Consider the following 57,671-nt stretch of genomic DNA (forward strand, 5'->3'; position numbering starts at 1 on the left):
TTGGGGTGTCGCCAAGCGGTAAGGCTCTGGTTTCTGATACCAGCATACCGGGGTTCGAATCCCTGCACCCCAGCCAATAAAACAAAAAAGCTCGCTTATGCGGGCTTTTTTGTTTTTGTTGACTCGTCTAACAGACCGGGTAAGCACAGCGCTTCCCGGCAGAAAAATCACAGTCCTAAAGCATACTTCAGCGCCTGCCGTTTCAGCACTCCCGCGCGTTCCGCAGCCATCAGGCCGATGTTGCGCAGCATTCTCAGCGGAGCAAGATCGTTGCTGAAGCTGGCATAAAACAGATCCATGCCCGACTGCATGACGTAGTTATCCGCCATTCTGCGCGTCTGATAGCGTTTGAGCACTGACAGGCTCGCCCACTCCTCGCCATGGCTGCGGGCATTTGCCAGCACATCCACTAACGCATCCACATCACGGTAGCCCAGATTCACGCCCTGCCCGGCCAGCGGATGAATGGTGTGCGCCGCATCACCCACCAGCGCAAGCCCTGGCTGCACATAACGAAGCGCATGGCGGCGAGTCAAAGGAAAGGCTCCGGCTGCAACGGGTTTTACGTTCCCCAGACGCGCCGGGAACGTCCTGACAATTTCCCGTTCAAGCTGCTCCAGCATCAGTGCCTGAAGTTGACGAATACGCGCCGGGGTGTCGTACCAGACCAGCGATGCCCAATTGTCGTAGAGCGGTAAGAAAGCGCGCGGGCCGTCCGGCGTGAACTGCTGCCAGGTGCTGTCGCCCGGCTCATTTTCGCACTCGACGGTGATCAGCATGCAGGATTGCGGATACTGCCAGGCGTGAACGCCGATGCCCGCCATCTGACGAACCTGGGAATTCGCACCGTCAGCGCCGATGACCAGTTTCGCATTCAGCTCACTGCCGTCGGTAAAACCGAGCGAATAACCATTCACGCCATGCAGCATCGTTTCCAGTGACGCCTGTACGCGCAGATTGACCTTCTCGTGCGTCTCCAGCGCGCGCCACAGCGCAAGCTGCAACACATTGTTCTCAACCATGTACCCGAGTTCAGGCAGCTTGAGCTCAGAAGCGTTGAACACCACATGCGCATTCTCCCATTCCCAGGTTTCCAGTTGGCGATAGCGATGCGTTCGCATTGCCGGAATGGTCTCCCAGACGCCAAGCCCGCGCAGAAGCGCCACTGACGAGGCGCTGATGGCCGAGATCCGCACATCCGGCTGGCTTGCGGCATCAAACAGTGGCGGCGCTGCGTGTTCGATCACGGTGACCTTAAATCCCTGCTGCGCCAGCCCCAATGCCAGCGCTCCGCCGACCATTCCGCCGCCTACGATGGCGATATCTGTAGAGTGATTGCTCATGGCTGATTATCCTTAAACCTGAATCCCTTAAGTTTACCGGATTTTTTTGTCCTTTGGGCGCAAGGTCGGTCATACTGGTCACACTCGCTGCAAAGCATTACAATACGCGCCCTGCGTTTTTCCCCCGAGCAAAGCAAAGTCGATGACAAAAAAACTCCATATTAAAACCTGGGGCTGTCAGATGAACGAGTACGATTCATCCAAGATGGCCGATCTGCTGGACGCCACCCACGGCTATCAGCTGACTGAAAATGCCGATGAAGCCGACGTGCTGCTGCTGAACACCTGCTCAATTCGTGAGAAGGCGCAGGAGAAAGTGTTCCATCAGCTGGGCCGCTGGAAGCTGATTAAAGCGAAAAGGCCGGACGTTATCATCGGTATCGGTGGCTGCGTGGCGTCTCAGGAAGGCAAGCTTATCCGTCAGCGCGCCCATTATGTCGATATTATTTTCGGGCCGCAGACTCTGCATCGCCTGCCTGAAATGATCGACACCATTCGCGGTATGCGCGATCGCCGCAAGCCGATCATCGACGTCAGCTTCCCGGAAATTGAAAAATTCGACCGCCTGCCGGAACCGAAAGCCGAAGGTCCGACGGCGTTTGTCTCCATCATGGAAGGCTGCAACAAATACTGTACCTATTGCGTCGTGCCTTACACGCGCGGGGAAGAAGTCAGCCGACCTACTGATGACATTTTGTTTGAGGTAGCGCAGCTGGCCGCTCAGGGCGTGCGTGAAATTCATCTGCTTGGCCAGAACGTGAACGCCTGGCGCGGTGAAAACTATGATGGCAGCACGGGTTCTTTCTCAGAGCTGCTGCGCCTGGTGGCCGCCATCGACGGCATTGACCGTCTTCGCTTCACCACCAGCCACCCGATTGAATTCACCGATGACATCATCGACGTCTATCGTGACACGCCTGAGCTGGTGAGCTTCCTGCACCTGCCGGTGCAAAGCGGTTCCGACCGCGTGCTGAACATGATGGGACGCACGCACACGGCGTTGGAATATAAAGCCATTGTCCGCAAGCTGTACGAAGCGCGCCCTGATATTCAGATAAGTTCAGACTTTATCGTCGGCTTCCCTGGCGAAACGAATGAAGACTTTGAGAAGACCATGAAGGTGATTGCCGACGTCAATATGGACGTGAGCTACAGCTTTATCTTCTCCGCACGTCCAGGCACTCCGGCAGCGGATATGGTCGACGACGTACCGGATGAGGTGAAAAAGCAGCGCCTGTACATTCTTCAGGAGCGCATCAACCAGCAGGCCATGGCCTGGAGCCGCCGTATGCTCGGCACCGTGCAGCGTATTCTGGTGGAAGGCACGTCCCGTAAAAGCATCATGGAGCTTACCGGGCGCACTGAAAACAACCGCGTGGTGAACTTTGAAGGCACGCCGGAGATGGTGGGTAAATTCGTGGATGTGGAAATCGTCGACGTTTATACCAACTCCCTGCGCGGCAAACTGGTGCGCACCGAAGCGGAAATGGGGCTGCGCATTGTGGAGTCACCGGAGTCCGTGATTGCCCGCACCCGCAAAGAAAATGACCTCGGCGTCGGCACCTTCCAGCCGTAACAGCCCGGCCTGCCGTACGCGGCAGGCCCTTGCATTTCCCCACCCTGCCCCCACATCCATCGCAAGGCTTGCACCTTTAAACGCTTGCGAGAATACTTTCTTTTAAACAGGTCCATAAAAGCCCTCCGTGGCGCTAGGTAAAAGAGGAACAGTTTGAATACAGAAACCCGCGAAATTACCCTGGAGCCGGCAGACAACGAACGCCTGCTGAGCCTGTGTGGCCCGTTTGATGACAACATCAAACATCTCGAACGCCGACTGGGCATCGAAATAAACCGCCGCGATAACCACTTTAAACTCACCGGCCGCGCCATCTGCGTTAACGCCGCGGCGGACATCCTGCGTAGCTTATATGTGGATACGGCCCCGATGCGCGGCCAGACGCAGGATATCGAACCGGAACAGATCCATCTGGCAATTAAAGAGGCGCGCGTGCTGGAGCAGAGCGCCGAATGCGTGCCGGACTACGGCAAATCCATCAATATCAAGACCAAGCGTGGGGTGATTAAGCCGCGCACGCCGAACCAGGCGCAGTACATCGCCAACATTCTCGATCATGACATTACCTTCGGCGTGGGCCCTGCAGGAACGGGTAAAACCTATCTCGCCGTCGCCGCCGCGGTGGATGCCCTGGAGCGTCAGGAAATTCGCCGTATTCTGCTGACCCGTCCTGCGGTTGAAGCAGGTGAAAAACTCGGCTTCCTGCCAGGCGATCTGAGCCAGAAGGTGGACCCCTATCTGCGCCCTCTGTACGACGCGCTGTTCGAAATGCTCGGCTTTGAGAAAGTAGAAAAGCTTATTGAGCGTAACGTCATTGAAGTCGCGCCGCTGGCCTACATGCGTGGTCGCACGCTGAATGACGCCTTCATCATTCTTGATGAGAGCCAGAACACCACCATCGAACAGATGAAGATGTTCCTGACGCGTATTGGCTTTAACTCCAAAGCCGTTATTACCGGTGACGTCACCCAGATTGACCTGCCGCGCAATATCAAGTCAGGTCTGCGTCACGCCGTTGAAGTGCTGGCGGAAGTCGATGAAATCAGCTTCAACTTCTTCCACAGCGAAGACGTGGTGCGCCATCCAGTGGTCGCCCGCATCGTTAACGCGTATGAAGCATGGGAAGAAGCCGATCAAAAACGAAAAGCCGCCGAGGCCGCAGAGCGTAAACGTGAAGCGCTGGCCGCGCAGGAGCAGGGACAAAAATGAGCGCAGTGATTCTGGATTTACAGATTGCCACCGAAGATGAAAACGGCCTGCCACAGGAAGCGCAATTCCAGCGCTGGCTGGATGCAACCATCCCGGCCTTTCAGGCTGAGTCTGAAGTCACCATTCGCCTGGTGGATGAAGCAGAAAGCCACGAGCTGAATCTGACCTATCGCGGCAAGGACAAATCAACCAACGTGCTCTCCTTCCCGTTTGAAGCGCCACCGGGCATTGAGATGCCGCTGCTGGGCGATCTCATCATCTGTCGTCAGGTGGTGGAACGTGAAGCGCAGGAACAGGGCAAGCCGCTTGAGGCGCATTGGGCGCACATGGTTGTACACGGCAGCCTGCACCTGCTGGGCTACGATCATATTGAAGACGAAGAAGCCGAAGAGATGGAAAGTCTGGAAACGGAGATAATGCTTGCTCTGAACTATGATGATCCGTACATTGCCGAGAAAGAGTAACCCGTGCGGCGGCTATCCGCCGCGCTGGCATTTTATGCTGTCTGACGCTGAGTTTACGCGAGGCAGCGACGATTCCATTGACATGAGACCCCACACGACGCCATGAGCGACGACAACTCACACAGTAACGACACCTTAAACAGCAAAAAGGGATTCTTCTCCCTCTTACTGAGCCAACTGTTCCACGGCGAACCGAAAAACCGTGATGAACTGCTGGCGCTGATCCGTGATTCCGGGCAGAACGAGCTTATCGATGAAGATACGCGCGACATGCTCGAAGGGGTAATGGATATCGCCGACCAGCGCGTTCGCGACATTATGATCCCCCGCTCTCAGATGGTTACCCTGAAACGCAATCAGACCCTGGACGAATGCCTCGATGTCATTATCGAGTCCGCCCACTCGCGTTTCCCGGTGATCAGCGAAGACAAAGATCACATCGAAGGGATTCTGATGGCCAAGGATTTGCTGCCGTTTATGCGCAGCGACGCCGAAGCCTTCAGCATGGAAAAAGTGTTGCGCCAGGCTGTGGTGGTGCCGGAAAGCAAGCGGGTTGACCGCATGCTGAAGGAGTTCCGCTCTCAGCGCTACCACATGGCGATTGTGATTGACGAATTTGGCGGCGTCTCGGGTCTGGTGACCATCGAAGACATCCTGGAACTGATCGTCGGCGAAATTGAAGACGAATACGATGAAGAAGACGACATCGATTTCCGTCAGCTGAGCCGTCATACCTGGACCGTCCGTGCCCTCGCCTCGATTGAGGACTTCAACGAAGCGTACGGTACGCATTTCAGCGATGACGAAGTGGACACCATCGGCGGCCTGGTGATGCAGGCGTTCGGGCATCTGCCTGCGCGTGGCGAATCCATTGACATTGATGGTTACCAGTTCAAAGTTGCGATGGCCGACAGCCGCCGTATCATCCAGGTACACGTCAAACTTCCGGAAGACGCGCCACAGCCCAATCTGGAAGACTAATTTAACGGGACGACAACGCTAAATGGCATTTGCCTCTCTGATTGAACGCCAGCGCATTCGCCTGCTGCTGGCGCTACTTTTTGGTGCCTGCGGAACGCTGGCCTTCTCCCCTTACGACATCTGGCCTGCGGCGATCGTATCGCTAATGGGCCTTCAGGGCTTAACCCTCAATCGCCGTCCGCTGCAAAGTGCCTGGATTGGTTATTTCTGGGGGCTTGGGCTGTTCGGCTCCGGCATTAACTGGGTTTACGTCAGCATCGCGCAGTTTGGCGGTATGCCGGGCCCGGTGAACGTTTTCCTTGTCGTTCTGCTTGCCGCGTATCTTTCGCTCTATACCGGGCTGTTTGCCGGAATACTCTCGCGCCTGTGGCCAAAGGCGAACTGGATACGCGTCGCCATTGCCGCTCCGGCTATCTGGCAGCTGACTGAATTCCTGCGCGGCTGGGTGCTGACTGGTTTCCCCTGGCTGCAGTTTGGCTACAGCCAGATTGACGGCCCGCTGAAAGGCCTGGCGCCGATCATGGGCGTGGAAGCGATTAACTTCCTGCTGATGATGGTGAGCGGCCTGTTGGCGCTGGCGTTGGTTACCCGCAACTGGCGTCCGCTGGTTGTCGCCCTGGTGCTGTTCGCGCTGCCTTTCCCGCTGCGTTATATCCAGTGGTATCAGCTGTTGCCTGCCCGCACGACGGAAGTTTCGCTGGTGCAGGGCAATATTCCGCAGTCGCTGAAATGGGATGAAAAAGAGCTGATTAACACGCTCAAAATCTATCTTGATGCGACGGAAAAGGTGATGGGCAAATCGCAGCTGATTATCTGGCCGGAGTCCGCGATACCGGATCTGGAAATCAATCAGCAGCGCCTGCTCAGCATGATGGATGACATGCTGCGCGCAAAAAACAGCTCGCTGATTACCGGCGTGGTGGACTCGCGTCTTAACGCGCAAAACCGTTATGACACCTACAACACCATTATCACGCTCGGCAAAGATAACCCGTACAGCTACAACTCGACCGACCGTTACAACAAGAACCATCTGGTGCCGTTTGGCGAGTTTGTGCCGCTGGAAACCATCCTGCGCCCGCTCGCGCCGTTCTTTGATTTGCCGATGTCCTCGTTCAGCCGTGGGTCCTACGTTCAGCCACAGCTGTCGGCGCATAACCTGAAGCTGACGGCGGCAATCTGTTATGAAATCATTCTCGGTGAACAGGTGCGCGACAACTTCCGTCCGGATACGGATTTCCTGCTGACCATTTCCAACGATGCTTGGTTCGGAAAATCCATCGGCCCGTGGCAGCATTTCCAGATGGCGCGCATGCGTGCCCTGGAGCTGGCTCGCCCATTGCTGCGCAGCACCAATAACGGTATTACGGCCGTCATTGATCCGCGCGGTGACGTACAGGCGATGATTCCGCAGTTCACCCGTGAAGTGCTGACCACCACCGTCACACCAACCACTGGTTTAACGCCATACGCGAGGACCGGCAACTGGCCGCTGTGGATCCTTACCGCGCTGTTCGGCTTCGGTGCTCTGGTGATGAGCCTGAGGCAGCGTAGTCGTTAACTCTCCTGCCCGGCAGCGCAAGCTTGCCGGGCATTGCCGGGTGACGCAGTAGCTTACCCGGCCTACCTCCACTTTCCCAACTGCACATCCCGTAGGTCAGGTAAGCGCCACCCGACAACACCTGCCCAAAACCATTCCTGGCACGCCAATTGCTTAATCCTTTCAGAGATTTGCGTTAACGGCGATCGTGCAACTCAGTTGCACCACCAGCACCCACCAGTAGCACTTTTTTGGTGCATAAGAGCATTTTTGCCTTAAAACGGTGCGGCGCACTTCGCAAAAACAAACAATAACGCAGCAAAATCTTTACATTAAGCCAAACTAAATGTTAACAAACTGGCTTAACACTGCACACTTAAGTGGCAGACAATAACAACACAACACTCACATGGGTATCTGCGCGTCTCTGACGTCGCGATAAGGAGTCTGGATATGCAATTACGTAAACTGGCTGCAGCAATGCTGGTGATGGGAATGTCCGCCGGGGTTGTTCACGCAGAAGACGCACCTGCAGCTGGCAGCACGCTGGACAAGATCGCCAAAAACGGCGTGATCGTGGTCGGCCACCGTGAATCATCCGTGCCGTTCTCTTACTACGATAACTCACAGACAGTTGTCGGTTATTCGCAGGATTACTCCAACGCCATCGTTGATGCGATCAAGAAGAAGCTGAACAAGCCAGACCTGCAGATCAAACTGATTCCAATCACCTCCCAGAACCGTATCCCGCTGTTGCAGAACGGTACTTTTGACTTCGAGTGTGGCTCCACCACCAACAACCTCGAGCGCCAGAAGCAGGCCGCGTTCTCCGACACCATCTTTGTGGTGGGTACCCGTTTGCTGACCAAAAAAGGCGGCCCGGTTAAAGATTTCGCCGACCTTAAAGGCAAAGCCGTCGTCGTGACTTCAGGCACCACCTCTGAAGTACTGCTGCACAAGCTGAACGACGAGAAGAAAATGGACATGCGCATCATCAGCGCGAAAGACCACGGTGACTCCTTCCGTACGCTGGAAAGCGGTCGTGCAGTGGCGTTCATGATGGATGATGCCCTGCTGGCGGGTGAACGTGCGAAAGCGAAAAAACCTGATAACTGGGAAATCGTCGGCACGCCGCAGTCCAAAGAAGCCTACGGCTGCATGATGCGTAAAGACGATCCGGCGTTCAAAAAGCTGCTGGATGACACCATCGCTCAGGCGCAAACCTCCGGTGAAGCGACCAAGTGGTTCGACAAATGGTTCAAGAACCCAATCCCACCGAAAAACCTGAACATGAATTTCGACCTGTCTGATGACATGAAAGCGCTGTTCAAAGCCCCGAGTGACAAAGCTCTTAACTAATTAGAACAATGATGGGCGGGTCCGCCTGCCCTCTCGATTGCGAGGAAATACGGACAGACTTAGTGTCGGCTGGTCGTTCCCCAGCGGGCATGAAAAATAAGTACCCGGCCTGTCGCAAGACATGTGGGTACAGGTTTCCTTAGCAGTCTTCGAGGGTAGCGCTGCTACCCTTTTTTTTTCGGAGTCCATTTATGTCAATCGACTGGAACTGGGGTATTTTTCTGCAACAGGCCCCGTTCGGCAACACCACCTATCTTGGCTGGCTGTGGAGCGGCTTTCAGGTCACCGTGGCGCTCTCCATCACGGCCTGGATTATCGCCTTCCTTGTTGGCTCACTGTTCGGCATTTTACGCACCGTCCCTAACCGTTTCTTATCCGGGATCGGCACGCTGTACGTGGAATTGTTCCGTAACGTTCCGCTGATCGTTCAGTTCTTCACCTGGTACCTGGTGATACCGGAACTGCTGCCAGAAAACATCGGCATGTGGTTTAAGTCTGAACTCGATCCCAATATTCAGTTCTTTGTCTCCTCCATGCTTTGCCTTGGGTTGTTTACCGCCGCTCGCGTGTGCGAGCAGGTGCGAGCAGCTATTCAGTCACTGCCACGCGGGCAAAAAAATGCCGCATTGGCAATGGGCCTGACGTTACCGCAGGCGTATCGCTATGTTCTGCTACCTAACGCCTACCGTGTGATTGTGCCGCCAATGACCTCTGAAATGATGAACCTGGTCAAAAACTCGGCCATCGCTTCAACGATTGGTCTGGTGGACATGGCCGCCCAGGCCGGGAAGCTGCTGGACTACTCTGCACACGCCTGGGAATCCTTCACGGCAATCACTCTCGCGTACGTGCTGATAAACGCCATTATCATGCTGGTGATGAATCTGGTTGAACGTAAGGTTCGCCTGCCGGGCAATATGGGAGGCAAATAATGTACGAATTTGACTGGAGTTCCATCGTTCCCTCCATGCCCTACCTGCTGGCGGGGCTGGTCATCACGCTGAAAATCACCGTGACCGCCGTGATTATTGGTATCGTCTGGGGCACGCTGCTGGCGGTGATGCGCCTGTCGACCTTTAAGCCGATCGCCTGGTTTGCCACCGCCTACGTGAACGTCTTCCGTTCTATTCCGCTGGTGATGGTGCTGCTGTGGTTCTACTTAATCGTGCCCGGTTTCCTGCAAAACGTGCTCGGCCTTTCACCGAAAACCGATATCCGCCTGGTGTCGGCAATGGTGGCCTTCTCTATGTTCGAGGCGGCTTACTATTCTGAAATTATCCGTGCAGGTATCCAGAGCGTTTCCCGCGGCCAGGGCAATGCCGCGCTGGCGCTTGGCATGACGCAGTGGCAATCGATGAAGCTCATCATTCTGCCACAGGCCTTCCGCGCAATGGTGCCGCTGCTGCTCACGCAGGGGATTGTCCTGTTCCAGGATACTTCTCTGGTTTACGTTCTGAGCCTCGCCGATTTCTTCCGTACCGCTTCCACCATTGGCGAGCGAGACGGTACTCAGGTTGAGATGATCCTGTTCGCCGGGGCCGTCTATTTTGCTATCAGCTTAAGCGCCTCACTGTTGGTCAGCTATTTGAAGAAAAGGACCGTGTAATGATTTCCCTGAAAAATGTTTCGAAATGGTATGGCCACTTTCAGGTGCTGACCGACTGCTCCACGGAAGTGAAAAAGGGTGAAGTGGTGGTGGTTTGCGGCCCGTCAGGCTCCGGTAAATCCACGCTTATCAAAACCGTGAACGGCCTTGAACCTGTTCAGCAGGGCGAGATCCTGGTGAACGGCACTCAGGTGAACAACAAGAAAACGGACCTGGCTAAGCTGCGTTCAAACGTCGGCATGGTGTTCCAGCACTTCGAGCTGTTCCCGCATTTGTCGATCATTGAAAACCTGACGCTGGCGCAAGTGAAAGTGCTCAAGCGCGATAAAACTGCCGCGCGTACCAAGGGCCTGAAGCTGCTTGAACGTGTGGGGCTTTCTGCTCACGCCGATAAGTTCCCGGCTCAGCTTTCCGGCGGCCAGCAGCAGCGTGTGGCAATCGCCCGTGCGCTCTGCATGGATCCGGTAGCCATGCTGTTTGACGAACCCACTTCTGCGCTTGATCCAGAGATGATCAACGAAGTGCTGGACGTTATGGTTGAACTGGCGCACGAAGGGATGACGATGATGGTGGTGACCCACGAGATGGGCTTTGCCCGCAAAGTGGCGAACCGCGTGATCTTTATGGACGAAGGGAAAATTGTGGAGGATTCCAACAAGGATGACTTCTTCAATAATCCACAGTCAGACCGCGCGAAAGACTTCCTGGCGAAGATTCTGCACTAAAAAATTGCCCGGCGGCGCATTGCTTGCCGGGCCTACATGTACATCGCGATCTTTTGACGTCGTAGGCCGGGTAAGGCGCAGCTGCCACCCGGCAGAGCTCAGCTATCAAGGCTCAAAAGCCTTTCTCTGAAACTGGTCGTGACCGCACTTCGGGCACAGAGGTAAAACATCGGGTGAATAGACTGCCAGATGAAAATGACACTTCTCGCAAACGAGGTTGCCAAGCCCCACGACTTCGCCACTGTGATAGACGCCGTGATGGTTCAGGTCCTGGAAAACTTCGCGCCACTCAAGCTGCGTTTTATCGGTGATATCCGCCAGCTCCTGCCAGATGCTCTCTTTAATCACCCGCAGAAACACGCTGTCTTTGATCTCGTCCTGGCTTTCGCTATAGCTAACCGCGAACTCTTCCAGATCACGGCGCACGGCACGGGTCAATTCATCTATTTCGGTTCGGGTTAACTCCCCGGTCTGGCTTACTCGCGCTCTCGCCTGATCAACCAATGCGTCGATATCACGCTCCCCGTTACGCAGGCGTTCCGTCAGCGTCGTCACCAGTTCACGATAATATTGAGCAACCTTGTTCATTGTTTCATCTCCCGGGCGGTTAACGTCCTCTAATGATAGACCTTATTTCCTGACAGCTTTGTCAGCCAGGCCACAGACCGGGTAAATAAACGCAAGTCAGGAGTGTGTGAAAGGCTGTTTTGACGTGCCCGTTTGGGCTATGCTATGCGGATCTGAACGACTATATCCATTGGCTACGTTTGTAGCTGTATTGAAAACAGGACCACTGGCTGCCATGCAAGAGCAATACCGCCCGGAAGAGATAGAATCGAAAGTCCAGCAACACTGGGACGAAAAGCGCACATTTGAAGTGACCGAAGACAACAGCAAAGAGAAATACTACTGCCTGTCGATGCTTCCCTATCCTTCTGGTCGACTACACATGGGCCACGTGCGTAACTACACCATTGGTGATGTGATTGCACGCTACCAGCGCATGCTGGGTAAAAACGTTCTTCAGCCAATTGGCTGGGATGCGTTTGGTCTGCCTGCAGAAGGTGCCGCGGTAAAAAACAACACTGCGCCAGCGCCATGGACGTACGACAACATCGCGTACATGAAAAATCAGCTCAAAATGCTGGGCTTCGGCTATGACTGGAGCCGCGAGCTGGCCACCTGCACCCCGGAATACTACCGCTGGGAGCAGAAGTTCTTCACCGAGCTCTACAAAAAAGGCCTCGTGTACAAGAAGACTTCTGCCGTTAACTGGTGCCCGAACGATCAGACCGTTCTTGCGAACGAACAGGTTATCGACGGCTGCTGCTGGCGCTGCGACACCAAAGTTGAGCGTAAAGAGATCCCACAGTGGTTTATCAAAATCACCGCCTACGCCGACGAACTGCTGAACGACCTGGACAAAATGGATCAGTGGCCTGACACGGTGAAAACCATGCAGCGCAACTGGATTGGCCGCTCCGAAGGCGTGGAAATCTCCTTCGACGTGGCGGACTACGCGGACAAACTGACCGTGTACACCACCCGTCCTGACACCTTCATGGGCTGCACCTACCTGGCCGTTGCGGCTGGTCACCCGCTGGCACAGCAGGCGGCAGCGAACAACCCAGCGCTGGCGGCCTTCGTCGACGAATGCCGTAACACCAAAGTCGCCGAAGCCGACATGGCGACCATGGAGAAGAAAGGCGTCGATACCGGCTTCAAAGCGATTCACCCACTGACCGGTGAAGCGATTCCGGTCTGGGCGGCAAACTTCGTCCTGATGGAATACGGCACCGGCGCTGTAATGGCGGTTCCGGGTCACGATCAGCGCGACTATGAATTTGCCAGCAAGTACGGCCTGAATATCAAGCCAGTTATTCTCGCAGCTGATGGCTCCAAGCCCGATCTGTCCGAGCAGGCGCTGACCGAAAAAGGCACTCTGTTTAACTCTGGCGAGTTCGATGGCCTGAGCTACGAAGCTGGCTTCAACGCCATTGCCGACAAGCTGGCAGCCATGGGCGTGGGTGAACGTAAAGTCAACTTCCGTCTGCGCGACTGGGGCGTCTCCCGTCAGCGCTACTGGGGCGCGCCAATCCCAATGGTGACCCTGGAAGATGGCACCGTGATGCCAACGCCTGAAGATCAGCTGCCGGTTATTCTGCCGGAAGACGTGGTCATGGACGGCATCACCAGCCCAATCAAAGCCGATCCTGAGTGGGCAAAAACCACCGTCAACGGCCAGCCTGCGCTGCGTGAAACCGATACCTTTGACACCTTCATGGAGTCCTCCTGGTACTACGCGCGCTACACCTGCCCGGACTATCAGGAAGGCATGCTGGATTCCGACGCGGCCAACTACTGGCTGCCGGTTGATATCTACATCGGCGGTATCGAACACGCCATCATGCACCTGCTTTACTTCCGTTTCTTCCACAAGCTGATGCGCGATGCGGGTATGGTGAACTCTGACGAGCCAGCCAAACAGCTGCTGTGCCAGGGCATGGTGCTGGCAGATGCGTTCTACTATGTTGGCGCAAACGGCGAGCGTAACTGGGTGTCACCAAAAGACGCCATCGTTGAGCGCGACGAGAAAGGCCGCATTGTGAAGGCGAAGGACGGCGAAGGCCATGAGCTGGTGTATACCGGCATGAGCAAGATGTCCAAGTCCAAAAACAACGGCATCGACCCACAGGAAATGGTTGAGCGCTACGGCGCAGATACCGTGCGTCTGTTCATGATGTTCGCTTCACCAGCAGACATGACGCTCGAGTGGCAGGAGTCCGGCGTCGAAGGCGCCAACCGCTTCCTGAAACGCGTCTGGAAACTGGTTTACGAGCACACTGCTAAAGGCCCGGTTTCCGCGCTGAACGTTGATGCGCTGAGCGAAGACCAGCAGGCGCTGCGCCGTGACGTGCATAAAACCGTCGCCAAAGTTACCGATGATATTGGCCGTCGTCAGACGTTCAACACCGCGATTGCGGCTATCATGGAACTGATGAACAAACTGGCGAAAGCCCCAGCGGAAGGCGAGCAGGATCGCGCCCTGATGCAGGAAGCGCTTCTGGCGGTGGTTCGTATGCTGAACCCGTTCACTCCGCACGTGAGCTTCACTCTGTGGCAGATCCTGGACGGTGAAGGTGACGTGGATAACGCACCGTGGCCGGTTGCCGATGAAAAAGCGATGGTGGAAAACACTACGCTTGTCGTGGTACAGGTTAACGGCAAAGTCCGCGGGAAAGTCACTGTTCCAGTGGATGCAACGGAAGAACAGGTTCGTGAACGTGCCGGCCAGGAACCTCTGGTGGCAAAATATCTGGAAGGCGTAACCCTGCGTAAAGTCATTTACGTTCCGGGCAAACTGCTCAACCTGGTCGTTGGCTAAGCGCGGGAGGAAGCGTGCGATTTCTGACAACGTTATTGGTAACGCTTGCGGTGCTGGTCACCGCAGGTTGTGGCTGGCACCTGCGCAGTACGACGCAGGTGCCGAACAACATGAAAAAGATGATCTTTGTCTCAAGCGATCCTAATGGTCCGCTGAGTCGTTCAGTCCGTAATCAGCTTCGTCTGAACGGCATTGAGATTGTTGAAGGCAGCTCCATACGTCAGGACATTCCGTCCCTGCGTCTGGGCGGTGCGACTATCGGCAAAGATACAGCATCGGTGTTCCAGGACGGTAAAACGGCGGAATACCAGATGGTGATGACGGTCAGCGCCAGCGTGCTGATTCCAGGCCACGACATCTATCCTATCAGCACCAAGGTTTATCGTTCGTTCTTCGATAACCCACAAAAGGCGCTGGCGAAAGATTCCGAGCAGGACATCATCATTCAGGAAATGTATGACAAAGCCGCTCAGCAGCTGATTCGTAAGCTGCCAAGCGTCAAGGTGGCGGATACTGAAGCTACCCAAGAGGAGGAGCAGTCAGCTGCCAGCAGCACCGCAGCACCTGCCTCCACTCGCGTCTCCACGACCCTGGGTAACTGATGATTCGGTTGTACCCGGAACAACTCCGCGCGCAGCTCTCCGAAGGGCTGCGCGCGGCGTATCTCCTCCTCGGTAACGATCCTCTTCTGCTTCAGGAAAGCCAGGACGCCATTCGCCACGCGGCACAGGCTCAGGGCTTTGATGAACACCATACGGTTTCCATTGATACCAGCACCGACTGGAATGCTCTGTTTTCCCTGAGTCAGGAACGTAGCCTGTTCGCTACCCGTCAGACGCTGATGCTGGTGCTGCCGGAGAACGGCCCGAATGCAGCCATTAACGAACAGCTCGCCACTCTGACAAGCCTGCTTCATGACGATCTGTTGCTGATCGTTCGTGGTAATAAGCTGACCAAAGCGCAGGAAAACGCGGCCTGGTTCACGGCCATCGCCGACCGCGCGGTACAAATCTCCTGTCAGACGCCGGAGCAGGCACAGCTGCCGCGTTGGCTGGCCGCCCGCGCAAAACAGCACCACCTTCAGCTCGACGAGGCAGCAAGCCAGCTGCTTTGTTACTGCTACGAAGGCAACCTGTTGGCGCTGGCCCAGGCGCTGGAACGACTGTCCCTGTTGTGGCCAGACGGCAAGCTAACATTGCCCCGCGTAGAACAGGCGGTGAATGATGCCGCGCACTTCACGCCCTTCCACTGGCTGGACGCGCTGTTAGCCGGAAAAAGTAAGCGGGCGCTGCACATTCTCCAGCAGCTTCGTCAGGAAGGCAGCGAGCCGGTCATTCTGCTGCGTACCCTCCAGCGGGAACTGTTGTTGCTGGTGAACATGAAGCGTCAGTCGGTTTCCACCCCGCTGCGTGCGCTGTTTGATAAACACCGCGTCTGGCAGAACCGCCGTCCGCTGTTTACCGAAGCGCTGAATCGCCTGAGTCAGGAACAGCTTCGTCATGCGGTCGCTCTGCTGGCCCGCACGGAGCTCACGCTCAAGCAGGATTACGGCCAGTCAATCTGGGCAGAGCTTGACGGCCTGTCACTGCTGCTGTGCCACAAAAATCTGCCCGACGTTTTCTTCGAAGGATAATATGACGGCGTTAAAGGCGCTCTACGGCGGCACATTCGATCCCGTGCATTACGGGCACCTCAAACCGGTTGAGATTCTGGCGAACCTGATTGGCCTGTCGAAGGTCATCATCATGCCGAACAACGTGCCACCTCATCGCCCCCAGCCGGAGGCGACCAGCGCACAGCGCACTCACATGCTGGAACTGGCCATTGCCGACAAACCGCTGTTTGAACTCGATGAACGTGAGCTTAGACGCGACACACCTTCGTACACTTCAGAAACGCTGGAAGAATGGCGGCAGGAGCAGGGTTCAACGCAGCCGCTGGCGTTTATTATCGGCCAGGACTCGCTGCTCAACTTCCCCTCCTGGCACAATTACCAGAGCATTCTGAAGAATGCACATCTGCTGGTGTGCCGTCGTCCGGGGTACCCGATGGCAATGAAAGAGGAAGCGCATCAGCAGTGGCTCGAACAACATTTGACCCACAGCGCCGACGATCTGCACCTGGCGCCCGCCGGGAAAATTTATCTCGCCGAGACGCCGTGGTTTGATATTTCCGCCACGCTCATCCGCGAGCGCCTGCAGCAGGGTGAATCCTGCGCAGAGATGCTGCCGCAGGCGGTGCTGAACTACATCCACCAGCAGGGCCTGTATCAATAACGCTCGCGAAATCCCCGTAAGAATACGAATTTTCCATTTTCCGCCCGGACATCCCCCTCATACCATTGACACACCCTGACAGGCTGCTATTCTCCGCAGCCAGACTCGTCCCACTACGCTGATTTACAGAAATTGTTTTACAAAAATGGCGATGCAATCATGGCCATGGGATGGGATGATAGCCCGCCGGTTGAGTCCGGCAGGCGACATTTGTCCGACTTCGTCCTGGTTTCAGGTATACTTACGGGCTGTTTATCTTTTTTATCACCTGACCAGGGGGAAACTTGCAAGGTAAAGCACTTCAGGATTTTGTTATTGACAAAATCGACGATCTTAAAGGCCAGGACATCGTGGCAATCGACGTTCACGGCAAATCCAGCATCACCGACTGCATGATCATTTGTACCGGCACCTCCACCCGCCATGTAATGTCTATCGCTGACCACGTTGTTCAGGAATCCCGTGCCGCAGGTATGCTGCCGCTGGGTGTTGAAGGTCAAAACGTCGCTGACTGGGTCGTCGTTGACCTCGGTGATGTCATTGTACACGTCATGCAGGAAGAGAGCCGTCACCTGTACGAACTGGAAAAACTCTGGGGTTAATGCGTGAAGCTGCAGCTGATTGCCGTGGGCACAAAAATGCCGGACTGGGTTCAGACCGGGTTCACGGAATACCTGCGCCGCTTTCCCAAAGATATGCCGTTCGAACTGGTGGAAATCCCTGCCGGCAAGCGCGGCAAGAATGCAGACATTAAACGCATTCTGGAGAAAGAAGGTGAACTGATGCTGGCGGCTGCGGGCAAGAACCGCATTGTCACCCTGGATATTCCAGGCCGTCCGTGGGATACGCCCCAGCTGGCTCAGGAGCTTGAGCGCTGGAAGCTCGACGGACGCGATGTGAGCCTGCTGATTGGTGGGCCGGAAGGCTTATCGCCTGCCTGTAAATCCGCTGCAGAACAGAGTTGGTCCCTCTCCTCGCTCACTCTCCCGCATCCGTTAGTCCGGGTGCTGGTTGCAGAGAGTCTCTACCGGGCGTGGAGTATTACCACCAACCACCCTTACCACCGCGAGTAATGATGACCAGGTTAGATTAACAGCGGATGAAATTACAGAATTCTTTTCGCGACTATACGGCTGAGTCCGCGCTGTTTGTGCGCCGGGCGGTGGTCGCCTTTTTGGGCATTTTAGTCCTCAGTGGCGTGCTGGTTGTTAACCTCTATAATCTGCAAATTGTCCGTTTTACTGACTATCAAACCCGCTCTAACGAAAACCGCATCAAGCTGGTGCCGATCCCGCCCAGCCGCGGCATTATCTACGATCGCAACGGCACGCCGCTGGCGCTGAACCGCACCATTTACCAGCTGGAGCTGATGCCTGAAAAGGTCGATAACCTGCAGCAGACGCTGAACGATCTGCGCAGCGTGGTTGATCTCACCGACGACGATATCGCCAACTTCAAGAAAGAACGCGCCCGTTCGCACCGCTTTACCTCGATTCCGGTGAAAGTGAACCTGACGGAAGTGCAGGTCGCACGCTTTGCCGTTAATCAGTACCGCTTCCCGGGCGTGGAAGTAAAAGGCTACAAGCGACGCTATTACCCTTATGGCTCCGCGCTGACGCACGTCATCGGCTACGTCTCGAAAATCAACGATAAAGACGTCGACCGCCTTGATAAAGAAGGCAAGCTCGCTAACTACGCCGCCACCCATGACATCGGCAAGCTCGGTATAGAGCGCTATTACGAAGATGTTCTTCACGGACAGACGGGTTATGAAGAGGTTGAAGTCAATAACCGCGGGCGCGTCATTCGTCAGTTGAAAGAAGTGCCCCCGCAGGCCGGGCATGATATCTACCTGACCCTCGATTTGAAGCTTCAGCAGTATGTCGAGACGCTGCTGGCCGGCAGTCGTGCAGCCGTCGTGGTGACCGATCCGCGCTCTGGTGGGATCCTCGCGCTGGTTTCTATGCCCAGCTACGACCCGAACCTTTTTGTGGATGGGATCTCCAGCAAAGATTACTCTTCCCTGTTGAACGACCAGAATACACCGCTGGTGAACCGTGCGACGCAGGGGGTTTATCCCCCGGCATCGACCGTTAAACCTTACGTTGCGGTTTCCGCGCTGAGCGCTGGGGTTATCACCCGCAATACTGGCCTGTTTGACCCGGGCTGGTGGCAACTTCCTGGCTCTGATAAACGCTACCGTGACTGGAAAAAATGGGGCCACGGCCACCTGAATGTCACCAAAGCGCTGGAAGAATCTGCCGATACCTTCTTCTACCAGGTCGCCTACGACATGGGTATCGACCGCCTGTCTGAGTGGATGGGGAAATTCGGCTACGGCCATTACACCGGCATCGACCTCTCCGAAGAGCGATCCGGGAATATGCCGACGCGCGAATGGAAGCTGAAACGCTTTAAAAAGCCGTGGTATCAGGGCGATACCATTCCGGTGGGTATCGGTCAGGGCTACTGGACGGCAACCCCGATTCAGATGAGTAAAGCCCTGATGATCCTGATTAATGACGGTGTGGTGAAAGTGCCGCATCTGCTCATGAGCACCACCGAGGAAGGCAAGCAGGTGCCATGGCAGCAGCCGCAAGAAGCCCCTGTCGGCGACATTCACTCCGGCTTCTGGGAAATTGCCAAAGACGGGATGTATGGCGTTGCCAACCGTCCAAACGGGACAGCACATAAATACTTCGCTGGCGCGCCTTACAAAGTGGCAGCCAAATCCGGTACCGCCCAGGTCTTTGGCCTGAAAGCGAATGAAACCTATAACGCGCACCGCATTGCGGAACGCCTGCGTGACCATAAGCTGATGACGGCATTTGCCCCCTATGACAGTCCGAAGGTGGCGGTCGCCATGATCCTTGAGAACGGCGGTGCAGGCCCGGCGGTCGGGACGTTAATGCGTCAGATTCTCGATCACATTATGCTCGGTGATAACAATACCGTACTGCCGTCGGAAAACCCGGCGAACGCCGCGGCGGAGGATCAATAACTATGACGGATAATCCGAACAAGAAATCGCTGTGGGATAAAATCCACCTCGACCCGACCATGCTGCTTATACTGCTGGCGTTGCTGACCTATAGCGCGCTGGTTATCTGGAGCGCCAGCGGTCAGGACATCGGCATGATGGAGCGTAAAATCGGCCAGATTGCCATGGGCGTAGTGATCATGGTCGTGATGGCGCAAATTCCGCCGCGCGTCTATGAAGGCTGGGCACCGTGGCTCTATATCTTCTGTATTGTCCTGCTGGTCGCGGTGGACGCCTTTGGTGCCATCTCGAAAGGCGCACAGCGCTGGCTTGACCTCGGTATTGTCCGCTTCCAGCCATCAGAGATTGCCAAAATCGCCGTACCGCTGATGGTGGCTCGCTTTATCAACCGCGATGTCTGTCCACCCACGCTTAAGAACACCGCCATTGCGCTGGTGCTGATTTTCCTGCCAACGCTGCTGGTAGCGGCGCAGCCGGACCTCGGGACGTCGATTCTGATTGCCCTCTCTGGGCTGTTTGTCCTGTTCCTCTCCGGTCTGAGTTGGCGTTTGATTGGCGTTGCCGTTGTGCTGGTGGCGGCATTTATTCCGATTCTCTGGTTCTTCCTGATGCACGATTATCAGCGTCAGCGCGTGATGATGCTGCTCGATCCGGAAACCGATCCGCTGGGTGCGGGCTACCACATTATTCAGTCCAAAATTGCTATCGGCTCCGGCGGGCTGCGCGGAAAAGGCTGGCTGCACGGTACACAATCGCAGCTTGAATTCTTACCCGAACGCCACACGGACTTTATTTTTGCGGTCCTTGCTGAAGAGCTTGGCCTGATAGGCTTCCTCGTCCTGCTGGCACTTTATGTCCTGCTCATTATGCGTGGGCTGTGGATCGCCGCCCAGGCGCAAACCACCTTTGGTCGCGTTATGGCCGGTGGTTTAATGTTGATTTTATTCGTTTATGTCTTCGTAAATATTGGTATGGTGAGTGGAATTTTACCGGTGGTCGGTGTTCCACTGCCGCTGGTGAGCTACGGGGGCTCCGCCCTGATCGTACTGATGGCCGGGTTTGGGATCGTCATGTCGATCCATACCCACAGAAAAATGTTGTCGAAAAGCGTATAAGGGGTGCGCAATGATGCGTAAACAATGGCTTGGGATCTGTATCGCAGCGGGCTTACTGGCAGCATGTTCGAGTGACGACGGGCAGCAGCAGCAAACCGTCTCCACACCGAAACCCGCGGTCTGTAATGGCCCGGTTGTTGAAATTAGCGGCGCCGATCCCCGTTTCGAAAACCTGAATCCGACAGTGAACCAGGATTATCAGCGCGACGGCAAGAATTACAAAATTGTGCAGGATCCGTCGAACTTCAGCCAGGCGGGACTTGCGGCCATTTATGATGCCGAGCCAGGCAGTAACCTGACGGCGTCCGGTGAAGCCTTCGATCCGATGCAGCTTACCGCCGCGCATCCGACACTGCCGATCCCGAGCTATGCCCGTATCACTAACCTGGCAAACGGTCGCATGCTGATTGTGCGTATCAACGATCGTGGCCCTTATGGCAATGACCGCGTGATTTCACTCTCACGTGCCGCCGCTGACCGTCTGAATACATCGAACAACACCAAAGTGCGGATCGACCCGATCATTGTGGCGCAGGACGGAACGATGTCCGGCCCGGGTACCGCCTGTACGACTATCGCGAAACAGACTTATGCCCTGCCCGCCCGCCCTGATTTGAATGGTGGCATGGGTAGCGCTTCGTCTGTTCCGCAGGATCAGAGTCCACAAAACGACGTGCGCGCAATCAGCAACGATACGCTGAAGCCTGAAGACAGCACCGGTGCGCCAGTCAACAGCAGCGGCTTCCTCGGCGCACCTACCACGCTGAACAGCGGCGTGCTCGAAGGTTCTGAACCACCGGCGGCACAGCCTGTTGCTACACAGCCAGCAGCACAGCCAGTGGCTGCGCAACCAGCCGTTCAGCCTGTCGCGACACAAAACGCACCGGTTACCGCCCCTGGCTCCACTCAGGGAAGCGTTGCGCCAGCAGCGACGGCAACGGCAGCAGCACCCGCAGCGGCCAGCGGAAGCTACGTCGTTCAGGTCGGTGCCGTCAGCGATCAGGCTCGTGCGCAGCAGTATCAGCAGCGTCTGAGTCAGCAGTTTTCCGTGCCGGGTCGCGTCACGCAGAACGGTGCCGTCTGGCGTATCCAGCTTGGGCCGTTTAGCAGCAAGACCGAGGCAAGTAGCATCCAGCAGCGCCTGCAAAGCGAAGCGCAGCTACAGTCATTTATTACTCACGCCAACTAATCAAGAGGGCATCTTTAATGCCGTGTGAATGTTAAAACCATTAACAATCTCATACGCATTGCAGGATGCCCGCCCGAAGCGCATTTGCTATAGTTAGGCACTTTTTTTAATTCCATCACGGATGTCGTTGTACTGACCATGAAGACCTCTTTCTCTGCTCGTTTACTCATCACGGCGCTGTCAGTTGCAGCGCTGACCTCCGCGGCTCACGCTGACGACCTGAACATCAAAACCATGATCCCGGGCGTCCCACAGATTGACGCGGAATCCTACATTCTTATCGACTACAACTCAGGCAAAGTCCTGGCCGAGCAGAATGCTGACGCCCGCCGTGACCCGGCAAGCCTGACCAAAATGATGACCAGCTACGTCATCGGCCAGGCAATGAAGGCAGGTAAATTTAAAGAATCCGATCTGGTCACCGTGGGCACCGACGCCTGGGCAACCGGCAACCCGGTATTCAAAGGCTCCTCCCTGATGTTCCTGAAGCCGGGCATGCAGGTGCCTGTTTCCCAGCTGATCCGTGGTATCAACCTGCAGTCCGGTAACGATGCCTGCGTGGCGATGGCCGATTATGTGGCCGGCAGCCAGGACGCTTTCGTTGGCCTGATGAACAGCTACGTGGCGGCGCTGGGCCTGAAAAACTCCCACTTCCAGACCGTACACGGCCTGGATGCGGACGGCCAGTACAGCTCGGCGCGCGACATGGCGCTGATTGGCCAGGCGCTAATCCGCGACGTGCCGAACGAATACACCATCTACAAAGAGAAAGAGTTCACCTTCAACGGCATCCGTCAGATGAACCGTAATGGTTTGCTGTGGGACAACAGCCTGAACGTGGACGGCATCAAAACCGGCCACACTGACAAAGCAGGCTACAACCTCGTGGCGTCCGCAACCGAAGGTCAGATGCGCCTGGTTTCTGCCGTGATGGGCGGCCGCACCTATAAAGGCCGTGAAACCGAAAGCAAAAAGCTGCTGACCTGGGGCTTCCGCTTCTTTGAAACCGTGAACCCACTGAAAGCAGGCAAAGAATTCGCTTCTGAGCCCGCCTGGTTTGGCGACAACGACCGCGCATCACTCGGCGTAGACAAAGACGTTTATCTGACCATCCCACGTGGTCGCATGAAAGATCTTAAAGCCAGCTACGTGCTGAACACTACCGAGCTGCACGCCCCGCTGCAGAAGAACCAGGTGGTCGGTACCATCAACTTCCAGCTCGACGGCAAAACAATCGAACAGCGTCCGCTGGTGGTGTTGCAGGAGATTCCGGAAGGCAATTTCTTCGGCAAGATCATTGATTACATTAAATTAATGTTCCACCACTGGTTTGGTTAAAAAATGCGCACTTGAAAGTGTGATTTCCATCCCCATATACTACGCATGACTATAACTGCTCCCGTGCCCGCGCGGGAGCAGTGCTTTTAAAACCACCGGAGCTGACATGAAAACCAAACTTAACGAACTGCTTGAATTCCCTACTTCATTTACCTACAAGGTGATGGGTCTGGCGAAGCCTGAGCTGGTTGACCAGGTGGTGGAAGTGGTGCAGCGCCATGCGCCGGGTGATTACTCTCCACAGGTAAAACCGAGCAGCAAAGGCAATTACCACTCTGTGTCTATCACCATCAACGCCACCCACATCGAACAGGTAGAGACCCTGTACGAAGAGCTGGGCAATATCGAAATCGTTCGTATGGTGCTGTAATCCCTTTGCCCGGCACGCGCCGGGCAATCCCTTCCCCACGGCTGTGATATACTCCCATCCCTGTTTTCCCGTTCCGCGGAGTTGTCGTTTTGGATCTGAACACCCTCCTCGTCCGCCAGCTTGGCGTACAGCCCTATGAGCCCGTATCTAAGGCTATGCATGATTTTACCGACCAGCGTGATGAAACCACCCCGGACGAGATCTGGCTGGTGGAGCATCAGCCCGTGTTTACTCAGGGCCAGGCAGGCAAAGCGGAGCATGTGCTGGTGCCGGGCGACATTCCCGTTATCCAGAGCGATCGCGGCGGCCAGGTGACCTACCACGGGCCAGGGCAGCAGGTGATGTATGTTCTGCTCAATTTGAAACGCCGTAAGCTTGGCGTGCGTGAGCTGGTTACCCTGCTCGAACAAACCGTCGTCAATACGCTGGCAGAATCCGGCATTGAGTCACATCCGCGGGCAGATGCCCCAGGCGTTTACGTCGGGGAAAGAAAGATTTGCTCATTAGGCTTACGGATTCGTAAAGGCTGCTCATTCCATGGCCTGGCCCTGAACGTGTCCATGGATTTGTCGCCGTTTTTACGCATCAACCCATGCGGGTATGCGGGCATGGAAATGACGCAAATGCAGCAGTGGCAGCCGGAGGCAAAACCGGAAAATATCGCTCCGGTGCTGGTGGCCAATTTTTTAGCACTGCTAAACAATCCACCTCATAAATATATTACTGCTTAATATATTATACAGCGGCCCGGATATTTTGTCGGGCCCCAGGCCGTTTTACCGGGTTTTCCTTTACATTATTCCGAAGTTTCTATATTTTTTCTCCGCCTGGCGAAGAAGCGCCAACGCCGCATACAATAATTTACGTTAGCACACCACATGAAAAATGGGCAGGCTCCAGCGTTAACAATGTAACTCATTGTTCAACGAGAACTAAATTCTGTTCCCGCGTAAAGCAGCCGCTCAAAAGCATAATAACAATAAATACCTTTTCAACTATCATTCATATTGTGAATGAATACGGAGTACAAGTGTGGAATATAACGACCAGCCGGAAAGCCGAATAAATCCTCGTCTTGAGAGTGATACGCCGCAAATCTTCCGGACATTGCGAAATATCGATCTCAATTTATTGACGATTTTCGAGGCCGTATATGTACACAAAGGCATCGTTAATGCTGCGAAAATTCTGAATCTCACGCCATCCGCAATTAGCCAGTCTATTCAGAAACTGCGCACAATATTCCCCGATCCGCTCTTCATCCGCAAAGGCCAGGGCGTTACCCCAACGGCCTATGCCACGCACCTGCACGAATACATCAGCCAGGGTCTGGAATCGATCCTTGGCGCGCTGGATTTAACCGGCAGCTATGACAAACAGCGCACCATTACTATTGGTACATCACCCACGGTGGGTGCCCTGGTGATGCCTGCCATCTACCAAACCATTAAAGAAAAGCTCCCTCAGCTTCTGCTGCGTAATATCCCGGTCACCGACGTCGGCCTTCAGTTGAGTCAGTTCCAGACGGACCTGATCATCGACAGCAACGTTCACAGTGCAAGAGCCCTAAGCCATCACGTACTGTATAACGATCGAATCGTACTGGTTGCACGCGCCGGGCATCCGTTGATTAAAGCACCTCACAGCAAAGAATCTCTGAGTCAGTACGAATATACGCTGTTGATGATGGAGGGGGCTGCCCATACGGATTTGCGCAAGCGACTGCATGAAATATTCCCTGAACGTCACATCAGCTTCAGCAGTTACAATCTTGTGACGATTGCCGCACTGATCGGCAGCAGTGACTTAGTGGGCCTGATGCCTTCCCGCTGCTACGACCTCTTCTCCCGCTGCTGGCCACTGCAGGTGGTGGACTTCATGCCGCTTCGGGAAGAGTCTATCGATTTTTCTTTACATTACAACAAACTGAGCATGCGCGATCCGGTACTACAAAGCGTGATTACCGCCATCCGTCAGGCTTTCTGAATGTCTCCCTCCCGGCTTTCTTCCGCTGTGCCGCCTGATTAAGCACATAAAGCAACAACTGGTTTACAAATTGCCGGGCTGGCAGGCTGCTTTATCACCCTGATTAATGCTATACTGCCCGCCATCAAATTCAAAAATAGTTGATAAATACAACATTCCCTTGAATTGAAACGCTTTCCTTCGTTACTCGCAACTGGAACACGCACGCTATGAGTAAACCCATTGTGATGGAACGCGGTGTTAAGTACCGCGACGCCGATAAAATGGCCCTTATCCCGGTTAAAAACGTGGCTACCGAGCGCGAAGCGCTGCTGAGAAAGCCGGAATGGATGAAAATCAAACTGCCGGCTGACTCCACCCGCATTCAGGGAATTAAAGCGGCCATGCGTAAAAATGGCCTGCACTCAGTGTGCGAAGAAGCCTCCTGCCCGAACCTTGCGGAGTGCTTCAACCACGGCACGGCGACCTTCATGATCCTCGGTGCAATTTGTACCCGCCGCTGCCCATTCTGCGACGTCGCCCACGGCCGTCCGGTTGCGCCAGATGCTAATGAACCGCAAAAACTGGCACAGACTATCGCCGACATGGCGCTGCGCTATGTGGTGATCACCTCCGTTGATCGCGACGATCTGCGCGACGGTGGTGCACAGCATTTCGCTGACTGTATCGAAGCCATCCGCGAAAAAAGCCCGAACATCAAAATCGAAACGCTGGTGCCGGATTTCCGCGGTCGCATGGATCGTGCGCTGGAGATCCTTACCGCCACGCCGCCAGACGTCTTCAACCATAACCTGGAGAACGTGCCGCGTGTTTACCGCCAGGTACGCCCAGGTGCAGACTACAACTGGTCCCTGAAGCTTCTGGAGCGTTTCAAAGAAGCGCATCCGGATATTCCGACCAAATCCGGTCTGATGGTTGGCCTGGGTGAAACCAATGCCGAGATCGTCGAAGTGATGCGCGACCTGCGCCGTCATGGCGTCACGATGCTGACTTTGGGTCAGTATCTGCAGCCGAGCCGTCACCACCTGCCGGTGCAGCGCTACGTCAGCCCGGACGAGTTTGAAGAGATGAAAGCGGAAGCGCTGGCAATGGGCTTCACCCATGCTGCTTGTGGGCCTTTCGTGCGTTCTTCCTACCATGCGGATCTGCAGGCAAAAGGCCTCGAAGTTAAGTAACTTTTTACACCGCCACTAAAGCCGCTGCGTTATCGCCGCGGCTTTTTTTTGGCGCTACGCACTGCCATGCAGCACCATCACAGTGCACCGCCTCCTTCATGAAACTTTTGACTCACATCATAAACACTGATTTATCGTTATTAATCAATAAATAAGACTCAAACACCTAATTTCTTATCCGTAACAGGATTTATGGAACGTTTCATGCATCACCCTGTCATCTGAACTGACGGAGTGGATTTATGTCTGCAAACGAACCTGGCGATCTGATTTACGGGCTGGAAGAAAAACCCGCCCCGCTGCCTGCTTTCTTAACCGCCCTTCAGCATGTGCTGGCAAGCCTGGTTGGGATCATCACCCCGCCGCTGATTGTCGGCTCCGTGCTGGGACTCAATGCGTATTTGCCCTGGCTCATCAGTATGTCGCTTATCGTCTCTGGCGTTGGCACATTCCTGCAGGCTCGCCGTTTCATGGGCGTGGGCGCCGGGATGATCTGCCTGCAGGGCACCAGTTTCGCCTTTCTTAGCGTGATTCTGGCCGCCGGGTTCAGCGTCAAAAGCAAAGGCGGCAGCCCGGAGCAAATCATGGCCATGATTTTCGGCCTCACGTTTGTCGCCGCATTTATTCCGATAGTGGTCAGCCGCTTCCTCGGCCAGCTCCGCCGGGTCATCACCCCGCTGGTGAGCGGCACCGTGGTGTGCCTGATAGGCATTAGTCTGATTAAAGTCAGCATCACCGACTGGGGCGGCGGACATAACGTTAAAGACTTCGGCGCGCCGGGGAATTTACTGCTCGGCCTTCTGACGCTCGGCACAATCGTGCTTTTCAGCCGGGCGCGGAATCGCTGGCTGCGTCTGGGGGCGGTGATCCTCGGCATCGCTATCGGCTGCATGGCGGCAGCACTGAGCGGTAAACTCAGCTGGCAGCCCTTTAATCAGGCGTGGATTGCCGTCCCGCAGCCCTTCCGTTTTGGCTTCGATTTTGACTATGGCCTCTTCCTGCCGCTGGCGCTGATTTCACTGATAAGCATTCTGGAGGCCGTCGGCGATCTTACCGCCAACTGCCTGCTTTCACGCCAGCCAATAGAAGGCGAACGCTATGTCACTCGCCTCAAGGGTGGAATACTTGCAGATGGCGTGAGCTGTATTCTGGCCGCAACGTTCTCTGCACTGCCGAGTACCACCTTTGCGCAGAACAACGGCGTGATCCAGATGACCGGCGTTGCCAGCCGCTATGTGGGTATCTGGATTGGCGCATTGCTCGCGCTGCTTGGCCTGTTCCCTGTATTTGGCGCAATAGTGCAACAGATCCCGGCCCCCGTACTCGGCGGCGCCACGCTGGTGATGTTCGGCAGCGTCCTCGCCGCCGGTATCCGCATCATGACCCAGTCACCGCTGACGCGTCGTGACATGCTGATCATCGCCGTATCCTTCGGGATTGGCCTTGGCGTGGAGTCTGAACCTGAATTTTTAAGCCATCTCCCCGCCGTGTGCAAAAGCTTATTTGGCTCGGCAATCGCTAGCGGCGGATTAACGGCAATGCTACTCAATATGGTCTTACCCGCTGAGCGCAGTGAAGCAGAAGCGCTTGCCCGGCCCGCGATCGGGAAGTAAACCCGCGCAGTTTGCGCCCCTGGATCAGCAGACAGGGCATAACTGAGCTGACTCTCTCATTCACCAACAGGAGGAGTTAGCGATGTGCGCTAGCCGTATCTGGATCAAAAACCCGCAGGCAATTTTCACCCCGGACGGCGTTGATGCCCGGGGTGGTATTCTTATCGAAGAGGGGAAAATCAGCGCTGTGTTTGGCGCTGGAGAAACGCCCACAGAGCCCTGCACGCACGTCTTTGACGCCCGTGAGCATGTTGTACTCCCGGGGCTCATCAATACGCATCACCATTTTTATCAGACGCTGACCCGCGCATGGGCACCCGTCGTCAATGAGCCGCTTTTCCCCTGGCTGAAAACGCTCTACCCCGTCTGGGCGAAACTCACGCCCGGAGCCTTGAAACTAGCAAGTCAGGTCGCCATGGCCGAACTACTGCTTTCAGGTTGCACCACCGCCAGCGATCACCACTATCTGTTCCCTGACGGGATGGCAAACGCCATTGACGTGCAGGTTGAAGTGGTCCGTGAGCTAGGGATCCGCGCCATGCTCACCCGGGGCTCCATGAGCCTTGGTGAAAAAGAGGGCGGCCTGCCACCTCAGCATACGGTTCAGACCGGTGAAACCATTCTGGAAGACAGCCTGCGGCTGATTCACTGCTACCACCAGCGTGGTGAAGGGGCTCAGATCCAGATTGCGCTCGCGCCCTGCTCCCCGTTTTCGGTCACCGAAGAGATCATGCAGGAATCCGCACGCCTTGCCGCGAGTGAAGACGTACGTTTGCATACACACCTGGCGGAAACGCTGGATGAAGAAGCCTTCTGCCTGCAACGCTTTGGTCTGCGCACCGTGGATTATCTGGAAAAGGTTGGCTGGTTGAGTGACCGAACCTGGCTTGCGCACGGCATTCACTTTAATGACGATGAAATCCGCCGCCTGGGCGCTGCTGGCGTGGGAATCTGTCACTGTCCTGTCTCGAACATGCGCCTGGCATCCGGTATCTGTCCGACCCTCGATCTGGAGGCGGCCGGGGCAATCATCGGGCTTGGCGTTGACGGTTCCGCCTCCAATGATGCCTCCAGTCTGATGTTTGAGACTCGCCAGGCGCTCTATCTTCAGCGGCTACGCTACGGCGCCAAAGCCATTACGCCGCAAAAAGTGCTGAACTGGGCCACTCAAGGTTCGGCACGCCTGCTGGGGCGCAGTGATTTAGGTGAGATTCGAGTGGGCAAACAGGCAGACCTGGCGCTATTTCGTCTGGATGAGTTGCGATTCAGCGGCAGCCACGATCCGCTTTCTGCGCTCATATTGTGCGGGGCCGAGCGTGCCGACAGAGTGATGGTTGGCGGTGAGTGGCGGGTAGTTGATGGCCACATCGTCGGGCTGGATTGTGAGCAGTTGATTGCACGACATCGCGAAGCGGCGAAACAGTTGGTTGCAACTTTCTGAGTCAGCGCCCCTAGAAATGACAAAAGGCCACAGCGGAATCTGTTGTGGCCTTCTTGTGAAACTCGTGGCGTCTTTGCGACCGGCCAGCAGGATGCTGGCTACGCCGTTACTCTTTATGAGAGAGTTTTTCTGCCGGAACGTCGTCTTCTGCGCTTTTCTTCGCAGTCGTATCGTCTTCGTTCATCGCTTTCTTAAAGCCTTTGATGGCAGAACCCAGGTCTCCGCCCAGCGTACGCAACTTTTTGGTGCCAAACACCAACACGATCAGTGCGGCAACCACCAGCAGCTTGGTAATACTAATCTCACCCATAGATACCTTCTTGATTAAAACAGGCTACAAAACGCGCTAACAAAACCGTAGCTAATTAACGGTCATTTCGCGACGGCACACAATAGCAATCTGTAACAAGGTGAATCAAGCGTTGATTAAAAAAACATCACATTATTTGCGGTGGCGCAAAGCGACGGTTTTTAAGTACTGGCAGTTGGTCACGAACCTGCCGGACAACGTCCCGGTGAACATCAGCATAAATCAGCTGTTGGACAGCGCCCGCTCCCGCTAACGTCACGCCCAGCGGATCGATAATTCGACTCTGGCCGATATTTTTATTCCCACATTCGCCTGCCGCCACGATGTAGCAGGTGGAGTCGAGCGCTCTTGCGGCCAACAGCGTCGCCCAGTGATGCTCTTTCAGTGGACCTCGCACCCACGCCGTCGGCAAGACGAGAAGTTCCGCGCCCAGCAAGGCCTGCGCCAGCGCCATCTCAGGGAAGCGCAGATCGTAGCAGGTCATCAGGCCAATTTTCATGCCTTCAACCTCAATCAGCGCAGGCAGCACGTCCCCGGCATCTACTCGCTTTGACTCCTGAATGCTGAACGCATCGTAAAGATGGAGCTTCTGGTACTGCGCGATAATCTCTCCTCCGCGCAGCACCACCAGCGTATTCGCCGCGCGCCCTTCCGTCGTCGGGACATGAACCGTCAGCACCGTGGTCATGGTGTTACGGCGGCTCTCTGCCAAAAGCAGCTGTAAAAAGCCGCCATCAAGCGCCTGGGCCGATTTCACCGACATATCCGGGTCGTTATCATCCCGGGCAAGCAGCGCCTCTGGCAGCACCAGCAGCGCCGTCTGGCTCGCGGCGGCCTGCTGCATTAATGAGACACAGGTGCGGGCATTACTCTGCCAGTCAGGCGTCACGACAAACTGTCCGGCTGCTACGCGCATAATCACTCCCTCCGTTGTTACCGTAGCCAATCAGGCAGCCCGGCGCTAAGATAATCGCTTCAGTATTCAGATAGCAGGAATTGACGGTGTTACAAATCCTTATAGCAGTTTTTATTGGCGGAGGAACCGGCAGCGTGCTGCGCTGGCTGCTCGGCATGCGCCTGAACCCGATGCATCACGCGATCCCGATTGGCACGCTCACCGCCAACCTGCTCGGGGCATTCATTATCGGCGCCGGGCTGGCATGGTTTAATCGCATGACGGACATCGACCCTATGTGGAAACTGCTTATCACCACGGGCTTTTGCGGGGGCTTGACCACCTTCTCGACCTTCTCGGCGGAAGTGGTGTTCTTATTGCAGGACGGGCGCTTTGGCTGGGCGCTGATGAACGTCGCCATCAACCTGCTGGGATCGTTCGCCATGACCGCCGCCGCGATGTGGATATTCTCCGCTGCACGCTAGTCATTCTCTGAAGAGCAGGCAAAAAAAAACCCGTCAATGACGGGTTTTTGTATTCTACTGACGAAATGCTTAGATAGGCATTACGTTTGCAGCAGATGGGCCTTTGGCACCGTTAGTGATTTCGAACTCTACACGCTGACCTTCAGCCAGAGTTTTGAAACCGTTGGACTGGATTGCAGAGAAGTGTACGAATACATCTTTGCTGCCATCTTCCGGAGTAATGAAACCAAAGCCTTTGGACTCATTAAACCACTTAACGTTACCTTTAATCTTAGACATCAATATTACCTTTACATGAAAATGGACACAAATGCTGTGTCGGCTAACAGTACAGCAATTGTGGTGCCTTTTGTCCAGCTTAAGTTAAAGAAAAAGTGATAAAAGTCTCTTATTTTTACTTAAACCATGAGTTAGTCGTTGTTTTTACACACGACTCTGACACCACTGCCGTCAATCACACTTTTTGCACATCAGAACTGGAAGCGCATCCAGGCAAAGTAAACGTTGCCGTTGTTGTAAGTGCCTGGAATGTAAGTCATCTGGAACGTTGCCGGGCCGTAACCGATGGATGCCAGAGGCAGCAGCACCGGGATCGGGATGTAGTTCCAGTTATCACGGGCCGTTGCACCGACGGTGTAACCTAACCCAAGATGAAACTTATCATCTGCCAGCGGGCGCCAGGTTTTCTCCCAACCATAGCCGCCAATAGGTTCCCATTTATTGAAGGAATCCTTAAACGCCATCAGATAGATGCCGTGCCAGTTGCCTTTGTCATCCCAGCGTGACTGCCCAAAACCGGCCCCCCAGGGACGCTCATTATACTTGTCCGTCTTCTCTTTGTCATAAGCGAAGCGGGCATGCCAGGTGATCGCCGGGACATACAAATCGTAGTGCTCCGGCGACTGCCAGGTTTGCGCAATATTGTCACCCAGGGTGGAAAAGGCGTCGCTGACGGTAGACGTCATGTTTGCGTTTGCCAAAGAGGCAAACAGCAGCTGAACCGAAAACACCCCTGAAAATATTAAGAATTTAATCAATCTGGACACAAAATAATAACCATTCGAAGTTCATACCTGAACAGAGTAACCAGTTTAAAATTAATAAAACCTTAACGACAGAGGAATAATCCTTTTCTGTAAAAAAACAGCGCCATTTTAGCGCTGTTGACTTTTTTAATTAATTAAAGCTCGCATTAGGACGAATCTTATTTTTTTCGATGCAGCAGCTTATAAACCGCTGGAATGACCAGCATCGAAAGCAGCGGTGCCGTGACCATACCGCCAATCATCGGGGCCGCAATACGACTCATCACTTCAGACCCCGTCCCGCTGCCCCACATAATCGGTAACAGCCCGGCCATGATGGTTGCCACGGTCATGACCTTAGGCCTGACCCGAAGCACTGCACCCTCATGAATGGCATGCAGCAGCATGCCGTCATCAAGCACGCCATCCGCATTCCGATATTTATTGAGAGCCGTATTCAGATACAGCACCATAATAACGCCGAATTCCGCGGCTACGCCTGCCAGCGCAATAAAACCAACGGCACTGGCAACAGACAAATTATAGCCCAGCAGCCATAACAGCCAGACGCCACCAATTAGCGAAAACGGCAGTGCGCCCATGATCAGTAACACGTCGGAAATACGACGAAAAGTGAGCCACAGCAGCATAAAAATAATCATCAGCGTCACCGGCAACACTATTTCTAACTTCGCGATAGCACGTTCAAGATATTCAAACTGGCCGGACCAGGCGAGCGACACGCCCTGCGGCAGTTTTACCTGCTGCGCCACACGCTGCTGCATCTCCTCCACCGCGGATTTCAGGTCACGTCCGCGCAGGTCAACGTAGATCCAGTTGGACAAGCGGGCGTTTTCGCTTTTCAGCATTGGCGGGCCTTCGCTGATACGCACGTCCGCCAGTTCGCCCAGAGTGACCTGGCTGCCGTTTGCCGTCACCACCGGCAGCTGACGCAATTTTTCAACGTTGTCGCGCAGATCGCGCGGGTAGCGAACGTTAATCGGGAAGCGCTCACGTCCTTCAATGGTTTGCCCCACGTTTTCGCCTCCGACCAGCGTACTGACCAGCGATTGCAGCTCCTGCACGGAAACGCCATAACGCGCCGCCTGCTGACGGTTAATGGCAATATCCACATAACGCCCGCCGGAGAGCCGCTCTGCCAGCGCCGACGTCACGCCCGGCACGGTTTTCACCACGCCTTCAATTTCCTGGGCCACGCGCTCAATGTCCGCCAGATTGTTGCCGTTCACCTTGATGCCTACCGGACTTTTGATCCCCGTCGCCAGCATATCCAGGCGGTTACGGATCGGCGGCACCCAGACGTTGGCAATGCCCGGCACCTGCACCGTTTTATCCAGCTCCTCAATCAGCTTTTCGGTGGTCATGCCCGCCCGCCACTGGTCACGCGGTTTGAAGTGGATCGTCGTTTCCAGCATCGTCAGCGGCGCAGGATCGGTGGCGCTGTCCGCCCTGCCCGCTTTGCCAAAGACGCTTGCCACCTCCGGCACCGTTTTGATGAGCCTGTCCGTTTGCTGCAGCAGACGGCTGGCTTCCCGCACCGAAATCCCCGGCAGCGTGGACGGCATATAAAGCAGGTCGCCTTCATCGAGCGGCGGCATAAACTCGCTGCCGAGCCTGCTGAGCGGCCAGATGGTTAGCGCCAGCAGCGCCACCGCGATAACCAGTGTGGTTTTCGGCCAGGCGAGCACCTTATCGAGCAGTGGCTCATAAGCGCGAATGAGCGCCCGGTTGATCGGATTCGCGTTCTCATCAGGAATTTTACCGCGAATAAAATAGCCCATCAGCACCGGAATCAGCGTGATCCCAAGCCCGGCGGCCATCGCCATTGACCAGGTCTTGGTGAACGCCAGCGGCGAGAACATCCGCCCTTCCTGCGCCTCCAGCGAAAATACCGGAATGAACGAAAGCGTGATAATTAGCAGGCTGCAAAACAGCGCGGGCCCTACTTCCACCGCGGCTTTCTCGGCGATATGCCAGTAATCGGGCTGCTTGTCCGGGTGCTCGTGCCGCCACTGTTCCAGCACCTTATGCATATTCTCGATCATCACAATCGCCGCATCGACCATCGCGCCGATGGCAATGGCAATCCCGCCCAGCGACATGATGTTGGCGTTGATGCCCTGATAGTGCATCACGATAAATGCGCCGAGGATGCCGAGCGGCAGTGAAACAATCGCCACCAGCGCCGAACGGAAATGGAACAGGAACAGCGTGCAGACCAGCGCCACCACGATAAACTCCTCGATAAGCTTATGGGTGAGCGTTTCAACCGCGTTTTCAATCAGCCCTGAGCGGTCATAAACCGGCACTATCTCCACGCCCTGCGGCAGCGTTTTTTGCAGGTCGGCAAGTTTTGCCTTCACAGCGTGCAGCGTGTCGAGGGCGTTTTTGCCGTAGCGCATTACGATAATACCGCCCGCGACCTCCCCTTCGCCGTTCAGTTCCGCCACGCCGCGGCGGATTTCGGGCCCAATCTGCACTTTGGCAACGTCAGAGAGCATCACCGGCACGCCGTCACGGCTGGCAATCACCACATGGCGGAAATCGTCCAGTCCTTTCAGATAGCCGGTCGTACGCACCATATATTCGGCTTCGCCCATCTCCATCACCGCACCACCGCTCTCCTGATTGGCAGCTTTCAGAGCAGAAACCAGCTGCTGATGCGTCACGTTCAACGCCCGCAGCCTGTCGGGATCGACCACCACCTGATATTGCCGCACCATGCCGCCGACGCTCGCCACTTCCGAGACATTCGGCACGGTTTTCAGCTCATACTTGAGCGTCCAGTCCTGAAGAGCGCGCAGATCCGCCAGGCTGTGCTTGCCGCTCTTATCCACCAAAGCATATTCATAAATCCAGCCCACGCCGGTCGCGTCCGGCCCCAGCTCCACTTTGACGCCCTCCGGGAGCTGAGACTGGATCTGACTCAGATACTCCAGCACCCGCGATCGCGCCCAGTAGATATCCGTCCCGTCCTCAAACAGCACGTACACGTAGGCATCGCCGAACATCGAAAAGCCGCGCACGGTTTTTGCACCCGGAACAGAAAGCATGGTGGTTGTCAGCGGCCAGGTCACCTGATCTTCAATCACCTGCGGCGCTTTACCAGGGTAGCTGGCGCGAACGATCACCTGGACGTCTGAGAGATCGGGCAACGCATCCAGCGGCGCGCGCTGCACCGACCACCAGCCCCAGATGGCCATGCCTAACGCCGCCACAATCACCAGCAGGCGGTTGCGCAGCGCACCACGAATCACGGCGGCAATCATTGTGCGTCCCCCATGTCATGATGCGAATGATCCTGCGCGACGGGCGCTTCCGGCAATGCACTGCGCAGGCTCGCTTCCGAATCAATCAGGAACTGGCCCGAAGTCACCACGCGATCGCCCTCCTTCAGCCCAGTGCGGATTTCCGTCCAGCCCTCGGCGCTCAGGCCCGGCGTGACGTTCACCGCCTGGAAATGCCCCTCTTCTCCGGCCACAATGACCCGGTTGCTGCTGCCGGTCGCAATCAGCGCTTCTTCAGGGATCGCCAGCACCGGCGAAGAGGCCTGCCTGCTGGCCTGCTCCACGCGCAGATACATGCCCGGTTTCAGCTTTTGCTGCGGGTTATCCAGCACGATGCGCGCCTTCAGCGTGCGGGTCGTGGTTTCCATCTGCGGCAGCAGTTCACTGACGCGACCGTGAAACGTCAGGCCCGGCCAACTTTCCGACGTGGCTCTCACCTCGCTGCCCACTGCCAGCCCCGAGGCCTGGCTTTGCGGGTAATCCACGACCAGCCAGACCGGGTCCAGACCTGCCAGTTCGAACAGCGGCGCGGTTGCCGCCACCTGTGCGCCTTCGCGGGTGTCCAGTTTTGCCACATAGCCTGCTTTTTCCGCGCGAAGCGTCAGGCGGGTTTGCGGCTTCCCGCTGCGTTCCACCTCGCGAACAATCGCCTCCGGCATGAACTGCAACGCCAGACGTTCGCGCGCGGCTCGCGTCAGTGCGGCATCGCCTAACTGGCGAACCGCCAGATACTCCTGTTGGGCGGTGGTCCACGTTGGGATCCACAACTGCGCCAGCGGTTCACCCGCTTTCACCCACTGCTGCGGCGCACGAACGAACAGTTTTTCCACCACGCCATTGGCGGGCGATGGGACTGTTTGCAGGCTGCGATCGTCGGTAGTCACCGTCGCCCAGGCCTGGAAAGCAGGCGTGAGGCTGCGCATCTGCGCCGCCTGCACCACCATGCCTAAGTTTTGTTGCTGCTGTGGGCTGATGCTGACGCCGCTCTGCGTCGGGTGCTGGCCCTCATCGGCGTAGCGCGGCACCAGCTGCATGTCCATAAACGGCGACTTGCCTGGTTTGTCAAAACGCTGTCCGGGCACCATCGGATCGTACCAGTAGAGGACTTTACGTTCGGGCTGAGCGGGTTGTGCAGGCTCAGCGTGTCCGCGAGTTCCGGCGAAGTAGCCGCCGGTTCCCGCAAGAATTGCGACGCTCAGCGCCGTCAGAAGATATTTTTTCACAGGGCGCTCTCCTGGGGGATCAGGTACTGAATCGCCGCCCAGTTACGGGCAACGGCTTTTTCGGCCACGCTGGTGGCAAGCGTGGAATCGAGCAGGTCACGGCGGGCAGAAAGCAGTGCCGAAAGGTCCGACTGCCCGGCGCGATACTGGGCGTTGAGCAATTTTACCCGCTGCTGCTGCAGCGGCAGCACCTCATCGCGCTGGCGAAGCCACAGGGTTTGCGCGGCCTGATATTCAGCAATCAAACTACTGAGCTGGGCGGCGTGAGCGCGCTGCGTCAGAGCCAGCCGATCGTTCGCCTGCATCGTGCGAGAAACATCAGCGGCGTGATCTTTGTCCTGCCGCTTAGACTGGAACAGCGGCAGATCGACGGTGAACATCACCCCCGCCATGTCGTCGTAATCCTCCGAGCGGTGCGCGTAGTAAACCTCCACGTCGATATCGGGGATCGCGGCAATTGCCGATTCCGACGAGCGCGCTTTGGCAGTATTCGCCTCCCGCGAAGCCGCAATCACTTCCGGGTGCATCGCAATGCCTTCATTCAGCGTTTTTTCGTCGGCAGGCAGCCGCTGCCAGGACGGCATTTTGCCGCTGATGCCTGTCACCGCTTCACCGGTAAGCTGTAAAAGGCGGGCCTGCGCCAAACGCACATCACGTTCAGCGAGCGTCACCTTATCCCGCATCCCGTTCAGCCCGATTCGTAGCGCCAGCACGCTGTCCGGCGCGGACGATCCTGCTCCCACGCTGGCTTTTTGCACGCCGAGCTGGCGTTCAGTTTCACTCACCAGCTGCCGGGCGGCGGTTAAGGCCTGCTGCGACAGCGCCAAATCCAGCCAGGCCTGCGCGGTGTCGCGCTGCAGATTAGCCAGCAGCGTTTGCGCCTGCGCGTTCACCCCGCGAGACTGTGCCTGAAGGGTTTTCGCCTTGCGGTCACGCTTCTCCTCGCTCACGTAGCGCTGCATGATGCCGATGCGCTGCATGGTCATCCCTTCGCGGGTAAAGCGCCGGTCGTTACTGCCCTGCACCGGCACGTTCTCAATGCCGAATTTCAGTTTCGGGTCCGGGAGTTCGTGCGCGGAATCCGCCATAGATTCGAGGGCGCGGGCTTCATTGCGGCTGGCAGAAAGCTCAGCGGAATAGTCGCGTGCGGCGGCCAGGGTCTGCGCGAGCGTCCACGACTCTGCGTGAGCAGAACCCTGAACGGACGCGAACAGCACCCCGCCGAGCCACAGGCTCAGCGTCAGTTTTTTCATGGTTATCCCCGGATCAGCGACGAACGGTCAGCGCGGTAATTTCGTAGCGCCCATCCACCAGACTCACGTCAAAATCCACCGGGTCATCGATGTTCACGGCGGGCAGAACCCGATTTTTTGCCAGCGCGAACGGCATGGTCATCGGCGGCCATTGCAGTTCAGGCACGGCGTCGTGCTCAAGGGTTAGTGAATGGGCAGAGATAGCTTTGACCACGCCTTTGACGTGATAAACGGTTGTTGCGGTTTCAGCCGCAGAGACAGGGGCAATAAAAGTGACGAGCAGTGCGCCAGCCAGCGCAGCGACAGACAGAAATTTCATGATGTTCTCCAGATAATCGTTAACAGTTTGAAAATTAAGCGAGTTATCAGGAGGTTTTATTCTCGGAACCGGCAGAAGCGGATCGTTGCCGGCGGCCCCACGGCGGGCGGTTTGAGGGTCCAGTCGGCGCGGGAGACTGACTGGCAGGGGATTTCCACCGCGGCAAGCGTCAGGGTAACAGGCAGCGCCACGACGGGCGGATGGTCTGCAAGCTTCTGAGCGCTGTCCGGGACGCAGTGCTTATCGCACAGTGGCGTTTTCATCGTTGATGAAGGCAACTTCTGATGCTCAACGTGCTGGAGCATCGCGCTGTCGCCCATCAGATTAAGGTCACACTGATGAGCGGCCAGAACCAGCTGGCTTTGCAGGACAAGCACGCCAAAGGCCACCAGCAGCATCGCAAGATGCCGCCGGAAAAAGCGCAGGCGATAAGTCCAGTGTGCGTTCATCATCATGGTCGTCAGGGGAAAGTGGCCCGAGTATACGCAGCGTAAAAACCCCAGTGGAAGCAGTTTTTAAACTCTTTACATAAAGGGGAAAGACACTGATTTTATTTAACTTTTATTTTTCATTCATGCATCAATGGAAGGTAAAACATTCACCGAATAATAGAGATATAATGTGATAGCGGTTTTTGTTTCCGCGTCAGGAAGCTCGTTGTCGTCAGTTTATTGATTTCCGTCAGTAAAATTTGGCCGTTTATTGGGCACATTCCCAGACTTCATTTTTAAAATATTCTCTTATTCAGTATTTTCTTTGGGCAGCAGGAAGACAGGAATCCATCATGCTAACGTTGTTTGAACTCCTTATCGGGGTGCTCGTCATTGTGGGCGTCGCCCGCTATATCATCAAAGGCTATTCCGCGACGGGCGTGCTGTTTGTCGGCGGCCTGGCGCTGCTTATCGCCAGCGCCCTGATGGGCCACAAAATCCTGCCGGCCAGCGCCAGCAGCACCGGCTACTCCGCCACCGATATTGTCGAATACATCAAAATCCTGCTGATGAGCCGCGGCGGCGACCTCGGCATGATGATCATGATGCTGTGCGGCTTTGCGGCCTACATGACCCATATCGGCGCCAACGATATGGTGGTCAAGCTGACCTCTAAACCGCTGCGCTACATCAACTCGCCTTACATCCTGATGATTGCCGCCTATTTCGTGGCCTGCCTGATGTCGCTGGCGGTCTCTTCCGCAACGGGCCTCGGCGTGCTGCTGATGGGGACACTGTTCCCGGTGATGGTGAACGTCGGTATCAGCCGCGGGGCTGCGGCGGCTATCTGTGCCTCTCCTGCCGCGATCATTCTGTCGCCAACCTCCGGCGACGTGGTGTTGGCCGCGAAAGCCGCTGAAATGCCGCTGATCGACTTTGCCTTCAAAACCACCCTGCCGATTTCCATCGCCGCGATTATCGCGATGGCCGTGGCGCATTTCTTCTGGCAGCGCTATCTCGACAAGAAAGAGAATATCTCCCACGAGATGCTCGACGTCAGCGAAATCACCACCAACGCACCGTCGTTCTACGCCATTCTGCCATTCACCCCGATTATCGGCGTGCTGATTTTTGACGGTAAATGGGGCCCGGAGCTGCACATCATCACCATTCTGGTTATCTGCATGCTGCTGGCGGCGATTCTGGAATTCTTCCGTGGCTTTAACACCCAGAAAGTGTTCTCTGGCCTCGAAGTGGCCTACCGCGGTATGGCGGATGCCTTTGCGGGCGTGGTGATGCTGCTGGTTGCGGCAGGCGTGTTTGCCCAGGGTCTGAGCACCATTGGCTTTATCGACAGCCTGATCTCCATCGCCACCTCCTTCGGTTCAGCGAGCATCATCCTGATGCTGGTGCTGGTAGTGCTGACCATGCTGGCGGCCATGACTACGGGCTCCGGTAACGCGCCGTTCTATGCCTTCGTCGAAATGATCCCGAAACTGGCGCACAGCTCAGGCATCAACCCGGCGTATCTGTCTATTCCGATGCTGCAAGCCTCCAACCTCGGCCGCACCATTTCCCCGGTTTCCGGCGTCGTCGTTGCCGTCTCCGGTATGGCAAAAATCTCGCCATTTGAAGTGGTTAAGCGCACGTCGATTCCGGTATTGGTCGGCCTGGTTGTGGTGATCATCGCCACTGAATTTATGGTGCCTTCGGCACTGGTGCATTGATAAGCACTCGCAACGAAAAGGCGCCTGAGGGCGCCTTTTTTGTGCTTTAATATTTCCTGAAATCTTTCATCCCGCTATCAGGAAAAACCATGTTCAGGAAGGATATAGCCGCCATTAGCGCCGCCGCACTGATGCTGGGTGCCCCGCTCGTACACGCCGACCCACTGACCGCAACGAAATACGGTGATTTCGATCGCTACGTGCTGGCGCTCTCCTGGCAAACCGGTTTTTGCCAGAGCATGCAGGAACGCAACCGCGATGAGCCGGACGAATGCCGGCTGCAAAAAGAGGTGAAGGATAAAACCAGCTATCTGACGGTGCATGGCCTGTGGCCTGGCCTGCCGAAATCCATCGCCTCTCGCGGCGTGGACGATCGCCGCTGGATGCGTTACGGCTGCGCCACGCGCCCGGTGCCGAACATGCCTGAAGCCCGCGCCAGCCGCAAGTGCTCAGCAGCCGAAACCGGATTGTCTCTGGAGATGGCCAACAAGCTCAACAACGTGATGCCGGGCAGCGGCGGTGGTTCCTGCCTTGAGCGCTACGAATACGCCAAACACGGCGTCTGCTTCGGCTTCGACCCGGATGCCTACTTTGGCACCATGGTGCGCCTGAACGGTGAAATCAAACAGAGCGCGCTCGGCACATTCCTGGCGCAAAACTACGGCAAAACCGTCACCCGCGATGCGTTTAACGACGCCGTGGCGAAAAGCTACGGTAGAGAGGGCGTGAAAGCGTTCAAATTAACCTGCAACGGTAACCCGACCTACCTGACCGAAATGCAGATTGCGATTAAAGCCTCCGCGATTAACGCCCCGCTGGCGGAGGGTTCACTCCTACCTCAGCCTCACCCGGGCAACTGCGGGAAGCAGTTTGTCATTGATAAAGCAGGCAACTGAGTTTCCATTGCCCGGTGGTGGCTACGCCGTACCGGGCTTACAAAATCATCATGTTTACATCGGCCCGATTTGTAGGCCCGGCAAACGCCAGCGTCGCCGGGCAATTCCCCTCCGCAACCCTCCTCTTTCATCGTCTTTTCTTATAGCCTGACCGCCATCACACTTCCTGCCGCGTGCATCAAATGTCTGGTAATTGCATCATTTACCCGGTAACGAAACCCGGAAACCTCTGACCATAATCGCTCTGTCTCATTCCTCTTAATTCAAAGCATTATTTCAAAGAACACGGAGCTGAACATGGCGAAGAAACTGATTGCACTTTGCGCCTGCCCGATGGGGCTGGCCCACACCTTTATGGCAGCACAGGCGCTGGAAGAAGCGGCGACCGAGGCAGGCTATGAAGTCAAAATTGAAACTCAGGGCGCCGACGGGATCCAGAACCGCCTGACCGCCCAGGACATCGCCAGCGCCGATGTCATCATCCACGCCATCGCCATCACGCCCGAAGACAACGAGCGCTTCGAGACGCGTGACGTGTACGAAATCTCCCTCCAGGACGCCATTAAAAATGCTGCGGGCACCCTGAAAGAGATCGAAGAACTCATCGCCGCTGAACAACCATAATCCTCAACCGCAAGGGTGTATGAAATGGCAATAAAAAAACGCAGTGCCATTCGTCCTGCTTCGTCTGACGGCGAAGCCATTGCGCTGGCAACAGCGCCCGTAGAATCTGGTTCTGCCTTCTGGAAAGAGCTCCCGCAGCACATCATGTCGGGTATTTCCCGCATGGTACCCACCTTAATCATGGGCGGGGTGATCCTCGCCATATCGCAGCTGATCGCCTACGTCTGGCTGGAGATCCCGCCGGATACCGGCATTCTCGACGCCCTGAACTCCGGTAAATTTACCGGCTTCAACCTGTCGGTGCTGAAGTTTGGCTACCTGACGGAATCCTTCGGCGGGCTGCTGTTCAGCTTCGCTATCCCGATGTTTTCAGCCTTTGTCGCCAACTCCATCGGCGGTAAACTGGCGTTCCCGGCGGGCTTTATCGGCGGCCTGGTCGCCACGCAGCCAACGCTGGTGCTGAACTTCGACCCGGAAAAACTGAGCTGGCTTGCCACTAAGCCCGTGCCTTCCACCTTTATTGGCGCGCTGATCATCGCCATTGCGGCAGGCTACCTGGTCAAATGGCTGAACGCGAAAATCTCTGTGCCACAGTATCTGCTGGCGTTCAAAAGCACCTTCCTGATCCCGATTCTCTCCGCGCTGTTCGTGATGTTGGCGATGTATTACATCATCACACCGATTGGCGGCTGGCTAAACGGTGGGATGCGCACGCTGCTGCTGGCAGCAGGCCAGGCAGGTTCAATGATGTATGCCATCGGCATGGCGGCCGCCACGGCGGTTGACCTTGGCGGTCCAATAAACAAAGCGGCTGGCTTTGTGGCACTCGGTTTCACCACCGATCACGTGCTGCCAATTACTTCCCGTGCCGTCGCCATCGTCATCCCACCGATTGGCCTGGGCCTCGCCACGCTGATTGACCACCGCCTGACCGGCAAACGTCTGTTCAGCCCGCAGCTCTATCCACAGGGGAAAACGGCGATGTTCCTGGCGTTTATGGGCATCAGCGAAGGGGCGATTCCGTTCCTGCTGGAGAACCCAATTGCGACGCTGCCTGCCTACATGGTCGGCGCGATTGCCGGGGCGATGACCGCCACCGCGTTCGGGGCCGTGCAGTGGTTCCCGGAATCCGCCATCTGGGCCTGGCCGCTGGTCAGCAATCTTGGCGGGTATATGGCGGGCATTGCGGTCGGGGCAATCATCACGGCGCTGCTGGTGGTGCTTATCCGTAACGGCATGCACAAGCGCGGCAAACTGGCTATCGACGGCATTTGAGAGGAAAGACGGATATGGCAATTCTGACGGCAATCCGCGACAGGATGATGCAGCAGCGCACCGACGCGATGCTCATATCCTCCCGGCAAAACAAGCTGCCGCACTTTGGCTTTTCGAGCAGCTCTGGTTTCGTGCTGGTAACAAGGCAACACGCGCACATCCTGGTAGATTTTCGCTATTACGGTGAAATCGCTGCCCGCACGCAGGGCTATCAGCTTCATCGGCTGGAAAGCACGCGGCCAATGGCGGATATCGTCAACCAGATTGCCACGGAAGAAGGCCTGCAACGCATTGGTTTTGAGGGCGAACACGTGAGCTGGCAGAGCGGGAATGCATGGCGTGAAGCCCTGCGTCCGGAGTTGGTCAGCGTATCGCTGGAGCCTTTGCGTCAGGTGAAAACCGCCAATGAAATCGCGCTAATTTGCGAAGCATGCCGAATAGCCGATGCCGCCGCCAGCCATATCCGTCGCTTTATTCAGCCAGGCCTGCGCGAACGCGAAGTGGCGGCCGAGCTGGAATGGTTTATGAAACAACAGGGGGCAGAGAAACCCTCATTCGATACCATCGTCGCCAGCGGCCCTCGCGGCGCGCTGCCCCACGGCAAGGCGTCCGAGAAAGTTATCGTCGCGGGTGAGCTGGTGACCCTCGATTTTGGCGCCCAATACCAGGGTTATTGTTCCGACATGACCCGCACCTTCCTGGTGGCGGGTCGCTACGAGCGGCCGGAAGAGTCGCCACTTTTTGCGATGTATCAGACCGTGCTGGAAGCACAGCTGGCCGCCATTGCCGCCATTCGCCCCGGCGTTGCCTGCCACACCGTGGATGCCGCCGCAAGGGAACACATCTCCCACGCAGGTTACGGCCCGAACTTCGGGCACAACACCGGGCACGCCATCGGCATTGACGTTCACGAAGATCCGCGCTTCTCACCAACGGATAACACGCTGCTGCGCCCGGGCATGCTACTGACCGTAGAGCCTGGTATTTATCTCGATGGCGAGGGTGGCGTGCGGATTGAAGACGTGATCCTCGTGACCGAAACCGGGGCTGAAGTGCTGTATCAGATGCCAAAAACCCTGCTGCTGACGGGAGACAATTGATGGATATCGCATTACTGAAGGCGCTAAGCGAGGCCGATGCCATCGCAGCCTCCGAGCAGGAAGTCCGGCAAATTTTGCTGCGGGAAGCCGCAGCATTTGGCAAAGAGGTGCAGTTCGACGGTCTCGGCTCGGTGCTTATCCGCCTCAACGAAAGCGCAGGCCCGAAGGTGATGGTCTGCGCACACATGGATGAAGTCGGCTTTATGGTGCGTAGCATTTCGCGCGAAGGCGCGATTGACGTTATCCCCATTGGAAACGTCAGGATGACCGCTCGCGAACTTCAGCTCGTACGCATCACCACCCGAACGGGTCACAAAATTCAGGGGTTACTCGACGGCGAGCGCCACGGCAGCGACGTCACAAAGCTACGGGTTGATATCGGCGCATGCAGCGCTGATGAAGTGGCTGAAGCAGGCGTCGAGCCCGGCGATCGTGTGACCTTCGCCACCTCTTTCACCGAACTGCCGCACAACCGCGTGATGGGCAAAGCCTTTGACGATCGGCTCGGCTGCTATCTTTTGCTCAGCCTGCTGCGGGAGCTGCATGCCACCCCGCTCAACGCCGAAGTGTGGCTGGTCGCCAGCTCCAGTGAAGAAGTGGGCCTGCGCGGTGGGCAAACCGCCACCCGCAAGGTAAACCCGGATCTGGCCCTCGTGCTCGACACCGCCTGCTGGGCGAAAAACTTTGATTACGGCAGCGACAATCACCGCCAGACGGGCGAAGGCCCGATGCTGGTGATGTACGACAAAACGCTGATCGCCCCGCCGAAGCTCAGCGCGTGGGTCGAAGAAACCGCCGCCCGCCATGCCATCGCTCTGCAACGGGATATGTTCAGCAACGGCGGTACCGATGGCGGCGCGGTCCACCTGAGCGGCACCGGGATCCCGACGGTGGTGCTGGGCCCGCCAACCCGCCACGGACACTGCGCGGCGTCTATCGCCGACGTGGGTGATATTGATTTAACCCACCAGCTGCTGGTGGCCCTGCTTCATGACGTGAATGCCAAAACCGTTTCTCATCTGACGGACTTCAGATGCTGATTTTGCGCTTACAGGAGCTGTTATGCTGACTCTCGATTTTCTCTGCCCGCTGCCTAACGGCCTTCATGCCCGCCCCGCCTGGGCGCTGAAGGAGCAATGCAGCGCGTGGCGGAGCGATATCCGCTTCATCAATCACCGCCTGAACAGCCACGCCGACGCCAAAAGCTCGCTGGCGCTGGTCAGCACCGGAACGCTGTTTAACGACAGCTGCTCACTGGAGATTTACGGCCCCGACGAAGAGCAGGCCCGCCGCGCCCTGGAAAGCTGGCTCGATAAAGACTTTATCGACAGCGACAGTGAACTCCCGGCAGCCGCCGCTCCGCAGAGCCATCCCCTGCCCCGTTCTCTCTCGCGGCTGCATCCGCACATCCTGCCAGGCACGATTCTGGCCAGCGGCATCGGCTTTGGGACGATAACCCTCTGGCGCAGCGACAGCCTTGAGCGCTATCGCGCCATTCCGGCAAGCCCCGAAGATATGACCCGCCTGGAACACAGCCTGGCAGAACTTGCCGACAGCCTGAACCAGCAGCTGCGTCTGCTCGATGGCGAAAGCAAAACGATTCTCAGCGCCCACCTGTCGCTGATTCAGGACGATGAGTTTGCCAGCAACATTCGCCGCCTGATGCGCGACCAGAAGCAGGGGCTGGCTGCCGCGATCATCGACAATATGGAAGCCATCTGCGCCAAATTGCTGGCTTCCAGCAGCGATTATCTGCGCGAGCGCGCCAGCGACATTCGCGACATCAGCGAGCGCCTGCTGCACATCACCTGGCCTGCATACCGCAATCAGGACATGCTGCGCCTGACGCAACCCACCTTACTGGTGGCGGAAGATCTGACGCCAAGCCAGTTTCTGGGCCTCGATTTAACCCAGCTCAAAGGCATGGTGCTTGAGAAAACAGGACGCACCTCGCACACGCTGATCCTCGCCCGCGCCTCGTCCATTCCAGTGCTGAGCGGCTTTAGCGTGACGGAGCTGAGCGCCCTTGAACATCGTCAGGCCGTACTTGACGGCCAGTGCGGCGTGCTGGTCCCGGAGCCCGACGATGCGGTGATGGGCTATTACCGGCTGGCCCGCGAACTGGCGGATAAACGCGTTGAGCGTCAAACCCGCGATGCCGCCCTGACGGCGCTGTCGCGCGATGGGCATCGGCTCGAGATAGCGGCCAATATCGGCAGCGCGCTGGAAGCACCCGGCGCGTTTGAGTCAGGCGCGGAGGGCATCGGCCTGTTCCGCAGTGAAATGCTTTATATGGACCGGCAGGCCGCACCCGATGAGCAGGAGCAGTTTGAAGCCTATCAGCAGGTGCTGCTGGCGGCGGGCGACAAGCCTGTCATCTTCCGCACCATGGACATCGGCGGCGATAAGCAGCTGAACTATCTGAACATTCCGCAGGAGGAAAACCCGTTCCTCGGCTATCGCGCGGTGCGCATCTACCCGGAGTTTGCCGGACTGTTCCGCACTCAGCTGCGCGCCATTTTGCGGGCAGGCGCACAGGGCAACGCACAGCTGATGATCCCGATGGTCCACAGCCTCGATCAGATCCTGTGGGTGAAAAGCCAGCTGAGGGAAGTGAAAGCGGAGCTTCAGGCGGAAGGCCTGCGCTACGCCAACTCGCTGCCGCTTGGCATCATGGTGGAGGTGCCGTCGGTGTGCTACATCATCGATCACTTCTGCGACGAGGTGGATTTCTTTAGCATCGGCTCCAACGACATGACGCAGTACCTCTACGCCGTCGATCGTAACAACCCGCGCGTGTCGCCGCTTTATAACCCGATCACGCCCTCCTTCCTGCGCATGCTGAGCCAGATTGTCACCGTCGCGCATCGTCACGGAAAATGGGTCGGCATCTGCGGCGAACTGGGCGGCGAGAGCCGTTATCTGCCGCTCATGCTCGGCCTTGGCCTCGACGAACTCAGCATGAGCGGACCACGCATTCCGGCGATAAAAAGCCTGCTGCGTCAGCTCAACAGCGACGCCTGCCGGGAGCTTGCGGATAAAGCCTGCGAGTGCCGCAGCGCCGAAGAGATTGAAACCCTGCTGCGCGAGTTCACACCGCTTGAGGAAGCGCGCCCGCTGCTGGCGCTGGAGAACATCCTGTTCACCGATAAGCCTTACCGCAAAGAGCAGATTATTCAGCTGCTGTGCGGCAACCTGGCGGCGAACGGGCGCACGGAGCATCCACTGGAGCTTGAGGAAGACATCTGGCAGCGCGAAGAGATTGTCACCACCGGCGTCGGGTTTGGCGTGGCGATTCCGCACACCAAATCAGCGTGGATCCGCCATTCCAGCATCAGCATCGCACGACTTCCGGCACTCACAGACTGGCAGTCGGAGATGGGTGAAGTGGAGCTGGTTATTATGCTGACGCTCGGCGAGCATGAAGGCATCAACCACGTGAAGGTCTTTTCGCAGCTGGCGAGGAAGCTGGTGAACAAAGCCTTCCGCCAGTCGCTGATGGAGGCCAGGGATGCACAGGCCATTCTCGATCTGCTCAACCGGGAACTGGTCTTCTAAGCGCTTACTGGAAACGCGCGCGATACTCTCCCGGCGTCAGGCCAAACTGACGCCGGAACAGACGAGCAAAATAGTCGCCGTCCGGGTAGCCGCAGCGCAGCGCCACGTCGCCAATCGACAGCTGGTACTTCTGCAAAATCATCCTCGCCTTCGCCATTCTCACCCAACGTAAATAGTCGACAAAGCTCATGGTGCCCTGCTGGCTGAACAGGCGGGAAAGGTGATTCGGCGTAATGTTGAAAAAGGCGGCGGCATCTTCCCGCGTGAGCGGCCGGGCGTAGTTGTCCTGGATCCAGTTACAGATACTCTGGTAGAGAAACTGCGGGCGGGAAGGCGTGGCATCCGTCTGGGCCAGCAGGCTTTTGCGGCACAGGTGCAGGAAACTCAGCGCCAGCGGCTGAATGATCTCCTGATCCTGCGGCGAGCGGCTCAGCAGCGTCAGCGCGGTGAGCATCGCTTCACCCTCCCCACGCTGCTGATGCGGGATCTCAATTTTGCGAAGCGGTGCGGGCGTGCCGCCCTGGCGGCTGTCGTAAAACGCCATGCCGGTCCACGCCGGGGCAAATACCATGCTGAGCACCATCGCCGAACGGGTAAATTCAGGCAAGTTCGCGGCGCGCGGCGGAATAAACAGCATTTCACCCTGCGCCAGACGGCGCTGAGATTCATCGAGCCTGTTGCCGTATTCACCCCGCAGCACGATCTCAAGGCGCGGCATATCGAGGCAAAGTGCGCCCGCTGGCAGCATTTTCGGCGCACCGGCAAACCAGAGACGGCCAAGCCGCTGGGGGTTGAGCACCAGCCCGCTCAGCAGGTCAGCAAAAAAACGACGGTCGGCGGGCAGTTCTGAGAAAGGCATCGTCGGGCTCTGAAAAGTCGAAAGGAGCAAGTGTAACCCGAGGACGTAAAAGCTGTATGCCCGGCACGTCACGTACCGGGCAACGGGTCAGGCTTTCAGGAAGGCCAGCAGATCTTCGTTAATTTGCTGCTTGTGGGTGGTACAGATGCCGTGAGAGCCGCCCGCGTACACTTTTAGCTGTGCGTCAGGCAGAATTTCCGCCGCCACTTTGCCGCAGGTTTCGAACGGCACAATCTGATCGTCATCGCCGTGAATCACTAGCGTCGGGATGGTCATCCGCTTCAGATCCTCGCGCAGATCGGTTTCAGAAAACGCCTTAACGCAGTCGTAAAGTGCCTTGATGGAACCCTGCAATCCCTGGGCGACAAAGCCCGCCCGCACCGCTTCCGACACCTCAGCGCCCGGACGGTTGTAGCCATAGAAGGCCATCGTCAGCTCATGGAAAAACGCACCGCGGTCTTTCACCACACCTTCACGAATGCCGTCGAACACTTCTTTGGGCACGCCGTTGGGGTTAAAGTCTGTCTTCACCATAATTGGCGTGACCGCGCCAATCAGCACCGCTTTCGCCACTCTCGAGGTGCCGTGACGGCCAATATAGCGCGCCACTTCGCCGCCGCCGGTGGAGTGGCCAACGTGAACCGCATCCTTCAGATTCAGGTGCGCCGTCAGCTCCGCCAGATCGTCGGCGTACTGATCCATCGTGTGGCCGTCCCATGGCTGCGATGAGCGCCCATGGCCGCGCCGGTCGTGGGCAATCACCCGGTAACCTTTGCTGCCTAAAAACAGCATCTGATCTTCGAAGGCGTCTGCCGTCAGTGGCCAGCCGTGGCTGAACACCACTGGCTGCCCGCTTCCCCAGTCTTTGAAATGGAGCGTACTGCCATCTTTCAGGGTCAATGCATCATAACCACTCATGGGATCTCCTGCTTCTCGAAAAGGCTGTCGCCGATTGGCACAGCGGTGCTTATCAAGAATATGCCAGATTTGAAAGCGATCACGTTTTGCGCACAATATTTCTCCGTAGCGATAAATTTTCCGGATATTTGAGCCCTGTCGCATAGTGTTAATAAATGTGTCTGGGCGTATTTACAAGCACCGCCATGTTACCAGTATCATGTTACCGGTATCAGTGATACGCAACGGGAGTCCCCCCGCTTATCACTCCCGCTTTATCTGTCCGGTGACTGAGGAAAATAAGATGACAGACGTGACAAATGCACTGGGAGCCGGAACGCTGCTCGGTATTGCCGCAGGCGCTGTGTTGCTACTGCTGGTGTTAATCATGCGCTTCAAAGTGCATGCCTTCCTGGCCCTGACCCTGGTCAGTATTGTGGTGGCGCTGCTGACGAAAGTGCCTTTCGATAAAGTGGTGCCGACCCTGTTAACGGGCTTCGGTGGTACGCTGGCAGGCGTGGCGCTGCTGGTCGGGCTGGGTGCCATGATAGGCCGCCTGCTTGAAGTGTCCGGCGGGGCGAAAGTGCTGGCTGATACGCTGATTGGCAAATTCGGTGCCCATCGTGCCCCGTTCGCGCTGGGCGTGGCCTCACTGCTGTTTGGCTTCCCCATCTTCTTCGACGCCGGTCTGGTGGTGATGCTGCCGATTATCTTCAGCGTCGCCAAACAATTTGGCGGTTCTACGCTGAAATACGCCTTCCCTGCCGCGGGTGCGTTTGCGGTCATGCATGCGCTGGTGCCGCCGCATCCAGGCCCGGTAGCCGCGTCTGAACTGCTCGGTGCCAACATCGGCCTGCTGGTGATCGTTGGCCTGATTATCGCCCTGCCAACCTGGTATATCGGCGCGTATCTGTATGGCCTCTATGCGGGCAAAAAATTCGACATCAAGCTGCCCTCCTCTTTCCTGGGCGCTGTAGATGCGGATCCGAACCATAAGCCGCCTTCATTCGGCATGGTGCTGACCATTTTGCTGATGCCGCTGGTCCTGATTTTCCTCGAAACCGGCCTCAACACTGCCATCGTACTGGGCTGGGTGGCGAAGGACGACACGCTGGTTAACTTCCTGCGTATGCTGGGTAAAACCCCTGTCGCACTGCTGATTACCGTGTTCTTCGCGTTGATGGTGTTCAGCCGTCAGCACAGCCTGAAGCACCTCGAAAAAATCTGTGACGGCGCGTTAGGGCCAATCTGCGGGATCATTCTGGTCACTGGCGCAGGCGGCATGTTCGGTGGCGTACTTCGCGCAAGCGGCATCGGCGATGCGCTGGCGGGGGTACTCTCAGACACGGGCATGCCAATCATTGTGGCGGCGTTCGTCATTGCCACCGCGCTTCGCGTCGCGCAGGGTTCAGCAACCGTTGCCCTGACTACCACCGCCGCGCTGGTCGCCCCGATGGTGCATGCCTCCACAGGTATCAGTCAGCTCGATTTGTGCTTTATCGTGGTTGCCATTGCCGGTGGCGCAACGGTACTGTCTCACGTCAACGACTCCGGTTTCTGGCTGGTCGGCCGCTTCCTGGAAATGGATGAGAAGACCACGCTGAAAACCTGGACGGTCATGGAAACTCTGCTCGGCGGTCTGGCGTTCATCTTCGCGCTGATTGGTAGCCTGATCTTCTAATGTGAGCTAAATCACTTCAAAGATCCGACCACAGCCAGTATGATGATCGGACCCTAAACCCTCGTCCTGCACGACGAGGGTTTTCTTTTGGATACAGGTCCCTGGAAAAACATGGAGTAACCAATGACCAGACCCGCCATTATCATTAATGAGTTTGATGCTGAACGCATTGACCGGCTTCTCGAGAAACCAGAATGGGCGAACTCCCCGGTCGCTCAGGCGCTGAATGACGAACTGGATCGTGCGCAGATGTGCTCGCCGCAGGAGATGCCGCACAACGTGGTGAGCATGAACAGCCAGGTTCGCTTCCGTGATTTAAGTACCAACGAAGAGCGCGTGCGCACGCTGGTGTTCCCGGCCAACATGACCGACAGCGCCACTCAGCTTTCCGTGCTGGCTCCCGTCGGTGCGGCACTGCTTGGCCTGCGCGCGGGTGATGCCATCCACTGGACGCTGCCAAACGGCACCGAAACACACCTGGAAGTGCTGGAGCTTATCTACCAGCCCGAAGCCGCCGGTGAATTTCACCGCTGATCGCCGCTAACCCGCCGATTACAGAGGATGTTCCCACATCCTCTTTCAGTATCCCGTCCGACAAAACTTTACCCTCTCTTTGCGCCGCGTTACCGATATTTGCGACCTGAATGTCATAAATTCTTCGCCGGATATGCTTCTATTAAGATATCAATCACATGGAGGAGGATTTCATATGTACAACACGATCATTATGCCGGTGGACGTCTTTGAAATGGCGCTGAGCGACAAGGCCGTTCGTCATGCGGAGTTTCTCGCTCAGAAAGAAGGCATTATCCACCTTTTGCACGTCCTGCCCGGTTCAGCGAGCCTGACCATGAGCCGCTTTGCCGCCGACCTTCGTCGCTTCGAAGAACATCTGCATCAGGAGGCGGAAACGCGCCTTAAAACCATGGTGGAGCACTTCAGCATCGACCCTTCGCGCATCAAAATGCACGTGCTGATGGGCAACGTGCGCGACGTGGTGAACGAGCTTGCCGAAGAGCTGCACGCCGACGTGGTGGTGATCGGTTCGCGTAACCCGTCCATCGCCACCCATCTGCTGGGTTCAAATGCTTCCAGCGTGATTCGCCATGCCCATATCCCGGTGCTGGTGGTGCGGTGACGTCTTGCCGGGAGGCGCTTCGCTTTCCCGGCCTACGGGTTTTGTAGGCCTGTGCAACCGCAGCGCCGCCAGGCGATCGGCTACCCGGCAATGCGCTGAAACAAAAAAAGAGGCTACCTTTCGGTAGCCTCTTCACATTGCAGGTGTGTCTTCTTTTTTTTGAACTACGCCGTTTTGGTGCGTATCAGGTAATCGAACGAACTCAGGGAAGCCTTCGCGCCCTCGCCCGTGGCGATAATAATTTGCTTGTACGGCACGGTGGTGCAATCGCCCGCCGCGAACACGCCTTTGACGCTGGTTTCGCATTTGGCATCAATGATGATCTCGCCCATGCGGTTGCGTTCAATCGCGCCTTCCAGCCAGGTGGTGTTTGGCAGCAGACCAATCTGCACAAAAATACCGGACAGCTCGACATGGTGCGCATCGCCGCTCACGCGGTCACGGTAGTCGAGGCCAACCACTTTGCTGCCGTCGCCTTTCACTTCGGTGGTTTGCGCATTCAGAATGATATCGACGTTTTTCAGGCTGCGAACTTTGTCCTGCAACACCTGGTCGGCCTTCATTTCAGGTGCGAATTCCAGCAGCGTCACGTGCTCAACGATACCCGCCAGGTCGATAGCCGCTTCCACGCCGGAGTTACCGCCGCCGACAACCGCCACGCGCTTGCCCTTGAACAGCGGGCCGTCGCAGTGTGGGCAGTAGGTCACGCCTTTGGTGCGGTACTGATCTTCGCCCGGCACGTTCATGTTGCGCCATTTCGCACCCGTCGCAATGATGATGCTGCGTGCTTTCAGCACTGCGCCTGAGGCGGTTTCAATCTGATGCAGCCCACCTTCGGTTGCCGCTGGCGTCAGCCTGCTGGCGCTCTGGGAATCAATCACGTCCACATCGTAATCCGAAACGTGCTGCTTCAGCGCGCCTGCCAGCTTCTGGCCTTCGGTTTTCGGGACTGAGATGTAGTTTTCGATGTCCACGGTGTCCAGCACCTGGCCGCCGAAGCGTTCACCCATCAGGCCGGTACGAATACCTTTGCGTGCGGAATAGACCGCTGCCGCCGCGCCTGCCGGGCCGGAGCCGACAATCAGCACGTCATAAACATCACGTTTGTTCAGCTCTTCCGCCGCACGTTTTTCTGCACCGGTATCCACTTTCGCGACGATTTCCGCCAGGGTCATACGGCCCTGACCGAACTCTTTGCCGTTCACGAATACAGCTGGAACGCCCATTACGTTGCGGTCGGTGATTTCATTCTGGAACACGCCACCGTCAATTGCGGTGTGCTTAATGCGCGGGTTCAGCACCGCCATCAGGTTCAGCGCCTGCACCACGTCCGGGCAGTTGTGGCAGGAAAGTGAGTAGTAGGTTTCAAACTCGAAGTCGCCGTCCAGATCGCGGATTTGCTCCAGCATGGATTGCGCTTCTTTCGACGGATGGCCGCCGGTCCACAGCAGCGCCAGCACCAGAGAGGTAAACTCATGGCCCAGCGGAGAGCCCGCAAAACGTGGCCCCTGGGTGGCACCCGGGTTGGTAATCAGGAATGACGGTTTGCGCACGGCCAGCGAGTTGTCTTCTTTGAACGTCACTTTCGATGAAAGCTCGGCTATCTCCGCCAGCAGTTCCTTGATCTCTGCCGATTTCGCGCTGTCGTCCAGCGTGGCAATCAGCTCAACAGGTTTGGTCAGTTTCTCAAGGTAGGCCCTGAGCTGGGTTTTCATGTTTGCGTCGAGCATCTCGTTATCCCTCTCTTAAAACGTCATCATGCAAGCGGCCTCGCGGTTGCCTGAATGCGGCTTGCATCATGGGGTTTGAATGAAAACGGGTGTCGAAACACCCGTTGATTGCCCGTGCAAGCGCAGCGCCGCCGGGCAGTAAAGACTTAGATTTTGCCAACCAGGTCCAGGGATGGAGCCAGGGTCGCTTCACCTTCTTTCCACTTCGCCGGGCACACTTCGCCTGGGTGGGAAGCCACGTACTGAGCCGCTTTCACTTTACGTAGCAGGTCAGACGCGTCGCGGCCGATGCCTTCAGCGGTAACTTCAATGGCTTGAATGATGCCCTGCGGGTCAACAACGAAGGTAGCGCGGTCGGCCAGGCCTTCGTCTTCACGCATGTTGTCGAAGTTACGGGTCAGGGCGCCAGTCGGGTCACCGATCATTGCATATTTGATTTTTGCGATGGTTTCAGAGCTGCCGTGCCACGCTTTGTGGGTGAAGTGGGTATCGGTAGATACGGAATACACGTCCACGCCCAGCTTCTGCAACTCTTCGTGATGGTCTGCCACGTCGCCCAGTTCGGTCGGGCAAACGAAGGTGAAGTCAGCCGGGTAGAAGAAGAACACGCTCCAGCGACCTTCGGTGTCTTTCTCAGTGACTTCTACGAATTCGCCGTTTTTGAAAGCCTGGTTTTTGAAAGGTTTGATTTTGGTGTTAATTAAAGACATCTGTACTTCCTCCGTGTTGTCGTTGAGGGCTAAGGTAACCAACCTGACGTGATTGAGCCAATGCGTTTGCTTTATCAAATCAATCGGCGTTACCTGCCAAACCCAACGGTACTGATAGCCAGAACGTAAAAAGGCCACCTTTTCAGGCGGCCCCGTTACCTGGCGTCTCAAAGAGATCCAGTGCCAGCAAGCTGGCGTGCGTTGCGCTCTACATACCTTCAAAAGGCCGTAACAGCGGAAGGGATTAGAGCACTCGCCTGGCGCGATCGCAATTGCGCCACGGCGGGGTCTTCTCTATGGTTGTGATAGGCTATGCCGAACACCTGCCCTCACCCTTTATTTTACAAGGAGTTGCTATGCGAAAACTCACTCTCCTGCTCACGCTTGCGCCGCTGATGGCCTCCGCCGAAGAGCTGCCCGCCCCTGTAAAAGCGGTCGAGAAACAAGGCATTACGATAATCAAATCCTTTGATGCGCCCGGCGGGATGAAAGGCTGGCTCGGCAAATATCAGGATATGGGCGTCACCATTTACCTCACGCCAGACGGCAAGCACGCCATTTCGGGCTACATGTACGATGAAAAAGGCACCAACCTCAGCGAGCAGATCATTCAGAAAGAGATTTACGCCCCTGCCGGACGAGAGCTGTGGCAGCAAATGGAGAAGGCGCACTGGATCCTCGATGGCAAAAAATCCGCACCGCGCGTGGTGTATGTTTTTGCCGATCCGTACTGCCCATATTGCAAACAGTTCTGGAAGCAGGCCCGCCCGTGGGTGGAATCTGGCAAAGTGCAGCTTCGCACGCTGATGGTTGGCGTCATTAAACCCGAAAGCCCGGCCACTGCTGCCGCGATTCTGACCAGTCAGGATCCCCAAAAAACCTGGCACGATTATGAAGAATCAGGCGGCAAGCTGCAGCTGAATATACCGGCGTCAGTTCCACCCGCGCAGATGGAAATATTAAACACCAATCAGAAACTGATGGATGCGTTAGGCGCGAACGCCACCCCCGCAATATATTATCTGAACAAGGACAATATTCTGCAGCAGGTGGTCGGCTTGCCCGACGATGAAAATCTGAAAGCGATGATGGGCGAATAATAATCATGAGATAAGGTTATGATTTAATGACCTTATCTTATTTATCTTAAATACAGAATTCTTTCCCTGCCCAATAAATTCACAAAATCAATAAGTAAGACCCAAAAATAACCATCAAAAATATGACAATAAAGATAATATATCCATTTACTTAAAGTGGCATTTTGTCTATTTTCAAAGTCCATCAGATAAAACCGAAAGGCAACGGAATGTCACTCTATAAGGTCACGCTTGGACAGAATGTGATAGAGGCGAGTACAGAAAGAGTTATCTGGACGCTAACCAATTTCGACCGTGTGTGCGTCTCCTTTTCTGGCGGGAAAGATTCAACGGTCATGTTGCATATAACCGGCCAATTGGCCCGCAAGCTCAATAAAAAATTCAGCGTCCTGTTTATTGACTGGGAGGCCCAGTTTTCAAGCACGATTGAGCATTGTGAAAATATGCGTCGGGAATACGCTGACGTTATCGACACCTTTTATTGGGTTGCGCTGCCGCTCACCACACCCAATGCACTGACCCAGTTCACCCCCGAGTGGCAATGCTGGGAGCCTGGCGCCCACTGGGTGCGACAGCCGCCGGAACATGCCATAACCGACCCCACTTACTTTCCTTTTTATCAGCAAAATATCTCCTTTGAGCAGTTTGTCCGGGAGTTTGCCGAATGGTTCTCTCAAAAACGCCCGGCGGCGGTCACCATTGGCATTCGTGCCGACGAATCCTACACCCGCTTTTTAGCCATCGCCTCCCAGCGCAAGCTGCGCTTCGCCGACGATAAGCCCTGGACCAGCGTCGCACATGGTGGTCACGCCTGGTACGTTTACCCGATTTACGACTGGAAAACGGCGGATATCTGGACGTGGTTTTCCCGCAGCGGCATGTCTTATAACCCGCTGTATAACCTGATGTTTCAGGCTGGTGTTCCGCTGCGCTACATGCGAATTTGCGAGCCGTTCGGGCCGGAACAGCGCCAGGGGCTGTGGCTGTATCACGTGCTGGAACCGGAGCGCTGGGCTGCGATGTGCGCGCGCGTCGGCGGTGTTCACTGCGGCGGAGTCTATGCCGGGCAGGATAATCAGTTTTACGGACATCGTAAGCTGGAAAAACCGGCAGGCCATAGCTGGAAAACCTACTCCCTGTTTTTACTCGACACCATGCCACCGACGACCGCCAATCACTACCGCAATAAAATCGCCGTTTATCTGCGTTGGTATCAGAAACAGGGCATGGAGGATGTGCCGGATACTCAGCCCGGCGATACCGCGTCGAAGGATATTCCCTCCTGGCGGCGTATCTGCAAGGTGTTATTAAACAACGACTACTGGTGCCGGATGCTCTCATTCAGCCCGACAAAGTCGCTGCACTATGCGCGTTACAACAAACGCATCAATAAAAAACGTCAGGAATGGGGCATTTTATGCAACAGCAAATGATC

At 56.4% G+C, this 57,671-nt stretch carries 54 protein-coding genes and 1 tRNA gene (1 of these 55 running past the window's edge); 40 read left to right on the plus strand and 15 right to left on the minus strand.

The features are described 5' to 3' along the window. The first annotated feature begins 1 nt into the window (after nt 1). Nucleotides 2-76: transfer RNA gene (locus CRO87_RS19485), tRNA-Gln, on the plus strand. A gap of 91 nt (nt 77-167) precedes the next feature. Here CRO87_RS19485 and ubiF read toward each other — a convergent pair. After that, complete coding sequence (ubiF, locus tag CRO87_RS19490; protein WP_097164582.1) at nt 168-1,343, minus strand: 3-demethoxyubiquinol 3-hydroxylase; 1,176 nt, start codon at nt 1,341-1,343, stop codon at nt 168-170. A gap of 142 nt (nt 1,344-1,485) precedes the next feature. On the opposite strand from ubiF, the gene miaB reads away from it, so the two are divergent. From miaB to CRO87_RS19535, 9 genes are all read left to right on the plus strand, one after another. Next, on the plus strand, nt 1,486-2,919 hold the full coding sequence (gene miaB, locus CRO87_RS19495; RefSeq protein WP_097164583.1) for a tRNA (N6-isopentenyl adenosine(37)-C2)-methylthiotransferase MiaB: 1,434 nt from the start codon (nt 1,486-1,488) through the stop codon (nt 2,917-2,919). Nucleotides 2,920-3,072: 153 nt separating this feature from the next. Next, entirely contained in the window at nt 3,073-4,128 is a 1,056-nt protein-coding gene (locus CRO87_RS19500; protein ID WP_097164584.1) for a PhoH family protein, read from the plus strand. After that, a complete protein-coding gene (gene ybeY, locus CRO87_RS19505; RefSeq protein WP_097164585.1) occupies nt 4,125-4,592 on the plus strand; it encodes an rRNA maturation RNase YbeY in 468 nt (155 codons plus the stop codon). Before CRO87_RS19500 ends, ybeY begins: the two co-directional genes overlap by 4 nt. Nucleotides 4,593-4,694: 102 nt before the next feature. Then, a complete protein-coding gene (corC, locus tag CRO87_RS19510) occupies nt 4,695-5,573 on the plus strand; it encodes a CNNM family magnesium/cobalt transport protein CorC (protein ID WP_097164586.1) in 879 nt (292 codons plus the stop codon). A gap of 22 nt (nt 5,574-5,595) precedes the next feature. Next, on the plus strand, nt 5,596-7,134 hold the full coding sequence (gene lnt, locus CRO87_RS19515; protein WP_097164587.1) for an apolipoprotein N-acyltransferase: 1,539 nt from the start codon (nt 5,596-5,598) through the stop codon (nt 7,132-7,134). 432 nt (nt 7,135-7,566) lie between these two features. Next, nucleotides 7,567-8,472, plus strand: coding sequence for an amino acid ABC transporter substrate-binding protein (locus tag CRO87_RS19520; RefSeq protein WP_097164588.1), 906 nt, complete (start codon nt 7,567-7,569; stop codon nt 8,470-8,472). A 191-nt stretch (nt 8,473-8,663) separates the two neighbouring features. Then, nucleotides 8,664-9,404, plus strand: coding sequence for a glutamate/aspartate ABC transporter permease GltJ (gltJ, locus tag CRO87_RS19525; protein ID WP_097164589.1), 741 nt, complete (start codon nt 8,664-8,666; stop codon nt 9,402-9,404). Continuing rightward, nucleotides 9,404-10,078, plus strand: coding sequence for a glutamate/aspartate ABC transporter permease GltK (gltK, locus tag CRO87_RS19530; protein WP_097164590.1), 675 nt, complete (start codon nt 9,404-9,406; stop codon nt 10,076-10,078). The genes gltJ and gltK overlap by 1 nt, the downstream gene beginning before the upstream one ends. Further along, nucleotides 10,078-10,803 (plus strand): amino acid ABC transporter ATP-binding protein, encoded by a 726-nt coding sequence (locus CRO87_RS19535; protein WP_097164591.1) that lies wholly within the window; start codon nt 10,078-10,080, stop codon nt 10,801-10,803. The genes gltK and CRO87_RS19535 overlap by 1 nt, the downstream gene beginning before the upstream one ends. A gap of 105 nt (nt 10,804-10,908) precedes the next feature. Here CRO87_RS19535 and CRO87_RS19540 read toward each other — a convergent pair whose 3' ends face one another. Beyond that, a complete protein-coding gene (locus tag CRO87_RS19540; protein ID WP_097164592.1) occupies nt 10,909-11,391 on the minus strand; it encodes a zinc ribbon-containing protein in 483 nt (160 codons plus the stop codon). 214 nt (nt 11,392-11,605) lie between these two features. Between CRO87_RS19540 and leuS the strand changes: the two genes are divergently transcribed. The 16 genes from leuS to CRO87_RS19620 all read left to right on the plus strand — a co-directional run bounded on the left by leuS (nt 11,606) and on the right by CRO87_RS19620 (nt 29,692). Further along, entirely contained in the window at nt 11,606-14,188 is a 2,583-nt protein-coding gene (gene leuS, locus CRO87_RS19545; RefSeq protein ID WP_176504343.1) for a leucine--tRNA ligase, read from the plus strand. 14 nt (nt 14,189-14,202) lie between these two features. Beyond that, a complete protein-coding gene (gene lptE, locus CRO87_RS19550) occupies nt 14,203-14,790 on the plus strand; it encodes an LPS assembly lipoprotein LptE (RefSeq protein ID WP_097164594.1) in 588 nt (195 codons plus the stop codon). Continuing rightward, nucleotides 14,790-15,821, plus strand: a complete 1,032-nt coding sequence (gene holA, locus CRO87_RS19555; protein WP_097164595.1) for a DNA polymerase III subunit delta — start codon at nt 14,790-14,792, stop codon at nt 15,819-15,821. Before lptE ends, holA begins: the two co-directional genes overlap by 1 nt. A gap of 1 nt (nt 15,822) precedes the next feature. Next, nucleotides 15,823-16,464, plus strand: coding sequence for a nicotinate-nucleotide adenylyltransferase (gene nadD / locus CRO87_RS19560; RefSeq protein WP_097164596.1), 642 nt, complete (start codon nt 15,823-15,825; stop codon nt 16,462-16,464). A gap of 284 nt (nt 16,465-16,748) precedes the next feature. Further along, a complete protein-coding gene (rsfS, locus tag CRO87_RS19565) occupies nt 16,749-17,066 on the plus strand; it encodes a ribosome silencing factor (RefSeq protein WP_097164597.1) in 318 nt (105 codons plus the stop codon). Between the two features lie 3 nt (nt 17,067-17,069). Then, nucleotides 17,070-17,537, plus strand: a complete 468-nt coding sequence (gene rlmH / locus CRO87_RS19570; RefSeq protein ID WP_097164598.1) for a 23S rRNA (pseudouridine(1915)-N(3))-methyltransferase RlmH — start codon at nt 17,070-17,072, stop codon at nt 17,535-17,537. Between the two features lie 26 nt (nt 17,538-17,563). Continuing rightward, entirely contained in the window at nt 17,564-19,465 is a 1,902-nt protein-coding gene (mrdA, locus tag CRO87_RS19575; protein WP_097164599.1) for a peptidoglycan DD-transpeptidase MrdA, read from the plus strand. Between the two features lie 2 nt (nt 19,466-19,467). Beyond that, a complete protein-coding gene (gene mrdB, locus CRO87_RS19580) occupies nt 19,468-20,580 on the plus strand; it encodes a peptidoglycan glycosyltransferase MrdB (RefSeq protein WP_097164600.1) in 1,113 nt (370 codons plus the stop codon). Nucleotides 20,581-20,593: 13 nt separating this feature from the next. After that, complete coding sequence (rlpA, locus tag CRO87_RS19585; RefSeq protein ID WP_097164653.1) at nt 20,594-21,769, plus strand: endolytic peptidoglycan transglycosylase RlpA; 1,176 nt, start codon at nt 20,594-20,596, stop codon at nt 21,767-21,769. 138 nt (nt 21,770-21,907) lie between these two features. Next, complete coding sequence (gene dacA, locus CRO87_RS19590) at nt 21,908-23,107, plus strand: D-alanyl-D-alanine carboxypeptidase DacA (protein ID WP_097164601.1); 1,200 nt, start codon at nt 21,908-21,910, stop codon at nt 23,105-23,107. 106 nt (nt 23,108-23,213) lie between these two features. Then, entirely contained in the window at nt 23,214-23,477 is a 264-nt protein-coding gene (gene ybeD, locus CRO87_RS19595; protein WP_097164602.1) for a DUF493 family protein YbeD, read from the plus strand. Nucleotides 23,478-23,566: 89 nt separating this feature from the next. Next, nucleotides 23,567-24,208, plus strand: a complete 642-nt coding sequence (lipB, locus tag CRO87_RS19600) for a lipoyl(octanoyl) transferase LipB (protein WP_097164603.1) — start codon at nt 23,567-23,569, stop codon at nt 24,206-24,208. A 301-nt stretch (nt 24,209-24,509) separates the two neighbouring features. Next, nucleotides 24,510-25,463: a YbeF family transcriptional regulator gene (locus tag CRO87_RS19605; protein ID WP_097164604.1), complete on the plus strand. Its 954-nt coding sequence runs from the start codon at nt 24,510-24,512 to the stop codon at nt 25,461-25,463. 209 nt (nt 25,464-25,672) lie between these two features. Then, on the plus strand, nt 25,673-26,638 hold the full coding sequence (gene lipA, locus CRO87_RS19610; RefSeq protein ID WP_097164605.1) for a lipoyl synthase: 966 nt from the start codon (nt 25,673-25,675) through the stop codon (nt 26,636-26,638). A gap of 242 nt (nt 26,639-26,880) precedes the next feature. Then, complete coding sequence (locus CRO87_RS19615; protein WP_097164606.1) at nt 26,881-28,251, plus strand: nucleobase:cation symporter-2 family protein; 1,371 nt, start codon at nt 26,881-26,883, stop codon at nt 28,249-28,251. An 82-nt stretch (nt 28,252-28,333) separates the two neighbouring features. Further along, nucleotides 28,334-29,692, plus strand: a complete 1,359-nt coding sequence (locus tag CRO87_RS19620; protein WP_097164607.1) for an 8-oxoguanine deaminase — start codon at nt 28,334-28,336, stop codon at nt 29,690-29,692. Between the two features lie 106 nt (nt 29,693-29,798). Here the strand turns inward: CRO87_RS19620 and tatE are convergent, their stop codons facing one another. Both tatE and CRO87_RS19630 read right to left on the minus strand, forming a co-directional pair. Further along, nucleotides 29,799-30,002, minus strand: a complete 204-nt coding sequence (gene tatE / locus CRO87_RS19625; protein WP_097164608.1) for a twin-arginine translocase subunit TatE — start codon at nt 30,000-30,002, stop codon at nt 29,799-29,801. 127 nt (nt 30,003-30,129) lie between these two features. Further along, entirely contained in the window at nt 30,130-30,918 is a 789-nt protein-coding gene (locus tag CRO87_RS19630) for a deaminated glutathione amidase (RefSeq protein ID WP_097164609.1), read from the minus strand. 86 nt (nt 30,919-31,004) lie between these two features. Here CRO87_RS19630 and crcB point away from each other — a divergent pair, with 86 nt between their 5' ends. Next, nucleotides 31,005-31,382 (plus strand): fluoride efflux transporter CrcB, encoded by a 378-nt coding sequence (gene crcB / locus CRO87_RS19635; protein ID WP_097164610.1) that lies wholly within the window; start codon nt 31,005-31,007, stop codon nt 31,380-31,382. Nucleotides 31,383-31,451: 69 nt separating this feature from the next. On the opposite strand, the gene cspE is transcribed toward crcB, so the two are convergent. The 7 genes from cspE to CRO87_RS19670 all read right to left on the minus strand — a co-directional run bounded on the left by cspE (nt 31,452) and on the right by CRO87_RS19670 (nt 38,965). Next, nucleotides 31,452-31,661 carry a transcription antiterminator/RNA stability regulator CspE gene (gene cspE / locus CRO87_RS19640; RefSeq protein WP_004100146.1) on the minus strand — a complete coding sequence of 70 codons (210 nt, stop codon included), beginning with the start codon at nt 31,659-31,661 and terminating at the stop codon, nt 31,452-31,454. A gap of 191 nt (nt 31,662-31,852) precedes the next feature. Beyond that, the gene (gene pagP, locus CRO87_RS19645) at nt 31,853-32,377 is read right to left on the minus strand and encodes a lipid IV(A) palmitoyltransferase PagP (RefSeq protein ID WP_369680101.1); all 525 of its coding nucleotides are present in this window, start codon (nt 32,375-32,377) and stop codon (nt 31,853-31,855) included. A 209-nt stretch (nt 32,378-32,586) separates the two neighbouring features. Beyond that, nucleotides 32,587-35,697: an efflux RND transporter permease subunit gene (locus CRO87_RS19650; protein WP_097164612.1), complete on the minus strand. Its 3,111-nt coding sequence runs from the start codon at nt 35,695-35,697 to the stop codon at nt 32,587-32,589. After that, nucleotides 35,694-36,938, minus strand: coding sequence for an efflux RND transporter periplasmic adaptor subunit (locus CRO87_RS19655; RefSeq protein WP_097164613.1), 1,245 nt, complete (start codon nt 36,936-36,938; stop codon nt 35,694-35,696). The genes CRO87_RS19650 and CRO87_RS19655 overlap by 4 nt, the downstream gene beginning before the upstream one ends. Beyond that, a complete protein-coding gene (locus CRO87_RS19660) occupies nt 36,935-38,191 on the minus strand; it encodes a TolC family protein (protein WP_097164614.1) in 1,257 nt (418 codons plus the stop codon). Before CRO87_RS19660 ends, CRO87_RS19655 begins: the two co-directional genes overlap by 4 nt. Nucleotides 38,192-38,204: 13 nt before the next feature. Next, nucleotides 38,205-38,510, minus strand: coding sequence for a copper-binding protein (locus CRO87_RS19665; RefSeq protein ID WP_097164615.1), 306 nt, complete (start codon nt 38,508-38,510; stop codon nt 38,205-38,207). 56 nt (nt 38,511-38,566) lie between these two features. After that, nucleotides 38,567-38,965 (minus strand): DUF2946 domain-containing protein, encoded by a 399-nt coding sequence (locus tag CRO87_RS19670; protein ID WP_369680100.1) that lies wholly within the window; start codon nt 38,963-38,965, stop codon nt 38,567-38,569. 329 nt (nt 38,966-39,294) lie between these two features. On the opposite strand from CRO87_RS19670, the gene dcuC reads away from it, so the two are divergent. The 7 genes from dcuC (at nt 39,295) to ptsP (ending at nt 48,121) form a co-directional block, all read left to right on the plus strand. Further along, nucleotides 39,295-40,668, plus strand: a complete 1,374-nt coding sequence (gene dcuC / locus CRO87_RS19675; protein ID WP_097164616.1) for an anaerobic C4-dicarboxylate transporter DcuC — start codon at nt 39,295-39,297, stop codon at nt 40,666-40,668. An 89-nt stretch (nt 40,669-40,757) separates the two neighbouring features. After that, a complete protein-coding gene (gene rna, locus CRO87_RS19680) occupies nt 40,758-41,564 on the plus strand; it encodes a ribonuclease I (protein WP_097164617.1) in 807 nt (268 codons plus the stop codon). Between the two features lie 297 nt (nt 41,565-41,861). Beyond that, complete coding sequence (locus CRO87_RS19685) at nt 41,862-42,188, plus strand: PTS fructose transporter subunit IIB (RefSeq protein WP_097164618.1); 327 nt, start codon at nt 41,862-41,864, stop codon at nt 42,186-42,188. Between the two features lie 24 nt (nt 42,189-42,212). Further along, a complete protein-coding gene (locus tag CRO87_RS19690; RefSeq protein WP_097164619.1) occupies nt 42,213-43,463 on the plus strand; it encodes a PTS fructose transporter subunit IIC in 1,251 nt (416 codons plus the stop codon). A gap of 14 nt (nt 43,464-43,477) precedes the next feature. Next, the gene (ypdF, locus tag CRO87_RS19695; protein ID WP_097164620.1) at nt 43,478-44,563 is read left to right on the plus strand and encodes an aminopeptidase; all 1,086 of its coding nucleotides are present in this window, start codon (nt 43,478-43,480) and stop codon (nt 44,561-44,563) included. After that, nucleotides 44,563-45,603, plus strand: coding sequence for an aminopeptidase (gene ypdE / locus CRO87_RS19700; protein WP_097164621.1), 1,041 nt, complete (start codon nt 44,563-44,565; stop codon nt 45,601-45,603). Before ypdF ends, ypdE begins: the two co-directional genes overlap by 1 nt. A 22-nt stretch (nt 45,604-45,625) precedes the next feature. Then, complete coding sequence (gene ptsP, locus CRO87_RS19705; protein ID WP_097164622.1) at nt 45,626-48,121, plus strand: phosphoenolpyruvate--protein phosphotransferase; 2,496 nt, start codon at nt 45,626-45,628, stop codon at nt 48,119-48,121. Nucleotides 48,122-48,125: 4 nt separating this feature from the next. Here the strand turns inward: ptsP and CRO87_RS19710 are convergent, their stop codons facing one another. Both CRO87_RS19710 and CRO87_RS19715 read right to left on the minus strand, forming a co-directional pair. After that, nucleotides 48,126-48,980: an AraC family transcriptional regulator gene (locus tag CRO87_RS19710; RefSeq protein WP_097164623.1), complete on the minus strand. Its 855-nt coding sequence runs from the start codon at nt 48,978-48,980 to the stop codon at nt 48,126-48,128. 87 nt (nt 48,981-49,067) lie between these two features. After that, entirely contained in the window at nt 49,068-49,898 is an 831-nt protein-coding gene (locus CRO87_RS19715; RefSeq protein ID WP_097164624.1) for an alpha/beta fold hydrolase, read from the minus strand. 283 nt (nt 49,899-50,181) lie between these two features. Between CRO87_RS19715 and CRO87_RS19720 the strand changes: the two genes are divergently transcribed. The 3 genes from CRO87_RS19720 to uspG all read left to right on the plus strand — a co-directional run bounded on the left by CRO87_RS19720 (nt 50,182) and on the right by uspG (nt 52,696). Continuing rightward, entirely contained in the window at nt 50,182-51,558 is a 1,377-nt protein-coding gene (locus CRO87_RS19720) for a GntP family permease (RefSeq protein WP_097164625.1), read from the plus strand. A 123-nt stretch (nt 51,559-51,681) separates the two neighbouring features. Beyond that, entirely contained in the window at nt 51,682-52,092 is a 411-nt protein-coding gene (gene rnk / locus CRO87_RS19725; RefSeq protein WP_097164626.1) for a nucleoside diphosphate kinase regulator, read from the plus strand. Between the two features lie 175 nt (nt 52,093-52,267). After that, the gene (gene uspG, locus CRO87_RS19730; RefSeq protein ID WP_097164627.1) at nt 52,268-52,696 is read left to right on the plus strand and encodes a universal stress protein UspG; all 429 of its coding nucleotides are present in this window, start codon (nt 52,268-52,270) and stop codon (nt 52,694-52,696) included. 164 nt (nt 52,697-52,860) lie between these two features. On the opposite strand, the gene ahpF is transcribed toward uspG, so the two are convergent. Both ahpF and ahpC read right to left on the minus strand, forming a co-directional pair. Beyond that, the gene (gene ahpF / locus CRO87_RS19735; protein WP_097164628.1) at nt 52,861-54,426 is read right to left on the minus strand and encodes an alkyl hydroperoxide reductase subunit F; all 1,566 of its coding nucleotides are present in this window, start codon (nt 54,424-54,426) and stop codon (nt 52,861-52,863) included. A 146-nt stretch (nt 54,427-54,572) separates the two neighbouring features. Beyond that, nucleotides 54,573-55,136 carry an alkyl hydroperoxide reductase subunit C gene (ahpC, locus tag CRO87_RS19740; RefSeq protein WP_097164629.1) on the minus strand — a complete coding sequence of 188 codons (564 nt, stop codon included), beginning with the start codon at nt 55,134-55,136 and terminating at the stop codon, nt 54,573-54,575. Between the two features lie 356 nt (nt 55,137-55,492). On the opposite strand from ahpC, the gene dsbG reads away from it, so the two are divergent. From dsbG to CRO87_RS19755, 3 genes are all read left to right on the plus strand, one after another. Further along, nucleotides 55,493-56,236, plus strand: a complete 744-nt coding sequence (dsbG, locus tag CRO87_RS19745) for a thiol:disulfide interchange protein DsbG (RefSeq protein ID WP_097164630.1) — start codon at nt 55,493-55,495, stop codon at nt 56,234-56,236. Nucleotides 56,237-56,445: 209 nt separating this feature from the next. Beyond that, nucleotides 56,446-57,669 (plus strand): phosphoadenosine phosphosulfate reductase, encoded by a 1,224-nt coding sequence (locus CRO87_RS19750; RefSeq protein WP_097164631.1) that lies wholly within the window; start codon nt 56,446-56,448, stop codon nt 57,667-57,669. After that, a protein-coding gene (locus tag CRO87_RS19755; RefSeq protein ID WP_097164632.1) for a ParB/RepB/Spo0J family partition protein crosses the window boundary here: on the plus strand, nt 57,654-57,671 show its beginning. Its footprint extends 609 nt past the window's final position; only the first 18 of its 627 coding nucleotides appear in the window; it begins with the start codon at nt 57,654-57,656; the stop codon falls past the right edge of the window. Before CRO87_RS19750 ends, CRO87_RS19755 begins: the two co-directional genes overlap by 16 nt.

The sequence above is a fragment of the Enterobacter sp. CC120223-11 genome, assembly GCF_900215375.1.
GTDB lineage: Bacteria > Pseudomonadota > Gammaproteobacteria > Enterobacterales > Enterobacteriaceae > Scandinavium.

What these genes read in the sequence shown, in the direction of transcription:
- CRO87_RS19520 (WP_097164588.1), top strand. Translation starts at nt 7,567, where the DNA reads ATGCAATTACGTAAACTGGCTGCAGCAATGCTGGTGATGGGAATGTCC.
- ptsP (WP_097164622.1), top strand. Translation starts at nt 45,626, where the DNA reads ATGCTGACTCTCGATTTTCTCTGCCCGCTGCCTAACGGCCTTCATGCC.
- rlpA (WP_097164653.1), top strand. Translation starts at nt 20,594, where the DNA reads ATGCGTAAACAATGGCTTGGGATCTGTATCGCAGCGGGCTTACTGGCA.
- ubiF (WP_097164582.1), bottom strand. Translation starts at nt 1,343, where the DNA reads ATGAGCAATCACTCTACAGATATCGCCATCGTAGGCGGCGGAATGGTC.
- dacA (WP_097164601.1), top strand. Translation starts at nt 21,908, where the DNA reads ATGAAGACCTCTTTCTCTGCTCGTTTACTCATCACGGCGCTGTCAGTT.
- lipA (WP_097164605.1), top strand. Translation starts at nt 25,673, where the DNA reads ATGAGTAAACCCATTGTGATGGAACGCGGTGTTAAGTACCGCGACGCC.
- nadD (WP_097164596.1), top strand. Translation starts at nt 15,823, where the DNA reads ATGACGGCGTTAAAGGCGCTCTACGGCGGCACATTCGATCCCGTGCAT.
- tatE (WP_097164608.1), bottom strand. Translation starts at nt 30,002, where the DNA reads ATGGGTGAGATTAGTATTACCAAGCTGCTGGTGGTTGCCGCACTGATC.
- CRO87_RS19535 (WP_097164591.1), top strand. Translation starts at nt 10,078, where the DNA reads ATGATTTCCCTGAAAAATGTTTCGAAATGGTATGGCCACTTTCAGGTG.
- ahpC (WP_097164629.1), bottom strand. Translation starts at nt 55,136, where the DNA reads ATGTCTTTAATTAACACCAAAATCAAACCTTTCAAAAACCAGGCTTTC.
- ypdE (WP_097164621.1), top strand. Translation starts at nt 44,563, where the DNA reads ATGGATATCGCATTACTGAAGGCGCTAAGCGAGGCCGATGCCATCGCA.
- CRO87_RS19615 (WP_097164606.1), top strand. Translation starts at nt 26,881, where the DNA reads ATGTCTGCAAACGAACCTGGCGATCTGATTTACGGGCTGGAAGAAAAA.
- gltJ (WP_097164589.1), top strand. Translation starts at nt 8,664, where the DNA reads ATGTCAATCGACTGGAACTGGGGTATTTTTCTGCAACAGGCCCCGTTC.
- CRO87_RS19670 (WP_369680100.1), bottom strand. Translation starts at nt 38,965, where the DNA reads ATGATGATGAACGCACACTGGACTTATCGCCTGCGCTTTTTCCGGCGG.
- leuS (WP_176504343.1), top strand. Translation starts at nt 11,606, where the DNA reads ATGCAAGAGCAATACCGCCCGGAAGAGATAGAATCGAAAGTCCAGCAA.
- CRO87_RS19620 (WP_097164607.1), top strand. Translation starts at nt 28,334, where the DNA reads ATGTGCGCTAGCCGTATCTGGATCAAAAACCCGCAGGCAATTTTCACC.
- rna (WP_097164617.1), top strand. Translation starts at nt 40,758, where the DNA reads ATGTTCAGGAAGGATATAGCCGCCATTAGCGCCGCCGCACTGATGCTG.
- corC (WP_097164586.1), top strand. Translation starts at nt 4,695, where the DNA reads ATGAGCGACGACAACTCACACAGTAACGACACCTTAAACAGCAAAAAG.
- CRO87_RS19710 (WP_097164623.1), bottom strand. Translation starts at nt 48,980, where the DNA reads ATGCCTTTCTCAGAACTGCCCGCCGACCGTCGTTTTTTTGCTGACCTG.
- dsbG (WP_097164630.1), top strand. Translation starts at nt 55,493, where the DNA reads ATGCGAAAACTCACTCTCCTGCTCACGCTTGCGCCGCTGATGGCCTCC.
- ybeD (WP_097164602.1), top strand. Translation starts at nt 23,214, where the DNA reads ATGAAAACCAAACTTAACGAACTGCTTGAATTCCCTACTTCATTTACC.
- holA (WP_097164595.1), top strand. Translation starts at nt 14,790, where the DNA reads ATGATTCGGTTGTACCCGGAACAACTCCGCGCGCAGCTCTCCGAAGGG.
- uspG (WP_097164627.1), top strand. Translation starts at nt 52,268, where the DNA reads ATGTACAACACGATCATTATGCCGGTGGACGTCTTTGAAATGGCGCTG.
- ybeY (WP_097164585.1), top strand. Translation starts at nt 4,125, where the DNA reads ATGAGCGCAGTGATTCTGGATTTACAGATTGCCACCGAAGATGAAAAC.
- mrdA (WP_097164599.1), top strand. Translation starts at nt 17,564, where the DNA reads ATGAAATTACAGAATTCTTTTCGCGACTATACGGCTGAGTCCGCGCTG.
- CRO87_RS19690 (WP_097164619.1), top strand. Translation starts at nt 42,213, where the DNA reads ATGGCAATAAAAAAACGCAGTGCCATTCGTCCTGCTTCGTCTGACGGC.
- gltK (WP_097164590.1), top strand. Translation starts at nt 9,404, where the DNA reads ATGTACGAATTTGACTGGAGTTCCATCGTTCCCTCCATGCCCTACCTG.
- CRO87_RS19540 (WP_097164592.1), bottom strand. Translation starts at nt 11,391, where the DNA reads ATGAACAAGGTTGCTCAATATTATCGTGAACTGGTGACGACGCTGACG.
- CRO87_RS19660 (WP_097164614.1), bottom strand. Translation starts at nt 38,191, where the DNA reads ATGAAAAAACTGACGCTGAGCCTGTGGCTCGGCGGGGTGCTGTTCGCG.
- CRO87_RS19650 (WP_097164612.1), bottom strand. Translation starts at nt 35,697, where the DNA reads ATGATTGCCGCCGTGATTCGTGGTGCGCTGCGCAACCGCCTGCTGGTG.
- cspE (WP_004100146.1), bottom strand. Translation starts at nt 31,661, where the DNA reads ATGTCTAAGATTAAAGGTAACGTTAAGTGGTTTAATGAGTCCAAAGGC.
- CRO87_RS19630 (WP_097164609.1), bottom strand. Translation starts at nt 30,918, where the DNA reads ATGCGCGTAGCAGCCGGACAGTTTGTCGTGACGCCTGACTGGCAGAGT.
- miaB (WP_097164583.1), top strand. Translation starts at nt 1,486, where the DNA reads ATGACAAAAAAACTCCATATTAAAACCTGGGGCTGTCAGATGAACGAG.
- ypdF (WP_097164620.1), top strand. Translation starts at nt 43,478, where the DNA reads ATGGCAATTCTGACGGCAATCCGCGACAGGATGATGCAGCAGCGCACC.
- rnk (WP_097164626.1), top strand. Translation starts at nt 51,682, where the DNA reads ATGACCAGACCCGCCATTATCATTAATGAGTTTGATGCTGAACGCATT.
- CRO87_RS19750 (WP_097164631.1), top strand. Translation starts at nt 56,446, where the DNA reads ATGTCACTCTATAAGGTCACGCTTGGACAGAATGTGATAGAGGCGAGT.
- CRO87_RS19715 (WP_097164624.1), bottom strand. Translation starts at nt 49,898, where the DNA reads ATGAGTGGTTATGATGCATTGACCCTGAAAGATGGCAGTACGCTCCAT.
- lnt (WP_097164587.1), top strand. Translation starts at nt 5,596, where the DNA reads ATGGCATTTGCCTCTCTGATTGAACGCCAGCGCATTCGCCTGCTGCTG.
- dcuC (WP_097164616.1), top strand. Translation starts at nt 39,295, where the DNA reads ATGCTAACGTTGTTTGAACTCCTTATCGGGGTGCTCGTCATTGTGGGC.
- CRO87_RS19685 (WP_097164618.1), top strand. Translation starts at nt 41,862, where the DNA reads ATGGCGAAGAAACTGATTGCACTTTGCGCCTGCCCGATGGGGCTGGCC.
- CRO87_RS19665 (WP_097164615.1), bottom strand. Translation starts at nt 38,510, where the DNA reads ATGAAATTTCTGTCTGTCGCTGCGCTGGCTGGCGCACTGCTCGTCACT.
- ahpF (WP_097164628.1), bottom strand. Translation starts at nt 54,426, where the DNA reads ATGCTCGACGCAAACATGAAAACCCAGCTCAGGGCCTACCTTGAGAAA.
- mrdB (WP_097164600.1), top strand. Translation starts at nt 19,468, where the DNA reads ATGACGGATAATCCGAACAAGAAATCGCTGTGGGATAAAATCCACCTC.
- CRO87_RS19720 (WP_097164625.1), top strand. Translation starts at nt 50,182, where the DNA reads ATGACAGACGTGACAAATGCACTGGGAGCCGGAACGCTGCTCGGTATT.